Here is a 57671-nt window from a genome sequence, read left to right as displayed (position 1 = left end):
AAAATTCAAGTATCGCTACAGCGGTAAAAAGAAATTTTAAGTCTGTTAGTCTGTTCATAATAAAAGTTGTTGACATTTTAAATTAAATGACAAAGATATGTCCTATTTTTGCAACCAACAAGTATAGAGCATAGTCTATACTATGGAATTATTTTTCAACAACAAATTAAGTGTGATGCTAATAAACGAATTGTCAAAGAGAACAGGGCTGTCCATACACACCTTGAGGTATTATGAAAACTATGGTCTGTTTAGAGGAATGACAGATGAAAAGGTAAAGACAAACAATTACAAGCAGTATGATGACAGTCTCGTAGAGAAAATTGAACTTATCAAGGAGGCGAAAGAAATCGGGTTTACTTTGTCTGAAATTAAAGGGCTGCTGGATAGCTGGTTTAATAAAAAATTGTCTATAGACAAAAAAGTGGAAGTTCTGAATTCTAAAATCAATGAAATTGATACCAAAATACGTCAGCTAAAGCAAGTCAGAAAATTCCTTGTTGATGGGATTAAAGATGTCCAAAACGGCGATTGTTAGTCTTTGGCACGGTCTCTCGTAGCCTGACCGCAATGTCTTTCAGCTTGGTGAAGTGGTGGATTTTTAGCTCAAAAGTTCAATAGAATTACTGTCGTTAAACCTCGCATAAATTTTTCATAGAAGTACTTCAGCCGCTATAAAGCCAAACCGATGTTAGTGGCTTTATCAATTCACTCATTAATATTGTCAATTATTTGATTAAGTGCAATATTAGCTTCTTTCATAACTGGTAATAATGGCCAGATATGTGGCATTTCTTTTCCAATTTTTATTAAGCTATCAACTTTTTCTATGTTTAATTTTGATGAAAAAATGAGTTGGTCGGGAAATGTTATATCATTTTCAGCTATGTATAAATATGTTTTAGGAAATAGTTTAAATTCCCCATTTATTGGTGAAATTCTTGTGTCATTTAAATTGTCCGAACACATACTTTTAGCACTCAAAACTCCAATTTTAGATAACATTTTGTCTTTCTTATCTATCTCATTGATTTTTTCGTTTTTAAAAGTAGCATCTAAAACAGGAGAAATTAATATTAATTTAGAAGGAAGACTTATATTGTTTATAATTAGCCTTTGTGTTAGTGCAATAACAAGAGTTCCGCCTGCCGAATCTCCCATTAATATAATATTTTCGCTTTTATAATTGATTAATGCTTTTTGATAAATTTGATCAATGTTTATTGATATTTTTTCAATTTTGTTTTCAGGAGCTTTTGGATAAATACACATCCAAATATTAAAATTTGTCTTTTTTGATATGCGCTCTAAAAAATCCCAATGATGTTGCGCAGGACCTGATACAAAAGCACCCCCGTGTAAGTAAATTAAAAGTTTATCAGTTTTGTTACTGTTTTCGATTTGAGTAATTTTTGTCTCTAATATCGAAAAAGTTGAAATCTTATTAGTTTTATAAAATCTACTGGTAGGGGAATAAACGTCATTCCTTCTCAATTTTAAATAGTCAATTGGAGATTTAGAAAAGGTATTCTTAATCCCTTTTAGTTTAATTACAAGTAAAGTTAAGTAGTATGTAAAGCTTTTATTCATTGCGTTTTTCAAAAATTGCCATAAACGGCAGTCTGTAAAAAAAAACTGTCAACAAAGTTACTAAACTCATTTACACTATGAAAAAAAAATGCTTATTTTTTTGTTATCCCATACCTTCAAGGATCTTCCCACCAACAGATCCAAATAGTCTGTCTTGAAAGCAGCATCAGTACTGATATTCCGCTGTGCGGTTTATGGATGCTTTTTTTGAGCATCTAAATAGTCAAATTTGAATTTTAAGCTACAAGCTTTATAGAGTGCATAAAGCGAAATTGAATTTACCTTCTTAACTAAAGAATATCTTTTCACTATTCATACATTGTATGTGCCGGAAACTTCTATGTCTCCTGAGATAATAGCTCGTACTCTTGTAAACTTAACCGAGTTAATAGAGCAACTTTTGTTCATCACCTTTTATTATTTTTGCCTATATTTGCCCTTTATATGACAAGTCAATAAATGGTACATCAATGCTTTGAGAGAAACTCATAGAATTAAGGGAATCAATAGGACTTTTGCAAAGGCAGGTTGCTGTTGAATTAGACGTTGACACCGCCTACAACAGCAAAATGGAAAACAACGACAAGCCGGTGAGTAAAGCTTACTTATCTAAGTTGGCGAAGTTGAATGATTTGGATGAGCAAGAGCTTTTGACGCTATGGCTTGCCGATAAAATGTATGATGTGGTAAAAGACTAGGATGTAGCTTTAAAGGCGATGGAAGTTGCAGAAGAAGAAATTAAAAGTAAAAGAAAAGGGGGAAATTAATGCACATAAACTCGGACATAAATGTTTTAGGCAGTCTGCCTGATTGGAACTTGATAAAAGTTTTCCTCTCAGAAGATATGGTTTCCATCAAAGAAAAGGGTGGTATCCATACCTACACAGCCATAAAAACGGATAAGTCTGTGAAGCGATTTGAAAAAGCTATTAAAGCCACACTAATTCAAAATATAAAACCTGAGTTAGAATCAATAATCAGACAAGCAATAAAATCGAATACCACAAGTGCCGAAACGCTGTTGCTTTTATTTTGGAATGCTTCAGTGAATAATGAATTGTTATTTCACCTGAACGATAAAGTTTTTTTCCCTGCTTTTTATAGTGGCAGAGTTTCTATAAAAAATGATGAAGTAGTCGCCTGCATCAAAGATTTGAAACAATCAGAAGCTGATCTGAAAAAATGGTCTGAAATCACCATAACAACCACTGCATCTAAGTACCTCACCCTTTTGAAAAAGTTTGGCTTGATGGAAGGCTCGGTAAACAAGTCCATTGTTCATCCGTACTTGAATGATGCCATGTTTATTCTTTATGTCTATTGGATAGCTGCTATTTCAGACAAGCCCAACCTTGTAACCAGCAATTGGCTTTCATATTCGTTCAGCGAAAAGCAAGCTTTTCTCGATAGGCTCTTGCAAAAAAAGTTTTCAAAATATTTTAATGTGGTTTACACAGGCGACAAGCTCAGTATAGAACCATTAATCCCTTACGAATCAATCTATGAGTACATCAGTTAATCCTGAACATATCATTACACAGTTAAAGCGGATAGTGGAATCTGATAAGCGTTCAGAAATCCGCTTGAATGCCAATGGTGGCAACTCAATTCTATTAGTTTGCCCACCAATATTGGAGTTCCAATACATTGAAAAACTGGTGGAAATGATGCCCCTCGATACCTATCACATTATTGATATAAATGAAATGTTGATTTCGTTTGTTGAAGCACATCAAACTGACCTTGCTGAAATGTTTGATTTGTTAAGGGGTTCGGTTCACCAAATATTCAAAGCACCGGAAGGAGAAACAACACCCGACTTATTCAAACATCTGCTTATGGCAATTGAACAAACTTTTAATGCAAGTAAAATTCCTGTACTTATTCATAGCGGTGCTTTATACGGAAGTGGTATAGATAATATACACCTGATGGAAAATGAATTGGTTATGAAATCAAAGTTTCCCCTTATTATTTTATATCCAGCAACACAAGACGGTGAGCAATTGATGTTCCTCAATTCTCGTCCCGCTTCGAAGTACAGATGTATGATTGTTAACTAAAGAATAATACGAAAATGAAGATAAAAGAAATACTGACCATTGACTTAACCGAAGACATCAAGAATGTAATTGACTTAGAAGATGTTTCCGAAAAGGAAATTCAGGCAGAAATTGAAAGCTATATCGTTACAGATGGTTTGGCTCGTGAATATGCTGATTTTGTTGACACATTCACATCCAACATTCTTGAAACAGGAGTTTGGATTTCAGGTTTTTACGGTTCAGGTAAATCATACTTTGGAAAGCTATTGGGTTATATGCTCAGTAACAGAACCATTACAGGTACACCTGCAAGAGATAGAATCATTCAACGTTTTACAGGTGTCAACGATGAAGCGTTAGTAAAAAATGCTCTGTCAAGATTAAATTCCATTCAATCAAGGGTAGTGTTTTTAGATATTGCCAAGCAAGACACCTCCAAAGGTTTGGCTTTTACTTTATTTAGAAGTTTTCTAAGGTCGCTTAGTTTACCCGAAAATGAACACGGTATTTTCCTGTTCCAGTTAATGTTGAGTGAAGGAAAAACTGCCGTACAAGACTTTGTTTTTGATGCTACAGGTTCTGATTGGAACGACATCAGGACAAGTTCGATCAAATATGTAAAGGCCATCAAAGAACTTTATATCAAGAAAGGGAACACCGATGCTGATTATGATAACCTCATTACCACTATTCGCAGAGATATTGACCAATTCAGTGCCTCTCGATTAAAAGAAGAATTAAGCAATTACCTTTCAGTTGAGAAAAATGAAAAAGTTGTTTTCTTATTTGATGAAGCCAGTGAAGCTATCAATCAGAAGAAATTCAACCTATTGGACTTAGAAGGAGTAAGTGAATCACTTTCGTCATTAGGTGGGAAAGTTTGGACCATTGCCATTGCTCAGGAAAAGTTAGATGATGTGATCAATAACTCCAATGTAAGCAAAGCCCAATTAACCAAAGTAACAGACCGTTTCAAGACTAAAATTCACTTAGAAGCTACCGAAGTTGATGTCATAATCCGCAACCGTCTGTTAAGAAAATCCGAAACAGGTATTCTTAAATTGACCGAGCATTTCAAGAAAAATTCAGGTAAGATTTCAGACCACGCTGCCATACATGGTGCTGGCATCAGCAAAACAGACAGTGCAGAAAACTACACTACCTACTATCCTTTTTATAAGTATCAGTTCGACTTGTTGCAAAACTTTCTGTTTGGCACAAAAGGATATGCTTCCACTAAAGTGGCAGCAAGGGGTATGATTATTACCACTTATGATATTCTAAAACAAGAAGTTCAACATACAGACTTATTTCATACCGTTACGGGTTGGCATATTGCTAAAGAAGGGCAACCTCAACCGCCTGTAAGATTGGTAAGCCGGTACGACAATGCAGAAAGAATATTATTGGAAGCAGGTTCACCCATTTCAGGGAGAAGGTTATTAGAAACCATCAATTTCCTTACAGAAGCAGAAGTTACTCCTTCTTCTTTGCCCAATATCACCAAGTCATTCATCAGCGACCCTGATGAACAATTTAAGGTACAAGACGACATCATTAAGGCTTTGGATATACTAACCGAAGCAAAAGTGTTGTTAGATACTAACAAAACATATCGCATCACATCCGATATTGAACAACGCTTATTGGACGAAATGAACGGTTTCACCGTTCAAGGCTTCGTAAAGAAAAAGCAATTAGTTACAGCCTATAAGGGTGCAAACATCACCAGGTCTATTGCCAAATTAACTGATAATGGTTTGCCTTTTGATTTTTACATTACCACCGACAATGACGATGAACTCACATCGCCCAATCTAAAATACCTCAAGGTAAAGGTTAAAAGTGTTTACAATATTTCAGATGATAGGGCAACAGACATAGATGCTCTGAAAGTACAACACCAAAACGACAAAGATTTATTGTGGTTAGTGCCCGACAATAGTTATTTCAAAGAGTTGGATCGTTTAATTGACGAAGTAGAACGCATCACCTACTTAGAGCAGAAATACAACAATCCCAATTCCGATGAAGGCAAAATTTTGATTTCTTTCTCCACAGCTAAAGGCGAGAAACAAAATCGCATAAAAGACTTAGTTGATGAAAGTTTAATCAATGCCACAGCGGTTTATTTATACAACACGCTTCAACTCCATAAAGACAACTGGCAAACTACACTACAAACCCAGCAAAAAAACATCATTCAAAATGTGTACAGCAAGCGATTAGCTTCGCAATTAGGCGATAGTGTGGCAGCAGCAGTAATCAAAGAAGCCAACAATGGTCGTTTAAAGCAGTACTTTACAGGCAGCGACTTTGCTTTTTTTGATGCTCAGGGCAATTTTATTGGTGAAAACTTAAAGGTGGCAGAAGAAATATTGTACAAAATACGCAACACTTTTGTAGATGGTGCAACATTAGAAAAAGACCTCGAACAGCCTCCTGCCGGGTTTGCTTTTGGTACAGTCATTTCGTCGGTAGCGGCATTAATGAGAGCCGGAAAACTCATCGCCAAATACAACGGAGCTGAAAAGTTTTCGTGGCGTGATGAAGGTGTATCAACTATATTTAGTGCAGCTCGTGAATTTAGAAAAGCATCTTTCAAAGCAGTATCCAAATCGCTTTCTGCATTACAGAAACAAGAATTAGCACAATTTCTCTTAGATATTGATTATAATGAAAAATATAAAGACCGAAACGATGCTAAGATAGACTACAATACCAATGATTTTGAATTGGTGAATGCCACAAAAAATACTGCAAAATTTTTGGTTCAAATAGTTGATACTCTTAAAAGAAATGAGAAAGAATTTGACAAATTATTCCCACATGCAGACGGTAATGCCTCTTATTTAGGTGGTTTCACAGGTGCTGTAAGCGAAGCCAACTACATTGATAAAGCGATGGAGTTCTTATCTGATAAAGATAATTTTTTGAAAGCCCTGCAAGAAATTGAAAAGGTAGAAAAGTTTATCCGCAACAACTTGTCCAAAGTAAAAGAATGGAAAATGTTTGTTAATGCTGTGCAGGATGAATTAACCAAAGTTGCCACAGATAACACTGCCATTCAACAACTCAAAACTGACTTTGAAAGCCATCTGAATGGCGATGTTATCAAAAACTATACTGCACTTCAACAATCTGCTCAAAAAACCAAAGATGAGTACCACCAACTTTTTAGTGCGGCAATGAAAGATTGTGCTACTAAATACACCGAAATAGCAACTTTAGCAAGTAGTCTTATCAAGGAAATTGAAGCACTTCCTGCGGGCCTAAATGATACTACCTTACAAAAAGCATCAGCCCTTAGTCAATATGCCAAGCAAAGAACCCTTGTTGCCATTACAATAGATTTTGATGTAAAGGACAAGCAAAGCCGTTTCACGTATTCCGAAGTGCTCTCTTTCATTGAATTATATTCCAGTAAAAAAACAGAAATCGAAATCCTTCGTGCAGGTTTAATAAAAGAAAAAGCTCCCGAACCACAACCCGGCACACCTCCTACACCAAGTGTAAAAAAATATGCAGTCAAAATGCCAAATACGAAAATGAAAGTGGCAGAATATAAAACTTGGTTACTAGGCGAATTGCAAAAATTGGCAGGTGCTTCTGATGATGATGAAGTGTCAATTGAGAGTTAATAATTAGGAGTTAATAATTAGGAGTTAATAATTAGGAATTAGGAGTTAGGAATTAACAATTAACAATTAGGAGTTAGGAATTAACAATTAACAATTAGGAGTTAGGAGTTAATAATTAGGAATTAGGAGTTAATAATTAGGAGTTAGGAATTAACAATTAACAATTAACAATTAGGAATTAGGAATGAAGCAAGAGAATATTATACAAACCAAATCGTATGATTTTGCCATTAAAGTGGTGAATCTGTATCGCTTTCTTTCAGAAGAAAAGCGGGAATATGTTTTGTCCAAACAATTAGTCCGTTCCGGTACTTCAATTGGTGCAAATGTGGAAGAAGGCATAGGTGGTCAATCTACAAAAGACTTTTTTGCCAAGTTAAATATTGCATATAAAGAAGCACGAGAAAGTCATTATTGGCTCAGATTGTTAAAAGATACTGGATACTTAGATGCGGAAAGGGCAACTGAATATCTCAATGATTGTGAAGAATTACTCAGAATAATGGGATCAATCATCAAAACAATGAAAGTTAAATTGGGAATAGACATTCCTAATTCCTAATTAAAAATTCCTAATTGATAAAAATGAAATTAAGCGAACACGTAGAACATATCCGTCAACTCATTGACCAATCTTTCCGAAACAAGTTAGGAAGAATGGGTATTTCCGGTGCCCAATTACCAATCACTAATCACCAACAGCCAATCACCACCATATACAACGTATTCCACCAAGAAACCGGAACAGTAGCCCATGCTTATGAAAAATTGGTAGAAGAACTCACTTTTACTTTGTTCAATCGTTTGGCAGCTCTCAAAGTGATGGAAGCCCATACTTTGCACCCAGAAATTGTTACCCGCAGAGAAAGCCACGGTGGCCGTTCCTTTGCTCATTTGGCTTGGTTAGAGCAAAACACACAAGCACGCATTGAAGAAGCCGAAGGCTTACTGCCATTCTTGGAAGACCAACTGCAAAAATTAGCTTCCGATATTCCTTTGTTCAGCCCTCAGCATCCATATCACTTATTGCCAACAGCCATTGAATTACTGCAAATCATCAACGCTTTCAATGCCGTTGAAGATGATATTGATGTAAATAGGTCAATTAGGAATGATCAATTAGGAATTACGAATGGAGCAAACATTCCTAATTCTCAATTCCTAATTCCTAATTCAATATGGCAAAGCGATGATGTATTGGGTTGGCTCTACGAAAGCTACAACAACTATAAAAAAGCAGCTCATAAAGCCAGTGGCGACAAAACCGAATACAACAAGGTAAGCATACAAAGCCAGGTATATACCCCACGTTGGGTAGTGCAGTTTTTGGTAGATAATAGCTTAGGTAAACTCTATTTGGAAATGTACCCCGATAGTGAAATACGCCACAAGTATAAAATAGCACAAGCACCAATCACGCAGTTAAGAGATCGAAAGCCATTACACGAAATACGAATGATTGACCCTTCCACAGGATCGGGCAATTACCTACTGTATGGTTTTGATATGTACTACGATTTGTACATTGACCAAATAGAATATTATGGGGCTGATTACAATGAAGCTGACATTCCAAAACTAATTATAGAAAACAACCTGCACGGTGTGGACTTAGATGACCGTGCCATACAGTTGGCTCAGTTGGGTTTATACATCAAAGCAAAGAGAAAGAAACGTACCGTAAAAATTGAACATTTCAATATCGTGAGTTCTGACTTTTTCTTGCCGGCTTATGAAGAAGTAAAACACCTTTTCGAAAATGGTGCTCCTTTGGATGCACAGCTTGAAAAAATTGTGATGGACCTTTGGGAAGACTTACAGCAAGCCCACAAATTTGGGACACTCATTCGTTTAGAAGAAAAGTTTAGCATCAAGCTGCACGGCTTGGTAAAAGAAGAAGGCATTACCCTGTTTACCGAACAGAACTTGGTTAAGTACGATGAGTTCCGCACCAATTTCTTTACCAACCTGCAAAAAGCAGTAGCCCAAAATACGGCCAAACAAGGGCAAACATTCTTGAATACCAAAACCCAAGATGCCATTACGTTTTTGCAGCTATTGACCCAAAAATACGATGTAGCCGTAGCCAACCCACCCTATACCGATAGCGCAGATTTTGGACCCGAACTGAAAAAGTTTGTAGAAGCCAATTACAAACAGCCTTATAAATTCAATACCAATTTGTATGCTGTTTTCATTAAGCGTTGTTTTGAATTAACTACCGACAATGGGAAGATGGCATTAATTCATCCATTGACTTTTATGTACATCAAAACTTTTGAAGATGTGCGTAAATTCATTTTAGATAAGACACACATTAGTGTATTTGTAGATTATGGTCCTGATGCAACAAATGTATTTGATGGCTCATTTGCCTCTGCTCCTGCCATATATATACTCGAAAAAAAATCAAATAATGACAAGACTTTGTTTGTGTCGTTGATACAATATACTCGAACAATAAATGAAAAAAATAAGAAGGAATTTCTCCTCACCGCATTTGATGATTTTATAAACAATAAAACTAACAAGCACAATTATTTTATCTCTCAAAAAGAATTAAAATTAATTCCATCATACCCATTCATTTATTGGATCTCATCAGAGTTTAGGGAAAAATTCGGTATTCAAACCATAAAGGATGTATGTCCGCCTAAATCGGGGCTTGCAACATCGAATAATGATAGATTTTTAAGGTATTGGTGGGAACTACTTAAATCTTCTATTTCTACTGATATAAATGACGATAATGGCTGGAAATTATATGCAAAGGGTGGCGAGTTCAATAAATGGTTCGGTAATCTTTGGATATGCGTTAACTGGAAAAATAATGCTTTAGAAATGCGTAATTCGGGGCGTGCCGTTTTTAGAAATGAAGAGTATTATTTCAAAAAAGGTATTACCTATTCAGCATTAGGCAGTGGTTCATTTCGTTTGTTACCAATAAACTCTGTATATGATGTAGGTGGTGCAAGTTTATTTCCAAAGAAAAATACAAACTTGACTTATGTAATGGGTGTGCTCAATTCAAAACTTAGCGGATATATTATTTCGTGCTTAAATCCAACTGTAAATACACAGGTTGGGGATATTGAAAGAATACCCTATGTGTCACCCTCAAAAAAAAATGAAAATGTTATTTCTGATTTGGCGTTAAATAATATTGAAATCAAAAAACACATTTGTTCATACCGCATCATAGAAACCAACTATGAGCAGTCTCCACTTGTTGCATTTAAAGGAGCATCCTTAAAAGACCGAGTATTGGCTTACCTCAATTTTGAAAATGCCCAACTCACTCAGGTATTGATTAATGAAGCCATCATCAACGAGCTTATTTTTGAAGTATATGAACTTAGCGATGCAGACCGTGAGCAGGTAGAAGCCAAAATGGGCGTTTCTATAGGAGCATTACCTGTTTTACAAGAAGCAAAAGATGCCTTTTTAGCTCAATTACAAAATCCATTTGCAGACGTTACAGAGCATATCCAAAACTTACCAGTAACTACATTTGGCGAGCAACAAATCAGAGAAATCAAAGAAGGTTTAGCAACACTCTACCAAAGCAATAACGATTTAGAAGAGTTTTGCATCCGCCATCAGGTCAATCCCATCAATGTGTGGTATTTGTTCAAAGAAGCCAATATAGTGCCGGCTGCAAGAGCAGCAGAAATAGCCTTAGAGTTTCTGGCAGACAGCATCCGTACACTTTTACAGCAAGATGACGATGGCATTATTCCATTGGTAGGCTTACCAGGTGAAGAAGCCCTGAGCCAACGCTTAGAGCAGCATTGTTTACAAAATGGCTTCACAGCAGCTCAGTATATGCAATTGGATAGTTTGTTGGGGCGTTCTGTAAATGAATATTTGGAGCATCATTTCTTCAACCAATTGAGCAATCACCTCAACTTGTTTATGTACCTGCCCAAAACGCCATTTATTTGGCATTTAAGCAGTGGGCAACATCAAGGCTTTGAAGCATACATTCTCATCTACAAATGGAACAGAGACAGCTTGTTTAAGCTCAAATCGCAGTACATCAGCCAACGAGTACAAAACTTGGAGTACCGCCAAATACAGCTGCAGGATGTAAACACCGCACAAGCCCAATCAGAGAAAGAAAAAATCCGTTTGCAACTACGCGAGATTGAAACCTTCAAAACCAAAATAGACGAACTCATAGCCGAAGGCTACGACCCCAGATTAGATGATGGTGTCGGTAAAAACATTGCCCCCCTGCAAAAGAAAGGATTGCTGAGAGCTGAAGTGTTAAAATCTGCCGGCAAGAACTCACAATTAGAAAAATACTTAAATGCGGATTGGTAGAAACAATTACGAATTGTCAATTAGGAATTAGGAATTGGGAATTACGAATTGTCAATTAGGAATTAGGAATTGACAAATAGCACAAAAAGAATTAAATGGCGGACTTTAAAACATATTACAATTCAAAATTTCGAGACGACCTAAATCAGTTTTTCTCGTCAATTCCTGATGCTAGTAAGTTTCACGAAGACCCGGAAAACAAACAGATTTTTTCAATCCAATACGAAAGACTAACACCTGCATTTGACCATCTTAATTTTTTGGACAAAGACGGAAAGGAAAATTTTGCAATTGCTTTATTTCTTACTGTATTGACCGATATGGTTTGTTTCTCGCATTTTAAGCCACATTACAGCCAATTCAGAAATCTAACACGTTATCCAAAGTTTATTGGTAATTGTCCTGGTGGTTGTTGCTACCATTTCCATCCCAGAGATATATTTTTTGCAATGAACAAAGGACGTTCAAAAACTGAGCAACATTTGGTTTTTTACGATAAGTTTTTAGGAGCTACAGAAACAATGAAGGAAGAAGTAATTAATTTCTTTAATCAATATCTAACTGAAGTTAATGGAGAAACTTTCTGGGAAAAGTGCCAAAATGAATTTCCATATAGAAAACAAGAAGGAAGCAGGATCTGAATAAAAAATGGATAAGAATAGGGAGTTGCGAATTAAGAATTGGGGAGTTGGAGTTGTCACAAATTTCGACAAGATATGTGACAGATGCTTGTCGCAAATCTATCCCTTTTTTGCGACAAGGTTTCGTAACAGATGTTTACTTTTTTTGTTACAAGAATAATTCAACTGTAACAAATATTTACTAAATTTGTTACAAAATAAGAACGATGAGCATAGAAGATAAAATAGTAGCACAAATAGAAGCCTTGCCCAAAGGAGAGCTTTTGCTGCCTGTTGATTTCCATGAACTGGGATCATCAGAAGCGGTAAGGCTTGCACTGTTTCGATTAGAAAAGGAAGGTTTTATTGTACGTGTTGCTCAAGGAATCTATGCGCGTCCGAAAGAAAGCAGTCTTATTGGAAAATTGACTCCTTCGGCAGAAGAAGTAGCAGAAGCCATAGCCAAACGAGATCGAATACGCACCGTACCAACCGGCAGCTATGCCTTGAACGCATTGGGATTGAGTACGCAAGTGCCGATGAACATCGTATTGCTTACCGATGGCTCACCACGAGAAATCAAAGTAGGCAAACGTACCATCAAATTTAAGAAGACCACGCCTAAGAACCTGTTGGCAAAAGGCAAGATAAGTCGCTTGGTGATTCAGGCATTGAAGGAAATAGGTAATGGAAAAGTAACCGAAGAAGAAGAGCACAAAATCCTGGATTTGCTCCGAAAGGAAGATGTGAAGGATTTGAAGCACGACATTGCCTTAGCTCCGGTATGGATTCAAAAATTAATGAAGAAAGCGTTAACCGATGGCAAAGATTGATTTTTACCACATAGACCCTGCCGAAAAAGCAGCCATCTTTACAGAGATTGCTACGCAATTGGGTATGAAACCATTTGCCGTAGAGAAAGATTGGTGGGTAAGCCGCACCTTGGAAATCATCTTTCAGATGCCGATTGCAGAACATTTGGTATTCAAAGGCGGTACCTCACTCAGCAAAGCTTGGAAACTCATTAACCGCTTTTCGGAAGATATTGACTTGGCGATTGAGAGAGAGTTTTTTGGATTTGCCGGAGAGTTGGGAAAAAATCAAAGAGATAAACTCAGAAAAGTAGCCGGAGCCTATACTACCGGGACTTTCTTAGAAGAACTGAAACAGGCATTTGCAGCCAAAGGATTTTCAGGGTTGAATTTTGAAGTGGTTGAAGCCAAAGACAGCGACCAAGACCCAAGAGTATTGGAGATTTACTACCCCAATGTGATAGAACCAGATACCGAATATATCTTACCAAGGGTGCAGATAGAAGTAAGTTGTCGTTCATTGCGAGAGCCATTTACGGTACGGTCTTTTGGTGCTTTGGTAGATGAATTTTATGTAGGAAAAGATTTTGCCGAACCACTTTTTGAAGTGCCCACAGTCAATGCCGAACGTACATTTTTAGAGAAATTATTCCTGTTGCACGAAGAATTTCATCGTCCGGCAGACAAAATGCGGGTGGATAGGTTGAGTAGGCATTTGTATGATGTTTACCACCTTACCCAAGCCGGAGTAGCAGCAAGAGCCATATCTGATAAAGTGCTTTACGAAACCATTGTAGCACACCGCCACAAGTTTTCAAGAGTGGGGAAAGTAGATTACAATTTGCATCATCCACACACGCTGAATCCCATTCCACCCGAAGAAGTGATAGCCGATTGGGAAACCGATTACGCCAAAATGAAAGAAGATATGATCTACGAAGAAAAGAAGCCCAGTTTTGAAGACTTGATGCGTAATATACTAAATTTAAGAAACGAACTCCAAGCAGTTGAATGGAGATTTGAATTTGAATTTCCCTTTCCTAATTCCTAATTGAAAATTCCTAATTGAAAATTCCTAATTGAAAACTCCTAATTGAAAACTCCTAATTGAAAACTCCTAATTGAAAATTCCTAATTGAAATGACTGACAACTGGATCATACAAGATATAGAAAAACACATTGCACACCGCAATAGAGTGGTCATAATAGACCCATCAGGTGAGTATGCCTACTTATTGCCCTACATTGAAAAGCAGCACTACACTATACTCAAAACCGAATCTTCCAACAAAGAAGAATGGCAGCGTATCAAGGAAGAATTGATGCTACGCTATGAAGCAGAAAGTAAGCACAAAGTGGAAAAAGTAGTTTTCTATGTTAACCGCCCAATAACAGAATTGAGCTTTTTATTTGACTATTGCTTCACTCACGGTTGTGTAGATTTATCCAATCCTGTGGAGTGGTTGCGTAAGAAACTATTTACCAGTACAGGTCATCAAATCACACTGGAAAATCCAATGCTGTTAACGGCTGCCAAATTAGGCATAGGCAAAGACCTTGCTTGGTGGAAAAAGATATTGCAAAACTTAGAAGAATTGGTTTCCATCGAAGATGAGTTAATTCCTTTTCTAAGTAATCCTGAAGGTTTTTTCAAAGACAAAGAAGCAGATGTTAAACGGCTATTTGAAGAAAAATTATTTGAACTAATTGGTCAAACTTATCGCAAAGTACCAGCCAAAACATTAGCAACAGAAGTAGTCAATCATTTATTTTCAAGCTTGGTCAATAATGATGTTTCGCCTGAGCTACTTCGTATTTATCACAAATGGTTAGACAGCCACACGTATTCAAAAGCACTACAAGAATACATAAATACTTATAAAGTTGACCCATATCTGAATATTTGGAATGTTCATCCTGACCATTGCTTTGCGACAATTGATAAAAAACAGCTCCTGCAAATCACAGCTAATTTTAGAGATAAAGTTTTCGTCAAGGAAAAGCTTCAAAAGCTACATCACCGCATAAAAAGCCGTAAAGCAACCAACTTTGTTCCGAAATGGTGGGATGATGTGATTACACTTTTTGAATTTGACAATAAGCCTTTGGCTCATTGTAATTCATTAGAAAAGGTATCGTCATTTTATACAACGCAATTTCATAAAGCAGACAGAGCAATTCGTAATATCTATGCAGAATTTTTACAAGAAGAAAACATTGTTCGCCCCATTCAGGAGCATTACGAAAGCTTAAATCACGAACTTTTACAGCATTGGTTTGATTGCAGCAACCAATACCAATCCAACCAACAAGGCTATTTACCTAAATTGATTGCACAAGCAAAGCCGGGTACAGCCATCATTGTTGGGGATGGTGTTCGCTATGAAATAGCTGCCTTCATTGCTTCGCAATTACAGCAGAAGTGTAAGGTGTCATTAGATGTAATGTTGGCCGATATGCCCTCAGAAACAGAGCATAATATGAGTGCTTTGTACGTAGGTAATAACGAAGTAATTCCATTGCATAAAGACAGAGAAAAAAGGCTGTCAGAAAGCACCGGAAAGGAAATCATGTATATGAATTTAGAAGCCTTGCATTACGGTATCAAAGCAGATTATCTGGTGCTAACTTACAAAGACATTGATAGTGCCGGAGAAAAATTGCAAATGGGTGCTATCAAATTGTTCAGAGAGTTTGAAATTGTGCTGACCGAAAAAATACAATTGTTGCTCAATATGAGCTATCATCAGGTTCACTTAGTAACCGACCACGGTTTTGTGTTGACAGGCTTATTGGATGAAGCTGATAAAATAGACCCAATTGTTTCAGGTAAAAAAGAAGTACATGAACGATTCATTCGCACTACCGAGAATCAGTCTGGTACAGATTGGATTCCGTTCGAAAAAACCTACAGTGAGTTTAAATATGTATATGCAGCCAAAAGTCATAGACCATTTAAATCTAAAGGCGTTTACGGATTTTCTCACGGTGGTTTCACACCGCAAGAAATCATCATACCGAACTTTGTTTTCAGCAAAGACGCACCTCCTACCAAAGGGCTGGAAGTAAATATTGCCAACAAAAAGGAACTCATCGAAGTAACAGGAGAATTGTTTGGCTTGAAAATTCAAGCCACTGCTAAAGCAGACGACTTGTTTTCTGCAAGTAGGATAATACAAGTTCTGTTATATGCCAACAACATCACATACAGCAGCAGTAACATAATCACTATTGAACCCGGTGCAACACAGTCATTCGACTTTTCATTCGGTGGTCATAATGAAATAATTGCTGTAGTAGTTGATGCCAACAGTCAGGAACAAATGGATTCAGTCAAAATCAAAAAATCAAATGCCAGAGATTTAGGCGGCCTCTTTTAACCAATTACAAATGGACAATTAAGAATTAAAAATATAACAATGGTTTCAAGTGAATGGATAATAGATAATCTCAAAGAATACATTTCAGAAAATGATGTGAACCTCAGACACGGTTGGATTCAGATTAAGATGGATCGTATCATTTATGCCACTAATGAAGAATTTCGTGAAAAGGCAATGGATGAAATTGAATCAATCATCTCAAAGCCCTATTTCATCTCAGTTAGTACATTAGACGCTTTGGAAATAACTGAAGATGAATTTTGGAGCAGGGCAGTCCGATACACAGATGTACTTCAAATTTTGAGAAATATTCGTTCAGAATACAAATTGCCCAAATCATTCCCAATTCCTAATTCCCAATTCCTAATTCCTAATTCCTAATTCCCAATTCCTAATTCCTAATTCCTAATTCCCAATTCCTAATTCCCAATTCCTAATTCCCAATTCCTAATTCCCAATTCCTAATTCCTAATTCCCAATTCCCAATTCCTAATTCCCAATTCCTAATTCCTAATTCCTAATTCCTAATTCCTAATTGAATATGATAATATTAGACGACTTAGATAAAAAAGCATTAGACCACTTTAGGGGCTTTGTTGTAAAGAAAGACCTCGTGGGTATCATCAAAGGTGGTGCAAATGTTCCAGCCTTTGTGTTGGAGTATTTATTGGCCAATACGTGCAGCACCGAAGATGAAGAAAAGCTGAAAGAAGGAATGGAAAATGTAAAAACCATACTTCGCAACCACTACATCAACCCCGAAGAAAGCACTTTGATACAGTCAAAGCTCAGGGAGAAAGGTCGCTACAAAATCATTGATAAAATTTCAGTGGAATTAGACCCACAAAGAGACCGCTATTGGGCGAATATCAGCAACAGCAATATCAAGAAAGCCAACATCAGCGATGATTTGGTAAAAAGTCACGAGAAATTGCTTTTAGGTGGTATTTGGGCAATCATAGAGATGGAATACGATCCTATGATAACAGTTGGCAATACGGTTTATCCATTTTTGGTTAGAGATATCAAGCCCATACAGCTATCCACATTTGATAACACCAAAATATCAGAAAAGCGTAAAGAGTTTAGTAAGGATGAATGGAAAAAATTGTTGCTCAGAAGTGCAGGTTATGAGCCATACAGCGAAGGATTAGACGATAGAAAACTAACCCTGTTGATGTGCCGCTTAATTCCATTGGTAGAAGCCAATTTCAATATGGTAGAGTTGGGTCCTCGTTCATCAGGTAAATCTTATATCTACAAAGAAATAACCCCTTATGCTATACTTATATCAGGTGGTCAAGGTTCAGTAGCTCAATTATTTGTAAACAACACCACAGGCAGAGTAGGTGCAGTGGGCTTATGGGATGCCATTTGCTTTGATGAAAGTACCGATAAATTGTTCAAAGACCGTGATGCCATTCCATTGATGAAAGACTATATGGAATCAGGTTCATTCTCCAGAGCCAAAGGCGGTGAAATATCAGGTTCAGCGTCTGTAATCCTTAATGGCAACATCAATCAACCGGTTGAAACCGTTTTGCAGACATCACATTTGTTCAGTCCGCTATCAGATGAAGTTAATCACGACACCGCATTTTTAGACCGAATCAATTTGTTTTTACCGGGTTGGGAAATCACAAAATTCAGCCCATCAAACTTCACCAAGCATTTTGGTTTCAGTACCGATTTCTTTTCAGAAATCTTAAAGTCGCAAAGGAAAACAACTTTCTATGATGCTCTCGATAAGTATTTCTCCTTAGGTTCACATTTAAAGCAACGGGATTCTAAATCAGTAAGGCGAATTGTTTCGGGCTTCATTAAACTACTCCACCCAGATGGTGAGTACACCAAAGAAGATATTAGAGAATATTTGGTGATTGCAATGGAAATGCGAAGAAGGGTAAAAGAGCAGTTAAAACGAATTGGTGGTATGGAGTTTTGGGATACCAATTTTTCATACATTGATAAAGAAACACAGGAAGAAATCTTTGTTGGTCTGCAAGAAGAAAAAGGCTCATCATTAATTGAATCCAACCCTTTATCACCAGGAGTGTGTTACACAGCCACAAGCGATGGCGATAGAAATGCATTAGTTAAAATTGAAGTGGTAGCTTTGAAAGGTTCAGGAAAAATGAATGTAACGGGAACAAGCAGTCAGGAAGTTAAAGAAAACATCAAGAACACATACAACTACCTAAGAGCTAACGAAAGAAGCATTCTAAACGAGCAGCACTCCTTATCAGGTTACGACATAAATATCCAAATCAGCAATCTATTGGGAGCATATATAAGCGGTGGAATAGGAAGTGCAGTTTATATTGCTATCATTTCAGCTATCTACAAAAAGAACCTCAAACCCGGACTTGCAGTTTTGGGTAATCTCTCCATTGGCGGTGCAGTAGAAAGAGCATTGAATTTCGCAGATAAAGTAACCATGCTTTCAGAAAACGGAGCTAAAACAGTATTAGTACCAATGGAAAACCTATCCGAAATCAGCACCCTTCCAACATTAATACTTGGAAAAACAGATGTGCCTTTTTATGGCAATAGTCAAACGTTGTTACAGAAATCGGTATTAGGGGAGTAAAATTTGAAGCATGACAAAGAAAAAACATTTAAGATTACTAAGTGATAAGCAACTTGAAGAAGTTAGTCAAGTATTAGGCAAGGATTGCCGTTAAATGATATTTTGAAAAAGTAAAGTAGTTTGCTGTAAGTAGATATTCCAAGTCCTGCAACATTATTAAAAGTTAATGTCAGTTCGTTAAAGTCGTTGGTTGTCGGATTTGACTTTTCTCTTAATGTCTGCAAGGCGTTTTCAATTGTATCTATGTGTTTGAGAATATTTACAAAATGATTTCCACGCATTCCTGCTGTGTAGCTCCAATAAATTGTATTGATAATTGCTTCTCTTGGTTCGTTTCTTTCAAAGATGTCTTGACGGCTTATTGTTAAAGTTTTGTTGCCGCCAAACAATTTGTCATGAGATTTTTTAGCCCCTGAATTTCACTCTCAGCTTTTGTCCAATTCGTTCGTTTTGTTGTAAAACTTTGTTGTCTTACAGAAAGGCTTGAGATTAATATTTTGTAACTGTCAATATTCACTCGTTTCGCCTTTTAAGCTGACCGATAACAACCGCATAAGTACAACTCAACCTTTATCAATTCCATACTTGGGTTTATTTCCGCCTTATCCGCAAGTTGGTCAACTCCCGAAAACAATGAACTGCAATCTTTGCAGGAGCAAACTTTGGTTTAACCATTCTTATAAACAAGGCCAAGAATAAGACAGACAAAGTTAAATATTCGATATTAAATATCCAAACTATCTAATGGGTTTTTTGTTTAGTTTAGTCCTTTGACCGGCTCCTTATTGTCGCGGTCAATGAACAAGAGCAGTAAGGGCAAAGCCCCGTGCGGAAGGCGGTAGATGACTTCAAACAGCCACAGGTCTAAAGAATACAGCGGAATATTTGAATTGTAGTTGGCTACGATGCGCGCCAGTGCCGTGATAAAGCCCCATCCGGCTGCATAAACTAATAGAGGGGTTTTTATGTATGGCAAAAAAATTCCAACCGCTACGGCAATATCCAATACTCCGGCTACAAAAAGAAAGTGTTTTGTGGTGATCTCCGACCATCCAAAAGTATTGACCATCATTTGCTGAAAAAATCCGGGCACGGGGTAATAGCCAATCGCAAACAAACCATGTCCGAGAAAAGTCAGGGCAACCGCTATTTTTATTGCCGTTTTTATCTGAGCAAAGCCGACTTCCGAACGATAGACCGATGCATACAACAACCAGGGGCAGGCAACTTGTGCGGAATATTCTAAGAGTTCGCCCATTAAGAAACTTTTTTCTTTCCAATACATCAATGCCAAAACAAACAGCATGATACCGCCAACCGGTAAAACAATACGGGGCAGGCGGCGAAACGGGGCGGCAATTAAACTACAAACGGCTGCCAAAACAAAAAAAACACCGGCAACCTTTATGCCGGAAACAATGAAAGCATCTGAATTTGAAACGTAATATTGCCAGGATCGGCCAAATGTCTTAAACAAGGGCGACAACAAGGATTCGCTCCACAAAAAAGCTCTGTAAGGTGCATCCCAGCGAAGGTGTTGCCAGGCTCTGCCTGAAAAAACACAGAAGCAGAGAATTTTAAGCCATAAAATCCGGTTCTGCTTCATGCCGTCAGGAAGTTAAGTTTTTAGCTTAAAAGTCCAGTCCCATCGAAAAATACCACTGAGCCGGGGTTCTTGCACCACTGTCTAAACCCCATGCCACATCTAACCGCGTAAAATAGCCCAATAGTTTGGTTCGAACCCCCAAACCATAACCGGCAACAACGGGATTTCGGAAATATTTGACCACCGCCTCAACCGGAGGAGTTCCGATTGTAACCACACTGTACTGGTTGTCTTCGTCAAAAGGTGAAATTCCCTCCCAGGCAGTTCCGGCATCGGCAAAGGCAATGATTTGAAAATTTCGCAACAGTTCAGAACGTATAGGGGCAGGAGATAGGTAGGAAATTACCGGAATCCGCAATTCGCTGTTCAACACCAGATAGCTGGTTCCGTTTCTGATATTTTGTTTAAACCCCCGCATATTGGTCGCCAGCCCCTTAAAAGCATATCCCGCTTCGAGGTCAACGGGAGTATTGCTGTCAAACTGTTTTTCGGGATTAAAAATCATCCAGTTTTCAACGCCTCCCAGATAATAAACCATCTTTTTGGTGCCGAAAGACATGGCAGAAGCCACCCGGTTTGCCCAAACAATTTGTTTGTGAACCCGCGTATAATGCCTTGCATCAGCACCTACTATTCCCATCCATCCGGTATCCTTAAATTTGAACGACACATCGCGGTCGCTGATATTTCCCTCAAATGCTTTGTGAACTTCTGCATATACTTTATATCTGGTTCCGTTCAGGATATTCATCGCTACGTCGAGGGTGTTGTCAAACACATATTCGGTTTTGGCATACAGCCAGTTTTCATAAATATCGGGAAGCAACAAAGAGATTCGGTCTGAAGCGAGAAACACGATTCTGTCATGTCGCAAACCGATATGACCGCGCAAACTTGTGTTGATATCAAAAGGATAGCTCAGCGAATATTGCAGAATATTGGTGATGTTTTTGGCAGTAACGGTAAACTCCGGCGTATCGGGAATATTGTTGATGGTGTAGTTGTTTTTGATAGCCTTACGGTAGCCAAAAATCTTTTTATCTAACCTTTTGCGCAAAGCACGGTATTCTAAAAAATATTCTGAACCACCCAAACCGAGCGGAATACGAAAACCACCGATGATTTTATTGTCTTCCATCAGGTCGGTAATTCCGAGTTTGAACAAACCGCCAAGGTCGGGCATACTAAACGTAACCGGCGATAGGCTAAAGTTTTCGTAGGGTGTATAAATAATGGTATTGTCCAATTGGGTGGCAATCTGGTCAATATAAAACTGGGTGAAATACTGCCGGATTGCGGTACGTCTGAAAACAGGCTGAGGCTCGGTTTGCTCCGTTGTTTTACCCGTAATGGCAGGTACGGTTGCAGGCGCAGGTTTTAAAGTTTCTGCGGGTTTTTCAGAAACCGTTTCTTTGGTATTGTAATAGTCAAATTCGCTCTGAAAAAAGTAATTTTCGATATCTATGGTATCGGAAGGGATGGGTTTAACCACAGGCTCCTGCACCTCCATTTTTGTGGGTTGTTGTTGCTGACTATTGTCGGGAATCGCTTTTATTGCTTCCGTTACGCTGATAGGTGGAGTTTGTTTGACTAAGGCTTCTTTTTGCTCTTTATTTTTAATGCGTGCCTTTTCGCGGTTTTCGAGTTGCAGGCGGTAAGGGGTGTTCGAAAGCGGAACTTTTGCTTTTCCGGCCTCTGCGGACAATGGTTTTTTATAAAGCTGATATTGGCCCTGATCAAAAAACAACTGCACCTGCTCTCCGCTTTTTACGGCAACATCTGTTTCAAGATTGCTTTGGCTGAAATTGCTGACAGGAAACGACACCGAAATCGTTTTATATACTTCGGTTTTGATAATGGTATCAATCAGCCCTATGTTGAAGAGAGAATCCAAAGGATAGGAAGGGTTCAGAACGGTGGAGTCTTTAAAGAATACTTTGGAGTCTGTCCGAAGATAGATACTGTCGAAATAGGCAACATACTGGTTTTTAATGCCGTTCATGTCGCTAAGGAAGGTAAAATGGGTGCTGTCGTATTGAATGGGCAACCACTCGTTGTCGAAAGGGGTATCGGTAACCCGCACAAGGGTCTTTAGGGTATCGGTTTCGCGATCGGGGGTTTTCAGGTCGTAAAAATAGACATCAAAATTGCGCAGGGGCAAAATGGTGTCCATTTTTTCTGTTTTTAAAGTGTCGTTATTGCGGTTGGAAATAAACAAAAGCCCTTCTTTGTCCCGAAGCTTTATGTAGGAGGGCTGAAGGTCTGAGTAAAAATCGTCTGTAATTTTAGTAACCTTGGTATTGGGGATATAATACATAAATATATCCGGCTGGCCATTTTGAACGGCCGAAAACACCATTTTGTTGGGGTCGTTGGTAAAAGCAATACCGGTTACCTGCTGAAACTTGGTGATGTCGTTGGTAAACGTCTGTGTCTTTTCGGTTGGGTTGTAGAGCAAAAACTTGATTTGGTCGCGCCGTTCAAATACAACAGCAAGTTGCTCGCTTTTTTGGTCCCAGGCCAACAAGGGGTACCGGTCGTTAAAGGCGAGGCTATGCGATTTAAACCCGTTGCGGAGGATAACCTGTTTTTTGTTTTCCTGCGTATCGAACAGGTAAACGAGATGTTTTCCGATTTCACTCGTGGTATAGGCGATATACCTTCCGTTGGGGCTTACTTTAACCTCATCCAACATCACATTTCTGCGCTGCAGTTTTTTACTTGTTTTCAGAATAGCTTCATCGGGGTTTTGGGAGATGCGGCTGTTTTTTTCGGCTAAAAACTGGGTTCGGTAATAGTCATTAAATTCCTGAATAGTACCTTTGACCGTATTGCCCAATACAAATAAAAATCCGCTTTCCACGCTCCGGTTAATCCGTGTCAGATATAACAGGTTTGGAATTGCGGTGGGGCCATTCACCTGAGAGATATAATACCACAACGCATGACCGGCAAAAGTGGCATTTTCACCGGTCAACAAGTCGAACCGTTCAAACTCATTGTTTAACATGCCTCTTCGAAGGCGGTTGTCCAATTCTGTATCCCAATCCCGTCCTATATAAGCAACCAACCCGTTTACATACCAATCTGGCAGATTTAGCAGCACTGCATTTTGCAAAATCTCCTGAATCGTAGAGCCAAAAACCATCTTTTGTACCAATACCCTTGCTATCCCTTCCCGGATTTTTCGCTCGAGATTTTTAAAATTTCCGTCAAAATGGATAAATATCTTGTTCCCGATAATTTTGGTAACTCCCCCTGTGTTGTTTTGCTCAATTCCCAACCCGATATTGGACTGTTTCAGGTCCGACAGGTTGTGGTACAACATGATTTCTATTTTGGTATTGGCAGGATATTCTAACCGGCTTTCTATTTCACCAATGCTCTGTTCGGCATATTGCACGGTAAATTTGGCGATGTCGTGCCCCCCCTGATAAAAATAGGTCATAAAATTGGACGACTCGTAGTATGACCATATAAAGTCGTGATATTGCACGCGATTTTTACCAAAATCGGTGTAAAATCCCTGCGCCCGGCTTTCAGAAAAACGAAGTATGCCCGTCAGCATCAGAAAAAAAACTAAAATCAGGCGGTGGTACATGACAATTTGGTTAGGGTTATTCGACAGAATTGTTGTTGTCCAACGTAAATAACGATTTAAACGGCAAAATAGATGTGGAAGGTACTACAAATCCTTTTTTTCAACAAAATATTTTGACCTCAAACAGACACAATTAGCTGAAAAAAGGACTTTTAGAGGAAGCCGAACTTCGTATTTACTGTTTAAAGCTTTTGCCGGCAACTATTTTATACCCGAAAGCATAGAAAATACCGATTAACAAACCCCTCCTGAAAATCTGCTGTTATAAAAATTTTCACCCTACATTGTCCGCCTGTCTTTTTCACCTTCTTCTAAAAAAACTCAACCATCCCATCAAAAACAGGGGAGGTTGCATCAAAAATCGGGGACATCTCTCCCTGTTTTACTCAACCGCCCCTGAAATATCACAAAAAACCGGATAAAAAAGGTTTCAATTTTAAGCCTTTAAATTGAGATTTTAAGGAAGGAAATTATAATTTTAGAGAGGAAAATTGCAATTAAAATGTTGGAAATGTCAATTTTAAAGAGGGAAAAGTCAATTTAAAGGAAGGAAATTATAATTTTAAAGAGGAAAATTGCAATTTAAAACCTTCAGATTGCAATTTAAAACCTTAAAATTGCAATTGAAACGAGGAAAATTGACTTTTTAACGAAGAAAAAAGCAATTAAAATCCTTAAAATGTCAATTTTATCCTTTAGAATTGACATTTTTTCCGGTGGTCAGGTCGTTTTTTTGTTATAGATATGGTTTTGATTTCTGTCAAAACCTCGGTTGTTGTGTTTGAGAAATTTGAGATTGTTTGGATTTTCAAGATCAAAAGTCGGCAGCTAATTTGAACACATGGTTTTATTGGTAAGGGCTGCACTAAGTTTTATATGGCGGGGTGTAAATAAAAAAAGCGGCAACCCCGGTGATGACACAAGGTTGCCGCTTTTATTTTTACGGCAGTATGGTTTGTTTACCCGATGAGCGGGGTTAATCGTTGATGAGCCGGATAGTTGTTGATGCACCAATCCAGCATCCGATATTATAAGTTTCGCCGTTTTTATATCCTCTCATAAAACCTTCGCTGATTTTAGGAAAATATTGGCGGTATTTATTGATAGATTGATTGGCTTCGTTGGTAAAGTCGGGGTCTATGTCTTTGGCTCGTTCCCACATATCGGCAGCAGCCCAGGCAACCACCTGACTATCCCAACCGGTACCGGGTCCGCAGAGTTTTCCGCTCGAAGCGTACAAATCGCCGATAAACATGTAGGGTTTACCCCATCCGGGGCGGAGTTCGGCGGCTAATTTGGCATATTTTCGGGCTTGCGATGCGGTTGAACTGCTGAGGCTTCCTCCTTTTCTGCGCTCTAATTGGGCCATTAAAAGATACAAAGATGCCTTTTTCGACCCGTTGGGTTCGAGGTTAATGGCTTCCTGCACATATTTTTGAGCAGTACTGTTTTCGCTTTTGTCGGCATACATCTGGGCAATGATTTTAGCCCGTTGGGAGGTGGGTTCCAGTTTGTAGAGTTTTAACAGGACATCCTGATACAGGGCATCGCTTTTGCAGTTTGAGCGACTCAGCCTGCTGTAAAGGTTTTGCACCAAATTCAAATCATCGGGGTTGGCTTTGAACTGTGCTTCATAGGTATTTTTTATGTCTGCACAGGATGCCGGTGAAGTTGTCGTGGTGGTAGTGGTCGTTGTTTGAAGTTTGGTTGCAATGACATCAATCAGTTCCTGCACCTGTTTGTACAAATCTGCTTCGTTGGGGTTGTTGGCAACATTGTAATCAATGATGTCTGAAACTTTGTTGTACTGTTCCAGCATTTGTTCGCGGGTAATTTGCTTTTGGTTGTATTTGTTCAACCAGATATTGAAATAAGGAATGAGCACAAAATATCCGGTTTCCTCCTGCTGAATATTGACGGCCGTATTGATTAGGTCGGCATATTCCTGAGTTGCCCAGGGGCGAAGTTCTTTCAGTTTAACGGCTTTCCAGGAGGCGACATCCCCCTCTTCTCCAAAATACTGTATTCTTTTGTCATAGACCATCATCATGGTATCAATATAGGCCTGTTTAGTGAGGGAGTCTGTTGCCTGATTGGCGTAATATTCATACATCGTAACCCCGTTCAGATAGGTTGTTTTGCGGGCTGCCGGAGCATTTTCATAAATATAGCGCCAATAAAGGATGGCATCGTCATACATTTTGTGTTTAAAAAATTCGTAGTAAAGTGAAAAATTCTTTTTCGCTTCAATACTGTCAGTCCCCCATTTTCCGGCATCGGTATTCATTTGAGCGTCTTTGTTCAGTTCAACAACCGGGGTGTCTTGTTTGACAGGGGGATTTTGAACCGTTACTTCTACGGTGGTTTGCTGCACTTCTTTAGTGGCTTTGGTTCCGCAGGATGCGAGGTATATGGTGATACCAAGAATAATCGAAGTATAATACAAGGAATGTGAGCGCATAATTGTGTTTTTTGGGATATATGTTTAAAAATGTTTTTTGAGGTAAACAGCAGTAACGGATATATTTGTGATATATATCAGACGCAAAAATCTATCTCAGGTAAATCAACCGGTATAATGCACCTGCAAATCAATGCCGGTAAGGTTAAAAACAAAATAGCGAATGAAAGGGTCAGTTGTATTTAAAAAGGGTTGTGATTAATTGGCGGTTTTAGCCGGAGTTTTGGGTTTAAACACGGCATCATCGGTCAGTTTTACCGTTCCCGTGATTTTTAAAAGCCGGTACCGGCTGAAATCCTGTTCGGCTTCGAATCCGTTGGCAAAGATACTTTCTGTATCTGTGGTAACTTTGACAAATTTGTCGGAAGTAATTTTTTTTGTTTTTTCGTTCCAGACCAGTTCTTCGGTTTCCAGCCGTTCGTTTTTGGTGGCGTTGTTCCAAACCACGTTGGTTCTGAGCAAAGTTTCCTGTTTATGCTCGTATTTCACCCCATATTCGGCAGACAAAGTGCTGCTTACTTTGAGGCTGTCGTTAAAAAAAGTAACCGACAATCCGTCCGTAAATTCGATATAGGGTTCCGAAGTTTTATAGCGGTATAAAACGGGGGCGGTCAATTCAACTTTTACTTTTCCGGCATCGCTATACAGCAACCTGACATTTTTAATGGTTTCTGCGGCAGTTTCAAATTTATTGCTGAATTGATTGACTTCGTTCAACTGATTTTCGCAGGACGAAAACAGTAAACTTAAACCCAATAGAAAGCAAAAAACAAATCTGTTCGCCATATTCCGGTTCAGTAGATGTTGACAATAAAAAGAATAAAGGGAGTTAGTTGGCAGGAAAGGCAATTTGATTACAGATTTAAAAAATCTTAAAACAGGCAGGTTGGTTGATTTAGGGCAGAACAGGAGGGTTATTTGAGTAAAATTTCAACTTCGGTTTCCCAGTCTTCTTTGATGATGATATTGGCTTTGGTGGTAAAAATGGTTTCGGGCTGTATTTGTTGGGCATAGTTTCCGGTGTCCCATTTGCCGTTCAGGTTTTCGTCCCATACAACCACGATTTTGTATTCACCGGGTTTTAGCAAAGGAACAGACATCGTGTTTTCATTCACCGCGATTTCTCTTAACAGCTTATAGGATTTGTCAAACAGTTTTAATATATATCGAAGATTGGGGTCATATTCCTTGAAATTGAGGAGCAGTGTGCCGTAAGTATCCGGATTATACACTGCAAAGGAAATGGTGATTTCTTCGTTGGTTTCGTCAAAATAGTCGGTCAATGTGCTGTCGGGAATTACCAATTTGTACTTTTTTTCGGGCTTCCAGTCGTAGTCAATGCTCAACTTTCGATAGTTGGAAACCGAAATAAATTTAGAGACATTGATTTTTAAGCTGTCTTCAAACACTTCAATTTTAGAGGTATCTAATTGAACGATGGGGTGATTAAATTTCAACCATAGGTCAGATTGATAGTTGATTGAAGAAACTCCTCTGCCCCCCTTGGCATTGGATATATATCTGACCGGCTGAAGGGTCATTTCGCGAATGGTTCTTCGGAACAGCACCGTATCAATCAAGGTTGTATCATTAAAAAGCAGGAAGCTCACCGGAGAAAATTCAGGAATATCTTTGTACCAAACATGCACGGTGTCTTTAGTTTCGGCAAATTCAACGATGTATTTAGCGGAAGCGAGCAAAGTGTCGGAAGTTTCAAACCGTAGCGAATCGACCGGTTTTGAAAAATCCACTTCAATATGTCCGTATTCTTTGTTTTTGCGTTCCATGATTTTGACCTTATCTAACCCTTCGTTGAACAGGCGCAACACAGGGCTGACCAAAACGGAATCGTAAGGTTGGATGGCAACAGGGTGAAAAGCAATTGACTCATTTGGCAGGTCAAAAAAGTAGCTGGCGTTTTTATCGGTCAGCGCAAACAGGTAATAGGGTTGAGCAGCAAGATTGCTCAGTCTGAACAGTCCGTTTTCGTTGGTTCGGCTGATTTGTGCCGGTGGGGTTGTGGTAAACAAGCTGTCTTCGTCCTGATTATAAACCAAAACCAACGCATCTTTAACCGGTTCGCCATTGTCGGCATTCACCACAGTTCCACTGATATATAGGGAATCGATTTGGTTGCCGGTTGAAAAGGCGTATTCAAAATTAGACAAAACGTTTCCCTCCGAAAGGTCTTTGATGCTGCTTCCAAAGTTGATGGTATAAGTGGTACTGTCGTTCAACTCCTGTTTAAACTTAACAATCAATGTTTTACCCCGCAATTTTATATCGGGGCGGTTTTTCATATAGGGCGATATAAAAATCTCGGTTTGCGGATTGTTGAGCGTTACAAACTCGTTCAGTTTCAGTTCGATGGTTTTGCTGTTAAAATTAACACTCCGGTTTTCGGGGGTCAGTTTAAGCACAACAGGGGGCGATTCATCTTTTGGCCCACCGGAAGGAGAAACGCGGTTGGCACATCCCAAATCGAACAAACAGGCGGCAAGAAACAAATAAAAGATAACTGCCCTGAACGGAGTTGAAAAAAAATGATCCGGCTGTGCCTTAAATAATTGATGCCGGCAAAAAGCCGCAATAAGACCGCAGTTTCGGTAAAAACTTGATAGAAAGCGCATCAGACAGTTTCAGGAATGAAAGAGAACCTTCGTTTGGATTTCAACTTGCAAAAGTAAATACTTTAATGGTAATTGGCTAACGTGGCCGAAGGCGGAGATATTATTTATTTTCAGATTTAGCTTCGTTCCTGACGATCTGTTTTCCCGGCTGTTTATTGGGTAAGTTGTTAAAAAACTGAATTTTAGACAATATAGACTTCATCATTCGTCTGATCCGTCATTATCTCAAAAGATAGTGGTTTGAACAACCAATTTCGTTAGCATCAGACGATAAAAAAGGGATAAGTTCGGCACTTAACACTGTAAAAATTGCAGATAAAACTTCCTGTTTTAATTCTGAATTAAACAGTTTGGATTTTTCACCATCACTGTTTCCAATTTAATTAGCAAGCACAGATGATATAAATAAGGCATTCATCTTGCTGTTTTTACCCTTTTTTAGGTCTGATTTGACAGTTTTTAGGGCAAAAACCCTAATTTGCAAAATAATTTGGCTTTTTTGCAAAAAAAGTTTGCAAAAAGTTGCACAAATAAAAACAATGATTGTATCTTTGCTACCGTAGTTAGCATTGCAGTTCAGATAGTCAAATTGGAAAGCTAACGCATTGAAGTAGGAGTGCAGGGTAAGCGTGTTTTAAAAAGTACGCTTACCCTTTTTTGACCAACTTCTCAAAGCTAATAGTCAAAAATTTTTTCATCATAAACTTAACGATTGCCGAAACGAAAAACTAAAAAAATTATTAGTGAACTTTAACTCAAGATGAGCCATGACACAGTTACCCATCCAAATTTTGAAACCATTCAAACTCAGTAATCAATCCATTTATTGGTTAATTGGGATCATTTTGCTAACCAATATCATTACGTTTGTTTTGATTAAGTCAAGCAAAAATTTGTTTTCTGCTTCTTTATTTCAAACATCCTCAGAATCGGAATCCGAATTTTACCTCATCGAAGAAGCAAAACCATACATAGAAGATGTCAATAAATTTGAACGCTCGGTGAAGAAAATCGCTAAAAACCTGAACGTTCCGCCGGAGTGGTTAATGGCATTAATGTATTCAGAATCGAAATTTGATGCTGCTGCCATCAATAAAAAAAGTGGCGCTATCGGGTTAATTCAATGGAAACCTTCCGAAATCAATAGAATGGATATCACCGTTGAGCAATTGCTCAACCTGAGTCATGAAGACCAACTGAAGCTGATTGAAAAATACTATAAATGGGTGAAAAATCACAGCAAACCCATAGATAACCTGACAAGTTTTTATCTCGGTGCCTTTTATCCGGATGCCTTAGGAGAAGAATACTGTTATGCCATTTACCGGCAGGGTGAAACCGGGTATAAACATTATGCCCCGTTAGATGCCAATAAGGACGGTCAGATTACGGTAAAAGAAATTGATGAGCGATTAAAACGATTATTTCCGACTGCTTATATGATAGAGCAAACTGAGCCTGAAAGTGTTTGGGCAAGGTTAGGTTTTTGAACTTTGTAATTTAAACTGATTCATTTTAGACATTGCATTAGGTTTTTAGGGTTAAACAGAACCTACCCTCGCAATAACCTTGCGAGGGTTTTTTTATTCTAAAAATGCCTTCAGTTGATGTTGGATAAAGTGAATGCTGCGATGGATGTCCTGATGCAGCAATCTGTCGGAATCTATAAAAGGAACAAATTGCCGGTATTGGGTTAAAACCTGTTCAATGGTGATTGAACTCGTTAGTGTTGAGTTTGATTTTATTGTTTTTCGAAGGGTTAAAGCCTGAGTTGCAGTCAGTAATTCGATGGCAAGGATTTTGGTCAGGTTTTGTACAATCCGGTAACATTTGGTGGCAGCATTAGCACCCATACTGACATGATCTTCCTGTCCGTTGGAGGAGGTTATGGAGTCAATAGAGGCAGGGGTACATAATTGTTTGTTTTGACTGACTATGGAAGCTGCCGTATATTGGGGTATCATCAAACCGGAATGAAGACCGGAGTTTTGAATCAAAAAAGGAGGAAGATTTCTTTGTCCGTTCAACAGGGTGAAAGTGCGTCTTTCCGAAATGCTGCCTAATTCGGACAAGGCAATTGCAAGGTAGTCCAAGCCCAAAGCCATAGGCTGACCGTGAAAATTTCCACCCGACAAAATCAGGTCTTCTTGTTCAAACAACAAAGGATTGTCTGTAACGGCGTTGATTTCCCGGCTAACTAAGTCATTAACATGAGCAATGGCATCTAAAGAAGCCCCATGAACCTGAGGAACACACCGGAAAGAGTAGGGGTCTTGCACATGCTCTTTAGGTTGACTGCCTATTTGGCTGCCTTCCAAAAACGCTGAAATTCGCTGAGCAGAAGTCCTTTGTCCAACCTGTTGTCTGATTTCGTGGATTAAAGGATTCAAGGGGGAATAATGCGCATCATAAGCATCATAAGAAATAGCCGCTACCAAATCCGCACATTTTGCTAAATAGTTGGCCTGTTCGACACACCAGACTGCATAGGCTGACATGAATTGGGTGCCATTGATGAGCGCCAGTCCCTCTTTTGACTGAAGTATAAGCGGCTCCAGCCCGAATTTTTTCAAAACTTCTGCTGCGGGTTGTTTGATTCCTTCAAAATAAACTTCTCCCATCCCGATCAGCGGTAAAGAAAGGTGGGATAAGGGCGCTAAATCGCCGGAGGCCCCCAAAGAACCTTGTTCGTAAACAACAGGATGAATTTGAAGATTAAAAAAATCGGTCAGCCGCTGAACGGTTTCCAACCGCACACCTGAATGACCGTAAGACAAGGACTGAATTTTGAGCAAAAGCATCAGCCTGACAATCTCCGGAGGAGCCTCATGTCCTGCACCACAAGCATGGGACATGATCAGGTTTTTTTGTAGAGCAAGCAAATCTGCCGGTGAAATTTCTACATTATATAAGGCACCGAAACCGGTGTTGATGCCATAAAAGCGCTGTTGATTTCCGTTCAGTTTATGGTCTAAGTATTGCCTGCAAGAACGGATAGATTGCTCAACTTCACGGCTTAAGTTGATTTGAGAAGTTGGTGAAACAGCAAGAAGATAAGCGGTTTCTGTATCAAACCAACCTTTTGAAATAGTATGGTGCATTTGAATTTAAGTACTGATTTGCAGTTGTAAAATGGTCTGAATTTGCGTCGCAAAGGTACATCAGTTTTGATGGAACAGGTAAAATTTAGCAAGATTGAACCCTCACTTGTTCAAATGCCGCACCTTTACCTAACTTTGTACCTTTGAAAAGCGTTATGCTTTTATAAATTTCCATTTTTGGGTGATTGGGTTTCTTAATTTCTTTAGTACATGTTCCGAAAAAAAATAGCTTCATATTTAACTTTTAGTTTATTGTTATTGCTGTCTATGATGTTTTTTTTCAGTGCCTGCCTGAAAGATATTACCATTGACCTTCCTGAATATGAAAGCAAATTAGTTGTTGAAAGCTATTTAGACAGTAATGTTCCGTATTATATAGTATCGGTTACAGAGAGTGTTTCATTCTTTACGCCATCAACCTTTCCGGTTTCACAGGTTTTACCGGTGGTCGAACATGCCATCGTTACCATCACCAAGGGCAATCAAACAGATACGCTTCAGTATATTGATACCCTGAAAGTTTATGTGAAACCTTTGACCACTCCTATGTCAATCAATGATTATGAAGATTATCATCTCAGGGTGGAAGATACCATGACCAACAGGATTGCAACGGCATCCACGCGGTTTTTGCCGGTAATTCCCATAGATACAGTGATGTATTTGCTCAATGATTCTTTAAAAGCGGCTATGTTGATGTATTTTTATGACCCGAAACCGGACGAAAACTTTTACAAAGTCTGGTTTGCAAATGCCGCCAACCCTTTTGAAAGAGATTCGCTGCGCACCTGGGAATTTTCGGATAAGGCGTTAAGCGATGGAAGGGTTTCGGTGGGAATGGGCTATAATTTCAGGGTTACAGATACGGTCATTGTCCGGCTTTATCATATCAACGAAGAATATTATCGCTTTTTAGACACCGTTGACGATGCCGAAGATGCTTCAGACAGCCCCTTTAGCCGGCCGGCGCGGATTGTAAGCAATATTGAGGGAGGTACCGGAGTTTTTGTCGCCCTTTCTTATGATCAGCGCATTGTTCCGATTACACAATAAATTGAGGCAGAACAATAATCAGGCAGATAAAAAATGACTACTTTTACCGCTAATCCTCTGCACATGAAGGCGGAAGAGTCCTTGCTTTGTACAACCAATTTCAAACTGTTCTGATGAAACAATCCGGTCAAAGTAGAGTAGTCATCGAAAACATAGTTCCTCAGTTAGATGGAGGAAAGCATCTTGTTAAGCGAGTAGTCGGCCAACAGGTATATGTAGAAGCTGATATTTTGGCAGATGGACATGATACCGTTGCGGCCATTCTGAAATACCGTTTTCACAGCGCCAAAACCTGGCAAAATGTTCAAATGACCACCGAAACCAACGATCTTTGGGCTGCTGCGTTTACCGTACATCAACAGGGGATTTATGAATATGCCATCGAAGCATGGATAGATTATGCACTTACCTGGCAACATGGGGCAATCCGGAAAATTGATGACGGACAACATATCAATTCCGAACTGCTCGAAGGGGTGCAGTTTTTAGAAAAAATCATCCCCCATTGTACAGAAGAAGAAAGCGGTTCGTTGAATTATGCCATTCATTTATTTAAAGATGAAACCCGCTATCAGGAAGCCATTTTATATGTACAGTCTGAAAGCCTGCACGATTTGTTTTTGAAATACCCCACGAAAGACTATGCCGTAACCTCCCCCTTCCTGCAAGTTTACGTTGACCGGTACAAAGCCTTGTTCAGCACCTGGTACGAATTTTTCCCCCGTTCAGCATCACAGGAAGAAGGGAAACACGGAACGTTTAAAGACTGCCTCAAACTGTTGCCCCGTGTAGCCCAAATGGGGTTTGATGTGTTGTATTTTCCGCCCATCCATCCCATCGGAGAGGTGAACAGAAAAGGCAAGAACAATTCGACAAAAGCAGAACCCGAAGATGTGGGTTCGCCCTGGGGCATCGGTTCCCAACTCGGTGGACATAAAGCACTGCATCCGCAGTTGGGGTCAATGGAAGATTTTACTGCCCTGCTGACTGAAGCCAAACTTTTAGGAATAGAAATTGCCATGGATTTCGCATTGCAATGTGCGCCCGATCATCCGTATGTAAAAAAATATCCGCAATGGTTCAAATGGCGACCGGACGGAACCGTGCAATATGCCGAAAACCCGCCCAAAAAATATCAGGACATTTTACCCATCTTTTTTGAAACCTCCGACTGGCAAAACCTCTGGGATGAGTTGTTAAGCATAGCCTTATATTGGGCCGAACAGGGAATTACCATTTTTAGGGTGGACAATCCGCATACCAAACCATTCAGGTTTTGGGAATGGCTGATTTCGGAAGTAAAAAAGAAACATCCCGATGTGCTCTTCCTCTCCGAAGCCTTTACCGCCCCTAAAATCATGCACCAATTGGCCAAAATCGGATTCTCACAATCCTATACCTATTTTACCTGGCGAATCCATAAACACGAAATCGTCGAATATATGACCGAACTCACCCAAACGGATTCAAAAGAATATTTCAGACCCAATTTCTGGCCAAACACCCCCGATATTAACCCCTATATCATGCAAACCGGCAACGAGGCCGTGTTTATGACCCGTTTGTTTTTGGCGGCAACTTTAAGTTCGAGCTACGGAATATACGGACCTGTTTTTGAGTTTATGCAGTTTCAGGCAATTCCGGGTAAAGAAGAATACTTTAACTCGGAAAAATATGAGTTAAAACACTGGAATTGGGAACATGCCAACCGGCTCACCTATCTGATTACGCTGCTTAACAAAATAAGAAAGGAAAATCTCGCCCTGCAAAACTATAACAATATCTCGTTTTGCCCCATCGAAAACAATCACCTTTTGGCCTATTTCAAGACTACTCCCGACCATCACAATCAACTGTTGATGGTGGTGAGCCTTGACCCCTACCATCGTCAGAACGGAATGGTCAGTTTGCCCTATAAAGAAATGAAGACAAACCCGGGTGAAAAATTGGTGATGCAGGATTTAATCAGTGGCAACAGCTATATCTGGGAAAAGGAAATGAATTATGTGGAACTTGGCCCTGAATTGCCTTTCCACCTGTTTAAAATCAAAAAAATGATGTGGAGTTCTTAGCAGAATGACACCGGACGATAGGCGTTTTTCAGGAGATGATTATAGGAGAAGACGCTTGCAGTTGAAGGCTATCAGCCTGCAATGTGGAAGGAGTTGAAGATAAAGGGTTTTACTAAAGTTAAGACTCGATTTATACACTTACCCAAATCAGAACACAACAAATCTTTACATAAACGTCAACATAACGATAAACCCCAAAAGTCGCAAAAGTTTGAAAAGCAGTAACAAAACCGCCCGGTAATAAGTCTTAAATAAGTTGGGTGTATTCAGGAAATCAGGCCTGAATTTAAATTTACGACTATTTCAATTTGAATTAGAACAGCATTAACAACACGAATATTTAACATTATGAAACGACAAGTGCCGAACTTCATTACCTTGCTCAATCTCGCTTTAGGATGTACTGCAATTATTTTAGCCTTTCAGGGTCAAATGGTATGGGTGCCTCATTTGATTATTGCCGCCGCATTTGCCGATTTTATTGACGGATTATCTGCCCGGATGCTGAAAGTATCTTCACCACTTGGAATGCAATTGGATTCTTTGGCAGATATGGTAACATTCGGGGTATTGCCGGGGGTTGTCCTTTATCAGCTTATTTATGAAGCAATCGGTTATACCGTTTCGTGGTGGCAACCTTTGCCGGCCATGTTAATTACCATTTTTTCGGCCATCCGTTTAGCAAAGTTTAATATTGATACCCGGCAAACAGACGGATTTATAGGGGTGCCTACTCCAACTTGTACCATGTTTATGATAGCCTTGGTATTGATTGCTCAAAACGATACCTACGGACTTGCTGCGATTATTTATAAGCCGGTATTTTTATATGCCGTTACTCTTGTTTTTTCCTTGCTATTAGTTGCTGAGTTGCCAATGCCCCCTTTGAAATTTAAACATCTCGGCTGGAAAGGAAATGAAATAAAATATATCGCAGTTGCAATTGGGTTAGCCCTTATCGCTCTGCTTGGAGGGTTGGGCATCGCTGTCTCTATTTTGATTTATATAGGGGTAGCGCTTGTTCAAAAATTGTTGGGAATTGGGAAAAAAGCGCAGGTTGAGCAGCCGTCTGTTACGGAATAAAAAATCTTGCTCCGATTGCCAAAGTATGTAGGACAATCTCAAATCTTGTTGTTGAACTCAAAGGTTCAGGTTAAATTACCTCCCCCTGAATTATCACAGATTCTCTGATAGATTGCTCTTTCAGGTGAAGGAATTTTTTGCGCGCTTCGTCCTGTTTAAAGTTTTCGAAATCCTGTGCCGAATCGAAAACAACAAGGTGGATTTCATAAGGCGGGTCAATATTTTGTTCAATATAAGATTGCTTATCCGGTCTTACTCTGAACAATAGCTTTCCGTTGTATTTGGCTATTGCAGGGATAGCGATGTCCTCAAATTGGTCGAAAACATCCTCCTGCCCTTCGGCAATATAAATGAGTTGGGTGATATAGATCATGCCTGTTGCAAATTTTTTCAGGTAAGTTTCAAAAAATCACCATCTACAATCAGCAGTTTTGTGCCATTTTCTGAAAAAGAGCGATGGGAACTGAGCTGGTCTGAGACCACATAAGTATCGCCCTTCGAAAGTTTAATGCGCTGTCCGGAACTCAATTCGGTTATAAATTCGCCTTCAAGACAATAGATGAGATGCCCTAACTGACACCAGTGATCCGCCAGATAGTTGTTGCTGTATTCTACTAACCGGATTCTCAGCCCTTCAAATTGTATGGTTTGCCAAATAGCAGTTCCTGTTTCTCCGGAATGTTCCGTTTTTTCGACCGAATCCCAGTCAATCGTTTGGAAAGGTATATGGCTCATAATTTTCTGAAACAGGCTTAATCATAGAAAAATAACGGCAGCCGGATATGGAAGCAAATAGGGGGTTATTCGTTACTTACCCGTTAAAATAGTCGCGCATTTTTTCAAAAAACCCCTTTTCGCCTTTTTCAGGTTTAGGCTGAAAATTGGGCAGGTGGCGAAGTTGTTCGAGCAGTTCGGTTTCTTTAGGGGTCAGTTGTTGAGGGGTCCAGATATTTACTTCAATCACCTGATCTCCCCGGCCATAACCGTTCAGATTGGGCAGCCCTTTTCCGTTCAGCCTGAAAATTTTACCGGATTGCGTGCCGGCCGGGATTTTAATTTTAGCTTTTCCTTTCAGCGTAGGCACTTCTATATTGTTGTTGCCGATTGCGGCATCGGTAAAACTGATATAAAGCGAATAGATAACATCGGAGCCTTGCCGTTTGAGGTGTTCGTGTGGCAACTCTTCGATGGTGATGATCAGGTCGCCTGAAGGGCCGTTTCTTTCACCGACATTTCCTTTGTTGGTCATGGAAAGTTGAATGTTTTCATTCACTCCGGCAGGTATATCTATTGAGATGGTTTCTTCGCCATACTGTCGTCCTGTTCCGCTACATGTTGAACATTTGTTTGTAACCACCGTACCCAGTCCTTCGCAGTGGGGACAGGTAATCGTTGTTTGCATTTGCCCGAGAAAGGTATTGGTAACCTGCCGGACCCGCCCATGTCCCTGACAAGTGCTGCAGGTTTTAACGCCTTCTTTGCTTTTTGCGCCAATACCATTACAGGTATTGCAGGCAACATATTTTTTGATTTTGATGTTTTTTTGAACACCCTCTGAAATTTCTTCCAGGCTCAACTTGATTTTGGTTTTCAGGTTGCTGCCGCGTCTTTGTGTGCTCGCTCCTCTACCTCCGAAGTTATTGCCAAATAAATCGCCAAAAATATCGCCGAAATGAGAAAATATATCTTCCGGGTTCGTAAACCCACCCCCCATGTTACCGCGCATTCCGCTATGTCCGAAACGGTCATATTGGGCGCGTTTTTCGGAATTGCTCAATACTTCATAGGCTTCTGCTGCTTCCTTAAAAAGTTCCTCCGCTTCCTTATTTCCGGGATTTACGTCGGGGTGATACTTCATGGCTACTTTTCGGTAGGCCTTTTTAATTTCTTCGGAAGTTGCAGTTTTGGTTACTTCCAATACTTCGTAATAATCTCTCTTTTGCATGTTTTTGGCAGCTTTATAAGCTAATTTTGAAAAATAAAAGGGGGGTTAACTTTTTGATAAGTGCGGGGAATCTAACTGTATTCCAGAAAAACGGGGGGATTTTAACTTTTGAATATACTTAATTGCCCACAACGACTTTGGCGTAACGGATGATTTTGTCGTAAAGGAAATAACCTTTTTCCACTTCATCCAATACGGTTCCTTTTTGTTCTTCAGACGGAGCGGGTGCTTCTGCGATGGCTTCGTGGAGATCAGCATCAAAAGGCTGTCCGATTGCCTGCATCGGCTTGAGTCCTTTCAACCCTAACTGATGTATCAGTTGGTTTTGGATGAGTTCAAACCCTTTGGCCATTTCGGCATCTCCCTGAAACGATTTGAATGCCCGTTCGAAATTGTCCAATATGGGCAGAAGTTCGGTAATTACATCTTTGGATGCGGTCTTCACCAAATCGGCAAACTCTTTTCGGGTTCTTGTCCGGTAATTATCAAATTCTGCGTAGAGGCGAAGGTACTTATCCTGTACTTCTTTCAGCTCTTTGGATAGTTTTTGTACTTCTTCTTCCAAGGGTAAATTGGCAATGACTTCTTCGACCGGATGTATGGTTTCTTCGACCGGCTCAATAATATTTTGCTCGGGTTGATTTTCTAATTCTATCGGGAAATCTTTTTCGCTCATAGTTTATATAATAATTGGATGTTTGACATGGGTAGTCAGGATTAACAAATCATCAACGCAAACACCTTGCCATATTCAATTTGCTGACATTATGACAGCGATAAGTATAAATGCGTGAAATTTCAGCCCCCTGTTTTTGAACATGCTATACAAAATGACATATTAACTGCCTGTATTATCGTTTTCTTTTTTTCCTGCCTTCACCACCCGCCGACTCAGTTCATAATCCATCCATTTGATGGTTTGGTCCTTTCCAATAATTATCTCCCGCTCGCTGATGAGATAGGTAGTCGGTATTTTCTCAAACTGAAATACCACCGGAGCAGGAGAGGCAAACCCCTTAAAATCGCATACATGGTGCGGCCAAATCAAATTGTCTTGTTCGATGGCGTTTAACCATGCGGTTTTATCGGTATCGAGCGATACGCTGATGATGGTAAAACCCTGAGCTGTTCCAAAGTCGGCATCTTTATACTTTTCATATAGTTTTACCAACTCAGGATTTGTTTGCCGGCAGGGTTTGCACCACGATGCCCAAAAGTCTATCAGGATTATCTTTTTCTCTGCCAAAATCTCCTTCGAACTCAGAAGATTTCCGTGGACATCATACATTGCAAGTTCCGGAGCCACAGCACCATTTATTAACCTTCCGGAAGACAGGTCGCAAGCACTGAATATTGCCAGAAAAATGAACAAACCAATTCTTAAAAGATTAAAACCGGGACCGGTATGATGTTGGACTAACACGAGATTCAAACTTGGGGGTTAATAAAAATAAATGCAAAGATCAACAGCAACACAAGAGGTCTTGTGCTTTAGTTTGAAATTTGAAGAGCGGTTTTTGGCAAGATGCGAAGCAAGCGTCCAAACTGTTTGTAAGGAAATTTTTTGATGATATTATTATAGTCCAGAATGGCGTAATTGTAGGTTTCTTTTTCCGTGTCGAGAAGGTTGAGCGTGTTTTCCCAGGTTTGGTAAAGGTTGCCGAGTTGAGGAATATCCTTTAAATTGTTTTGCTGTTCCGGTTGCCGGCACATCCGTTCAAACTGCAAAATCAGTTCGTTCAATGCCTGTGCTTTATTTTCCACCGAAACCTTTCGGGAGGTAGTTTGCCATCGAAGTTGGTTAATGATGGTAAATTCGTTCAGGTCATTCCCTTTTGTTTCCCGCAGAGTTTCGACAAATTTGCCCGCTGTTTCCGAAGCTTGGCCAATTATTTCATCCAATTGCTTAAAGGCTGCCCGGATTAAAAATTGTCTGCGCTGCAAATTGCGATACAATCCGACCAACATAGCAACCAATGTGAGCAATACGATGAGTAATATCATTAGCCTGTGTTGTTGGGGTTCAGAGAATGGACATCATAATAAGACAATGAATGGAATACAAAAACAAAATATACAAGCAAGGCGAAACTTCTAAGACTTTTCAACCTGCAAAGGTAATTCGTTTTGTGGTGTTCGCTTCCTTCTTTAGAAAAGCAATCAGTTACCTTTTAAATTTTGCGACAAATTCTGCGGTATTGTATTTGGCATCCCTGACCACTAATTTAAATTCGTGAGTGCCGGGCGCTCCGGTAATTTCGTCAAAAGTATGCCAAATCCGTGCACTTTTCTGATCGTATTCCATCAGTACCCAACGGTTGTCAATATAACCGTTGAAGGAATCAATGCCCGAAAGATTGTCCGAAATTTTCAGTTGAATAGATTTGTTTTTGGTCATCAGCTTTCCGGGTACAATATTGACCGCAGTTATAGTCGGTTTTTTGATGTCTGTGGTAATATAAAACTGTCCGAACTCCCTTGTCTGACCGGTCAGAAAATTGCCTTCCCATCGGCTTTTTAAGGGGGTAACCTTTCCTGTATTGTTTTTAAATACGAGTAGTGCGTAATCATACAACTCGAAAGGAAGAGTGGTTGGTTTGATGGCTATATCGCAATAGCTGTGAATAGGGACCTCATTCAGGTGAATCTGATGCAGAGAAGAATAGATATCTGTTTGAGTTGCAGGTTTCATATCGTATTGAAAAAACAAATCATTGTACAGACAGCCGGAAGGCAGATGAAGTTTCAAAAAGTCATTTTGATAAGAATTGTCTGTAAAACAACTGAATTGAGCATTGTAAGGAGCCTCAGTAACCGGGGACAAAGGTTGCAAAGGGTCATATTGCAACATGATGCTTACGGTAGATATATTGTTGTTAAAATCGTTGACTTCAATTACAATTTTGTGCAAAAGACCGTCACTGAGGTTGATGATGCCGTTGTTGATTGCCTGTTGGTAAATTGATAATTTGTTGGCGGGTTCGACAAAACATTTTTGAACGAGTCCTTTTTCCTGTTTTTTTAGCATATAATCAATATGGGCATTGATATAACGGCTTTCGGAAAATCCGATTTGCTCCATTTCAAAAGCATACAACAGATTGCCGTTATCGTACATTTTAAGCCCATACACGTTGTTGATATTGTATAGTTCGTTTTTCTTATCTTGTGTTTTTATGCCAAGGCCCACCCGAGGGTGGTTAACTTTTAACAGGTTTTGTGCGGTAACATAATTGCCGTTCTGCAATTTGGTCGCATAAAGTTTTGGCGATTGATAGCCGGATGTTTCACCTTTAAAGCCATAGATGGCCAATTGCGTAATCGTAGGTTTGATATCATCCGGAACATGAAACCCAAACAGCAGCGGGTTGATGGCTATTTCCGTTTCTGTATCGCGCATTTCGAAATGCAGGTGCGGTCCGTTTGAAGAGCCTGTATTGCCCGATTTGGCGACTAACTGCCCTTTTGTAACCGGTAAGAGAGAAGGAGGGATTTTTTCGTCAATTTCAAATTTTTGCAGTTCGTACTGTTTCCGTTTCACATAGTCGCCGATTTCTCCGGAAAAACTGTTGATATGTGCATACACACTTGTAAAACCATTCGGATAATCTATATAAAGTGCATTTCCATAACCACGCGGTGAAACTGCAACCCTTGAAACAAACCCGTCAGCAAGTGCGTAAACATTTAAATTTTCCTGACCATTGGTTTTACAGTCAATGCCGGTGTGGAAATGGTTAGACCTCAATTCGCCAAAATTTCCGGTCAGCCGCATCGGAATATCCATCGGTTGGCTAAAATAATTTTGTGGATATTCGCGCTTCGCCAATTTAATTTCCCGTTCAGCATTTGCAGTTTTTATATAAGGAAGGGTGAGCAAGCCGACCCCTGCAACGATATTAAAAACGAGGAAAAATACTTTATTCATACCGTTAATCTATAGAAACTGCTCCATACAAACTACACACCTTGGGTTTGAGAAACCCTTTTATGCTCAATGCTAATCAAGATTTTTGACAAAGATAAGAAATATATCCTTGTTTTAGAGATAATACCTTTTTTAATCAACTCAAACACTGTTGGACAGTTGATTTTTTGAAAATAACAGGAATGTCCGCAGAATTAATTCTTCGATTTAATAATACCAAATCACGGACTATCTAACTTTGCCTGAAAAAGACACTGACCATGCTGCCCCGTATCCAAAACCTATTACCAGAAGCAGGTTGTGATGAGGCCGGAAGGGGTTGCCTTGCCGGTGCTGTATTTGCGGCTGCGGTCATTTTACCCCCCGGCTTTAAATATGATGAGGTAAATGATTCCAAACAACTCAGTCATCAGAAACGGGTAGCAGCAAGACATATCATAGAACAAGAAGCCATAGCCTGGGCTATTGGAATTGTTTTGCCGGACGAAATTGACCGTATCAACATCCTCAAAGCGTCTATTCTTGCCATGCACCGGGCGTTAGCGCAATTAAACCCATCACCCGGTTTTGCAGCAATTGACGGTAACCGGTTTACCCCATTCCCAAAAGTTGCGCATCAATGTGTGGTAAAAGGTGATGCGCTTTATACCCATATTGCTGCCGCTTCTATATTAGCCAAAACCGGCCGCGATGATTATATGATGCGCCTTCACGAGGAGTTTCCAATGTATGGATGGGATCATAACAAGGGTTATCCTACTGTTCAGCACCGCAAAGCTATACAGGTTCATGGACCCTCACCTTATCATCGCCTATCGTTTAAACTACTTCCCGAAAACCAACAGATGGGTTTGTTTTGAGGCATGAAAACGCATTCAAATTGGGCGATGCTGTAAATAGTTGTTGATAATTTTGGGAAATGCGTAGTTCCCGATATTTTCAGCCTCCACTTCTACAAAGCCCTGTCGAAGCCATATTTCCGGGTCTGAAATGGACGTTTCCAAAAAACGGGCAACAATGGTTTGATGGGTAAGTTGTTGTTTCCAAATTCTGGAGTTATACAGACTTTTTTCGGTGAGGTAAATACAGGAAATCTGATTTTCCCGAAAATGTGATTGTAAAATGCCTGCATCAGGTTCCAGATCAGTTTCAACCAACAAAAATTCGTACAGGTTTTCCCAAATATCTTTAGCGGTTCTTTTTCTCAATAACCGGCCTCCTTTTGGTGTTTGCAGCATGAAATAAGTAAAATATCGGGTTTTACGGGTGAGTTTTTTTTGTTTGACCGGCAACTGGGAAACGGTATTGTCGCGATAAGCCACACAAATCGTTTGCATCGGGCAAAAACCGCAATCGGGTTTAACCGGTTTGCATTGAACGGACCCAAAATCCATGATGGCCTGGTTAAAAGATGCAGGCTCAGTTTCGCTCATCAGTTGTTGCGCCAATGCCAAAAACTGTTTTTTGCCCTGCGTTGAATCTATGGGAGTAAAGATGCCGAAACAACGGGACAAAAGCCGGTAAACATTGCCGTCAACTACGGCATAGGGCAAGCCAAACGCAAAAGAAGCAATAGCGGCGGCGGTATAATCACCAATGCCTTTTAACTGCCTTATGTCCGAATAGGTATCGGGAAATTTTCCCTGCAATTCGTTTGCTATGTATTTGGCGGTTTGGTGCATGTTTCTCGCACGGGCATAATACCCCAATCCTTCCCAAAGGCGCATGACTTCATCCAAAGAGGAGTCTGCTAAATCTTTCACCGTAGGGTACATAGCTTTAAACTTCAGGTAATAAGGCAATCCCTGATCTATACGGGTTTGCTGTAAAATGATTTCAGAAAGCCAAATAGAATAGGCATCATCGGTTTGTTTCCAGGGCAGGGGGCGTTGGTGATGATGCCACCATTTCAGCAGTTTTTGGGTGAACAGATGCAAAACAAGCGTGTGGGTTTGTGCTGATTGAACAGACCTGTTGAAAATGGTAGCTAAAGTAGTCAATTATAAGAGAAAGAGATAACTATGGTTTGTTTTAGGAGGAATTAATCATGAGATCTGATGAGGTGAATTTAAGCGGTACAAGTATCGCTGCTGCAATGATGTTGCCCATCTAAAAAAAATAGCTAAAACTAAATATTTCGGCATTGATGCGAACAATTTAAACCACCCGATGGTTTTATACCGGCTATTTGATGGATGCGTCTGACAGATAATAAGATTTAAAATTAGATTATTGATGTTAAAGCAGTATCTTTACACCAAATAATGTTTCATACAAAGTTTAGTAAAACTCGCAAAACATACAGAATTTATGCAAAGCAATTATGGTGCCGATAGTATTCAGGTACTCGAAGGATTAGAGGCTGTCAGGAAACGACCGGCAATGTATATTGGCGATATCGGGTTCAAAGGTTTACACCATTTGGTGTATGAAGTTGTGGATAATTCCATTGATGAAGCACTTGCAGGTTATTGCAAAAATATAGATGTTGTTATCAACGAAGACAACTCAATCAGTGTGAAAGATGACGGGCGCGGAATTCCGGTAGCTATTCATACTGCAGAGGGGCGGTCGGCACTTGAAGTTGTAATGACGGTATTACATGCAGGAGGTAAATTTGACAAAAATACCTATAAAGTATCGGGCGGTTTGCACGGGGTAGGGGTTTCTTGTGTCAATGCGTTGTCCGAAAACCTGAAAGTAGAAGTAGAAAGGGACGGCGGGTTGTTTGTTCAGGAATATGTGCGTGGAGTTCCGGCATATCCTGTAAAGCAAATCGGTAAAAGCGAGAATACAGGTACAACAACCACGTTTAAACCCGATTTTCAGATATTTACCGTACTGACTTATAATTACGAAACCCTTGCTTCCCGTTTGCGCGAGCTTGCATTTCTGAACAGAGGCATTCGAATTACCTTGACCGACTTGCGTGAAAAAGACGAAAAAGGCAATTATCAGAAAGATGAATTTTTTTCTGAGGGAGGATTGTCTGAATTTGTAAAATATCTCGACGCTAACCGGACCTCTCTGATTGAAACGCCGATTTGTATGGAAGGAGAACGGGATATGGTTACCGTTGAAGTAGCACTTCAGTACAACTCCACTTACAACGAGAATGTCCATTCTTATGTTAACAATATCAATACCATAGAGGGAGGAACCCATGTATCGGGATTTCGCAGAGCGCTAACCCGCACATTTAAAACTTATGCCGAAAAAAACGGATTGTTCAGCAAGGTTAAAGTTGAAATTACCGGAGATGATTTTCGCGAAGGATTGACAGCGCTGATATCGCTGAAAGTACCTGAGCCGCAGTTTGAGGGGCAAACAAAAACCAAATTGGGCAACTCGGAAGTTGCAGGTATTGTAGAAGGGGTGGTTGGCGATAAACTTGTCGCTTTTTTGGAAGAAAACCCGCGTCAGGCCAAAACTATCATTGAAAAGGTAATTCTCGCCGCCACAGCGCGTAATGCTGCCCGAAAAGCCCGCGAATTGGTACAAAGAAAAACCGCTTTAACAGGCAGCGGCTTGCCCGGAAAACTGGCAGACTGCTCAAACAAAGACCCCGAAGCCTGTGAATTGTTCCTGGTTGAGGGAGATTCGGCAGGGGGTACCGCCAAACAAGGAAGGGATCGCAACTTTCAGGCCATCATGCCCCTAAGAGGTAAGATCCTCAACGTCGAGAAAGCCATGGAATATAAAATCTACGACAACGAAGAGATTAAAAATATCTATATGGCACTCGGAGTGTTTCAAAACGAAAACAAGGAACTCAATACCGATAAACTCCGCTATCACAAGGTGGTCATTATGTGTGATGCCGATGTGGACGGAAGTCATATCACCACCCTGATACTCACCTTCTTTTTCCGTCAAATGAAAGACCTGATTGAGCGAGGCTATATTTATATCGCCACTCCACCGCTTTATTTGGTCAAACGCGGAAAAGATTTTATCTATTGCTGGAACGACGATGACCGGGATGCAGCAGTTCAAAAACTTGCCGGAAACGATGATCCTAATCGGGTGGTCAATATTCAGCGATATAAAGGTTTGGGGGAAATGAACGCCGAACAGCTTTGGGAAACAACGATGGATCCAAACCGCCGGATTCTGAAACAAGTAACTATTGACAGTGCTGCAGAGGCAGACCGCATTTTTTCAATGCTGATGGGGGATGATGTCGAACCAAGAAGAGATTTTATTGAAAAACACGCTAAATACGCAAGAATAGATACCTGATAAAAAATGATCGGAGAATTTCTGAATTCTTTCAGGGTAATCAATTTAGTACCTTAAATCGCTGCTACCTGTTTATTCAACCTGATGTTATATAAATTTGATACAACGGTTAGCCGGCAATGACCGGCGAGTAATCTTTCAAACCCGATTTTTAAATATGGCCGGTATTAAGTCTTTACTCGCATTTGTTGCCCGCGCTTCATGGATTGCAGTCAGTCGTTTTTTATTTTTTTGCCTTGCAGGGCTACTGCTCAACGTTCTGTTATTTATCTATTTGCCCGATATATGTGCCAACGCAGGAGCAGAGGTTTGTTTTCCGCTCATAGCTTTTGGAATAGTTATGTTGATTATTTTTCCGATTATTTATTGCCTGATCGGCTATAAATTTGCCATCCAAAAAGTGATACAATATGCGTATGTCCAAAATAAAGATTATCTCTATAGATATACCGTTTATAAATTAACTGCCTTTTTGGATAAAAATAAAACGACCGGTGCTGCAATCAGTGGAGGATCGAAACTTATTGAGCGCTTTTTTGATAAATTAGATAATATGCCTTTTGCCGTCCGGGCAGTACTGAATTTTATCAAGTCAGTCGTGCCAATTTCTGAAATTGTTGAACGTGCCGCCAACGGCGAAGCCATCACCCCCGAAAACGAAGGTAAATTAGCCACACGGATAGCCGAAGAAACAGATAAATATATACACACCGATCTACTTCAACCCGGATTCGCCCTTCCTGCAATCGTTTTAACAGCTAATCTGGCTTTTTTCGGACTTTTGCACTGGCTATATTGAAAGTCTTTACATGCCTTATTTCCACAGATAACACAAAACATTAACCACTTTAAAAACACAAACTTATGGCAACCCCTTCAAACAGCGATAAAGATAAAGCACTTCAGATGACTGTCGCCAAATTAGATAAAATGTATGGCAAAGGAACAGTCATGAAGCTTGGCGACAAGCAAGCCGTTAAAGCAGATGTCATCCCTTCCGGTTCATTGGGTTTAGACATTGCTCTGGGTATTGGCGGATATCCTCGTGGCAGGGTAATCGAAATTTACGGACCTGAATCGTCAGGTAAAACCACCTTGGCCATTCATGCCATAGCCGAAGTACACAAACAGGGCGGAATAGCTGCCTTTATTGACGCAGAACACGCATTCGATAAAAACTATGCCGAAAAATTAGGTGTAGATGTTTCCAACCTGCTGATTTCTCAGCCCGACAATGGAGAACAGGCTCTCGAAATTGCCGATCATCTGATACGTTCCGGTGCTTTGGATATTGTTGTGATTGACTCGGTTGCGGCGTTAGTTCCCCGTAGTGAGTTGGAAGGAGATATGGGAGAATCTAAAATGGGTTTGCAGGCGCGTTTAATGTCTCAGGCCTTGAGAAAACTCACCGGCACCATCAGCAAAACAGGTTGCACTTGTATCTTCATCAATCAGCTTCGCGAGAAAATAGGTGTGATGTTTGGCAACCCCGAAACCACCACCGGAGGAAATGCGCTTAAATTTTATGCCTCTGTTCGTTTAGACATCCGCCGGACAGGACAAATCAAATCCGGCAACGACATCATTGGCAACCGCACTAAAGTAAAAGTTGTGAAAAACAAAATGGCACCTCCATTCCGCAGTACTGAATTCGATATTATGTATGGAGAAGGGGTTTCCAAAATTGGTGAAATCATTGACTACGCCTCTGAATTAGATATCATCCAAAAAAGTGGTTCATGGTATAGCTACGATGGCAACAAAATAGGACAAGGAAGGGATAACGTGAAAGTATTTTTGAAAGACAATCCCGAATTGGCAGAAATATTGGAACAAAAGATAAAAGAGGTCTTATTTGCTCAATCAGGCAATGCTCCTTTTGTTGAAGAAGGAGACGAGGATTATGATGTAAGCACTGATTAAACCCTGAGCCGACCTATCTCAAATTAACTGAAGCCGGAAAATCAGGATGCTGTTAATGGTCCTGAATTTCCGGTTTTTTTACGATATAAGGGGGCAATTCTTATAGTTTGAATTGTTTTTTTTAAAACAATGACCTGATAAGCACAAGTATTTCTATTTAATTCTACTTTAGAGGCTGCAACACACCAATAAAGAGAGCATTGATTGTTTGATGTTCAAAATTTATTATTAGTCTTTGTGATTTGAAAAAATGTTGTTCTTACCTTGTTTTCTGAAAGAATTGTAAAATTTAAAGGGATTTTTAAACCAACCGCTTAGGGTATGTGGCTGACTGCTGTTGTTAGCATTATAGCATTATATCTTGCTGCCTGCTTGATTACTTATCTTGTTCAGGAGTGGTTTATTTTTCATCCTGAGAAGTTGCCGGACGATTTTCAGTATCAATATGAATATCCATTTGAGGAGTTTTTTTTACACCCCGAACCGGGTGCAATCATCAACGGACTTCATTTTGCACTTCCCCGCGCAAAAGGAGTAGTTTTTTATTTTAAAGGAAACTCCCGAAGTGTAAAAGGATGGGGCAAATTTGCGCGCGATTTTTTGGGTAAAGATTACAACTTCTACATGATTGACTATCGGGGGTTTGGCAAAAGCAGAGGTCGCCGCAGCGAAAGCGCGATTTACAAAGATTGCCAAATGGCATACGACCATCTGAAAACCTTGTATCCCGAAGAAAAAATCATTATCTATGGTCGTTCAATGGGTTCGGGATTTGCTACCTATGTGGCTGCCCATAATAACCCGCAAAAACTAATTCTCGATTCCCCATACTTTAATTTTTTGGAAACCGTAAAGCGGTTTGTTCCATTCCTTCCGGTTTCTAAAATCATGAAATACCATATCCGCACCGACCTGTGGATGCCAAAAGTTAAATGCCCCATCTACATCCTTCATGGAACCAAAGACCGGCTTATTCCTTTCAGTTCCGGTAAAAAATTATCTGAACTCAATGCAAACGGCACAATCATTCCGATTGAGGAAGCAGGACACAATAATCTGCCCCGATTTGCAGCCTATCACGATCATCTTTATGCTATTTTGAACGATGTAGCAAGAAGATATGTCTATAACAGTGGTATGAAGTCTTCTTATGACTAAATATTTGGTACAACCGATAGCCGACATTCCTTTAACCCAAAACTATCTTTGCTGAGGCAAGCCCGATTTGTTATGTTTAACCTCAAAGTTATCCGCAATTTAATCATCGGAATAATTGTAGTAATGAGTCTTTTTTCATTTTCTGTCGTATTCCAGGAACGCTTATTGCTGTTTCCGCTTCCGCTAACCCAAGACCATAAATACCAATTTGACCATCAGGAGCCGTTTGAAGAGTTGTTTTTTCGACCCGATGACAACGTATTGGTAAATGCCTTGTATTTCACCACCCCGAATCCCAAAGGGTTGATTTTTTACCTGCATGGCAATGCAAGCAATCTGCAGCGATATGGTCAGTTTGCCATTGATTTTACTCAAAAAGGGTACAATATACTGATGTACGACTACCGACAGTTCGGGAAAAGCAAAGGTGAACTCAATGAAGAATCTTTTTACTCAGATGCCCAATGGTTGTACGATGAGGTGAAAAATTGCTACGGGTTCGAACAAGATCAAATCGTCATTTACGGACGGTCTTTGGGAAGTGGCATCGCGACTAAACTGGCTTCACAAAACCAACCACGGTCTCTGATGTTAGAAACCCCATACTACAATATTGCCGATGTTGCCCGCCGGTATGTTCCTTTTATTCCTTACGATAAATTGCTGCGATATAACTTTCGCTCCGATTTGTGGATTCAGGAGGTTAAATGTCCGGTTTATATTTTTCATGGAACGAAAGACCGGGTTGTTCCCTACGCATCAGGAAGTTTGCTCAAACCGTTTCTCGAAAACCCTGACCGGTTTATCACAATACCCGGAGCGGGGCATAACAACCTGAGAAAATATGAACAATATCATCAGTTCTTGCAGCAGTTTTTGGAGGAAGGTGAAATGAAAAATACAAACCCCACAAAAAGTAAAGAGGTTAAATGAGGGTTTAGGTTTTTTATGAGCTGAAAAGCAAGACAACCGATGCAAACCGAAGGGAAACCTGTTTTGTTTGTTAACTCGGCAGGCTTTGCGTACTTTTGCAACCGGTTAACCGAAATCAATGAATTTACATAATTTTACCTACGCTCAGATACTATATCGGGCAACAGAAGCACTCAGAATAGAAGCTGAGGCGATTGCTGCCCTGCCGGAATATCTGACAGATGATTTTGCACGATGTGTATTGGATATTTTGCAAAGTCCGGGACGGGTGGTTATGACTGGAATAGGTAAAAGCGCGCTAATAGCCCAAAAGATTGCTGCAACGCTAAATTCTACCGGCACTCCGGCAACCTTTTTACATGCTGCCGATGCTATTCATGGAGATTTGGGGATGGTTTCCCCTCATGATATCGTGATTTGTCTTTCCAAAAGTGGTGAAACTCCCGAAATAAAAGCTTTATCGCCCATGCTCAAGCAATTGGGCGGTAAACTTGGTGCCATCACAGGCAATGTAGATTCATATTTGGCTAAACAAGCGCATTATGTGCTAAATACCACAGTTTCAAAAGAAGCCTGCCCCAACAATCTGGCCCCAACTTCCAGTACCACTGCACAGTTGGCAATGGGCGACGCTTTGGCCGTATGCCTGCTTGAGTTGCGGGGATTTACCCCTGCCGACTTTGCGCGATTCCATCCGGGAGGGGCTTTAGGAAAACAATTATACCTCTCGGTCAATGATATTTATCCCAATAATTCAGCGCCGGCAGTACACAGCGATGCTTCGCTTTCTGAAATTATTGTTGCCATGACTTCGGGCAGACTGGGGGCTACTGCTGTTACTGATCATAATAACCAGCTTATTGGAATCATAACTGATGGCGACCTGCGCCGTTTCCTGCAAAGAAACGACAACAATATTCAACAAAATGCGGGAACCATTATGACCCAATCACCTAAGCATATTCAGGCCGGTTCTTTAGCAATAAATGCCCTCGAACTGATGCGTCAATATAAAATAACCCAACTTCCAATAACCCAAAACAACTGTTATATCGGGATGATTCATATTCACGATTTGCTCAGGGAAGGCTTGACTTAATAAGTTGCCGTTGTCAGGTTTATTGAAAATCTGATTGCGACTGAACTATCCTGATAATTTGTATCTTGCAGCTATCTAATTTTTTAAACAATCTCACCAACCCGCTACATTATAATAATAAGTAAAAAAGATAATCAATTTAAACATGGAACGTGCCTTTGAAAATTACTATGTTGCCATTATGGCCGGTGGCATAGGCAGTCGTTTTTGGCCGGGAAGCCGTGAAAAAAATCCAAAACAATTTTTAGATATTCTTCATACTGGCAAAAGTTTATTACAAAGTACTTATGATCGTTTTGCCAGGTTTATTGCAGAAGATCATATTTTCATCATCACCAGCAAACAATATATTCCACTCGTCAAAGAGCAGCTACCCGGAATTCAGCCCTTTCAGATTATCTCTGAGCCGGCGCGAAAAAATACAGCCCCTTGTATCTTGTTTACAGCCTATAAAATTGCGGCAATCAATCCGAATGCCACATTTATTGTAGCACCTTCAGACCATTACATTACGGAAACCGAACTGTTTAATAATGCTTTGCTCAGTTGTTTGGATTTTGCGTCTCAAACCAACACATTGGTTACCCTTGGCATAAAGCCTACCCGTCCGCATACCGGGTATGGTTATATTCAGTTTGATGAAAAAGTTGGCAAGAACGGAATTTGCAAAGTAAAGACTTTTGTTGAGAAACCTTCTTATGAAGTGGCCAAAGACTTTGTAGAATTTGGAGATTTTTTGTGGAACTCAGGCATTTTTATCTGGCATGTCAAGAGCATTCTTGAGTCATTTAAACTGATAAACCCCAATTTGTACGAGCTTTTTTCAGAAGGGGAAGGGCTTTACAATACAATTGAGGAAGAGGAATTTGTTGCCGGAGTTTACAAAGAATGTACGGCCACATCTATTGATTATGCCATCATGGAATATGCTGATAATGTTTACGTACTACCTGTAAATTTCGGATGGAGTGATTTGGGCAGTTGGTCTTCACTTTGGGAAAAGCACCAGAAAGACCAGCAAAACAATGCGCTTGGCGGTAAAAACATTCTGACTTATGTCTCAGACAATAACCTGATTCAGATCAATAGCGATAAACTCGTTATCGTTCAGGGGCTATCTGGTTTTTGTGTCATAGATTCCGGAGATGTGTTGCTGATTTGCCCTATTGAGGACGAACAAAACATTAAAAACATCTACGCTGATGTTGTTGAAAAACATGGCAATAGATTTGCCTGATGGAGGGCTGCAATAATAAAAAACAAGATTACAACAGGGTTAATAAGGTACTCTATAGTTTGTTTCGATTGTTTAATTTTGGCAATGATGACTGAAATTATTTTAAAACTTAACGAAAAAGCCGGACAGTTACAACACCGCAGTTTTTGGAATACAGGTGCATCCGTTTCCGAAATTTCTCAATTCGAAGCAATATTAAAGATTACCCTACCTCCAACCTTGAAATCTTTTTATACAAATTGTAACGGGGGTTGTTTTGCTGATGATAGCTGGAGCGATGAGGATCTCGAAAATGCCGAAATGAAGGCAGGCATAATCTGGAACAGCAATTATTTTTTGAGTTTACAGGAAATTATGGACGCATACCGGTTTGAGGGCGAATTCATAGCCTTTGATATTCAGGAAATGGAACAGAAAACAGGTAAACGATATATTCCAATCATCCACACGAAAGAACAGGAAATCCTGGTATGGGAAGCCTCCAACTTGAACGAATCGCCGATAATTTATGCCTGTCATGAATTGAATCCGGCCAAATGGAAGGTATTATTTCAGTCTTTTGATGAATTGCTGAATTCCTATATTGAACTTGAAGGTGAAATAGAAACTTACTAATCCCCCCGGATTAACCGCTTTTAATGAAAAGTATCGTGGGCAAGTGGACAGATTCCGCTAAAAAAAACAGACTTGTAATTCCAAAATCTGTCAGAACAACACTGTTTACTAATAAAAAATTGTTGAAACCTGATTGAAATGCATGGAGAACCCATACAAATTTGTAATTTGCGGTCGTATATTGCCGGACTTTTTTCAATTTCAGGACAGACAAGCGTTCAACGAACATTGAACTAATCAACTACTAAACCACCTCTTTTTCTATTATGAAAAAACTACTAACTCTTATTTTGCTTTCTATGATAGGCTGGATGCAATTGCCTGCCGTGTTAATAGCTTGTGAACCCGGCGACTTGCCGGATACCTACCTAAATTTTGTCGAAAACAAAGGACAATGGGACGACCAAATAAAATATCAGGTTGAGTTGAACGCTGCCCGTTTGTTTTTAGAATCTGACAGGTTGACTTATGTATTAGTAAGTCCTTCAGATTTGGACTATCTTCATGAAGCCCATCACAATCCCGAGATGGATTTGTCTGACTTTTCCATTCATTGCCATGCTTTTCAGATGTTGTTTGCCGGTGATGTAAACCTGCCCACAGAAGCTCAGGCTTCCTGTCAGCACGAGACCTACCGCAATTACTTTATTGATAATGACCCTTCCCGTTGGAAAGGGCATGTCGGTTTGTTTCATCAAATTGATTACTATAATCTTTACAATGGGATTGACCTGCGTTTTTATGGAGACGGAGGGCAGGTGAAATACGATTTTATAGTAGCACCCGGTGCTGATGCCAACCAAATTCAGTTGCAATACGAAGGTTTGGATAACCTTTTTGTCCAAAACGGAAACTTACACATGGCAACCTCTGTCAATACGGTGATTGAACAGCAACCCTATGCCTATCAGTATATTGACGGGCAACTGACTCAGGTTCCCTGCTTTTTCAGTGTTTCGGGCAATACTGTTACTTTTTCCATGCCGGAAGGTTATGACACTTCGCAGGAATTAATCATTGACCCCACTTTGATTTTTGCAAGTTATACCGGAGCAACCTCCGACAACTGGGGTTTTACCGCAACTTATGACAACTCCGGACATCTTTATGCCGGTGGCGCTTCTTTCGGAGTTGGCTATCCCACCACTACCGGTGCTTTTCAGGTCAATTTTGCAGGCGGAGACCCTTCCGGACCCTTTGTTGTTGATATTAGTATTTCCAAATTCTCTCCCGACGGGAGCAGCCTTATTTATTCTACCTATTTGGGAGGAAGCGCGAGTAGCGAAGTGCCTCATAGTATGATAGTTACTCCATCGGACGAACTGATTGTATATGGCACCACCGGCTCGGTAAACTTTCCAACAACAGCAGGTGCCTTTGACCAGTCATTCAATGGCGGATTTGCTGTTACCTTCAATTCTATTCCTTACCAAAGCGGCCCCGGCTCTGATATTATCGTTACCAAATTTACACCGGACGGAAGCGGACTAATAGGTTCAACTTTTATAGGTGGAGTAGGAAACGACGGATTAAACCTCTCAACAGCCTTAAAAAGAAATTATGCAGATGAAAGCCGGGGAGAGGTATTTATAGATGCAGGGGGAAATATCTATCTTGCTTCTTCAACAAACTCTCCGGATTTCCCTGCTACAGTTGGCGTTATCTCAGAATTTGCACAAGGAGGACAGGATGCCTGCCTTATAAAACTCAATCCCAATCTTACCAACATGATTTGGGGCACTTATTTGGGTGGGACTGCAGACGATGCGGCTTATTCTATTAAAATGGATACTGACGAAACTATTTACGTCTGTGGTGGCACAAACAGCAACAACTTTCCGACTACTCCGGGGGCTTATGATACCAGCTTTAACGGCGGGACATCGGATGCCTGGCTCGCAAAAATCAGTTCTGATGGCAGTACTTTAATCGGTTCTACTTATCTCGGCACTTCACTTTACGATCAGTCCTTTTTCGTTGATATAGACCAGGATCTCAATATTTATACAGTCGGCCAAACTGCGGGCGTTTATCCTGTTTCAGCGGGCGTTTATAACAACCCCAACAGCGGTCAGTATATTCACAAACTAAGCAATGACCTGACAACCTCTATATGGTCAACCACCTTTGGAAATGGCAACGGCTCACCCAATATCTCACCAACCGCATTTTTGATTGATAATTGCTATCAGATCTATGTTTCCGGATGGGGTGGTAACGTAAATAGTACTTTACCGGGTTCTACAACCAACGGACTGCCAATTACCCCCGATGCTTTCGATAATGCTACAGACGGCAGCGACTACTATTTCATAATTCTCGGCGAAAACGCCTCTACCTTGTTATATGCCACCTTTTTTGGTTCGCCAAGCGGAACGGGCGAACATGTTGATGGCGGTACGAGCCGATTCGACAAAGCCGGAGTTATTTACCAGGCAGTTTGTGCCGGTTGTGGTGGTTCAGATTTATTCCCAACTACTCCCGGGGCATGGTCAACCACCAATAACTCTACAAATTGCAACCTTGGCTGCATTAAGTTTTCATTCGATACAGCACCCACAGTTGCACAGTTTAACCTCCCTCCTCCGGGTTGTGTTCCTTATACCGTTGAGTTTACCAATACCAGTATCAATGCTACCGAATATCAATGGACTTTTCCGGATGCTACCACCTCAACTGAAACAAGCCCTTCCTATACTTTTACCGAAGCCGGCACTTATTCTATTACACTTTTAGCCATCAATCCCGGCACCTGCAACGGTGAAGACCAAATCACCCAGACTATTGTAGTACTCGGTGAACAGTCTGTGGAGGCTTTCCCTTTAAATTTCTGTCCGGGCGACTCTCCTGCCTTGCTTCAGGCCTCGCTTCCGGGAGGTACATGGTCAGGAACCGGAGTGGTCAATCCCGCTACCGGTTTGTTTAACCCCGCCGGTCTTACGCCGGGCGACTATGTTGTTACCTACACAGTGGGTACTATTCCTTCCTGTACAAGTACGACAACTACCACAGTTACAGTTAATGCTTTGCCTAATGCCAGTTATACAGACCAGAACGGAAACCCCATAAACGGAATCACTTATTGTATTACTGACGGACCGGTTACCCTTGTGCCGGTTACTGCCGGAGCAACAATTACAGGTACTGCCGTAGAAAGCAATGTGTTCAGCCCTTCGGATGTTCCTGTTGAATTGTTGAATACCCCAATCGCTATTTCTTTATTTGTTGAGGTTAACGGATGCCCAAACACTTCTACGCAAACCGTATTTGTTGTTGCACCTCCCAGTCCGGCTTTTGAGTCGTTTAACTTCTGTCAGGGAAGCGGTCCGGCGTTGTTTATACCCGAAACTCCGGGAGGAACCTGGAGCGGAACAGGAATTGACCCGGTGAGCGGTATTTTCTCGCCTATTGGGTTGAGTGCGGGAATTTATACCGTTTCCTATACTGTAGGGGATGAAGGATGTAATGCCACTGCTTCGGCTGCCATCGTGGTATCGGCAGGTGAGGCAGGAACTATGCCTTCAGACCTTGAAATTGCCTGCCACGACCAAACCCTGACGGTTACTAATCTTGGGGATGAGATTTTAGACGAAGGACAGGAACTTTATTACATCCTTCATACTTCACCAGATGAAACGGCAGGTACAATATTAGCTCAAAACACAACCGGCGCTTTCAGTTTCGCAGACATCAGCCCTGCCGGTCAGTACTATGTTACCTATTATGTTTCAGCAGTTGCCGCACTACCTGATGGCTCCGGCGGTCCCTTACTGTCTGACCCCTGTATTGATATTGCTGCAGGAACTCCAGTCTTGTTCCTTGCTCCAATTACAGTGTTGGTAAACGAGTTTTGCGATTGGCTCACCGGCGATTATCATGTTATTGCCTTCCCTCAGGGAGGTTATCCGCAGTATGACAACACCAGCCCGTATTTTTCAATAGGTGATTTGGGAGGAGAAATTGAATACGGATCTTC

The 57671-nt window shown here is 40.2% G+C and carries 44 protein-coding genes (2 of these 44 only partly in view); 27 read left to right on the top strand and 17 right to left on the bottom strand.

What is annotated here, in order from left to right; all coding sequences use genetic code 11:
- On the bottom strand, positions 1 to 58 hold the start of the coding sequence (locus tag IPM47_05445; GenBank protein QQS30394.1) for a hypothetical protein. Its footprint begins 350 nt before the window's first position; the window shows 58 of its 408 coding nt (coding positions 1-58); its start codon is at positions 56 to 58; its stop codon lies off the left edge, out of view.
- 117 nt (positions 59 to 175) lie between these two features.
- Between IPM47_05445 and IPM47_05440 the strand changes: the two genes are divergently transcribed.
- Complete coding sequence (locus IPM47_05440) at positions 176 to 538, top strand: MerR family transcriptional regulator (GenBank protein QQS31389.1); 363 nt, start codon at positions 176 to 178, stop codon at positions 536 to 538.
- A gap of 170 nt (positions 539 to 708) precedes the next feature.
- On the opposite strand, the gene IPM47_05435 is transcribed toward IPM47_05440, so the two are convergent.
- The gene (locus IPM47_05435; GenBank protein ID QQS30393.1) at positions 709 to 1590 is read right to left on the bottom strand and encodes an alpha/beta hydrolase fold domain-containing protein; all 882 of its coding nucleotides are present in this window, start codon (positions 1588 to 1590) and stop codon (positions 709 to 711) included.
- A gap of 515 nt (positions 1591 to 2105) precedes the next feature.
- On the opposite strand from IPM47_05435, the gene IPM47_05430 reads away from it, so the two are divergent.
- The 12 genes from IPM47_05430 to brxL all read left to right on the top strand — a co-directional run bounded on the left by IPM47_05430 (position 2106) and on the right by brxL (position 19008).
- Entirely contained in the window at positions 2106 to 2288 is a 183-nt protein-coding gene (locus IPM47_05430; GenBank protein ID QQS30392.1) for a helix-turn-helix transcriptional regulator, read from the top strand.
- Between the two features lie 68 nt (positions 2289 to 2356).
- Positions 2357 to 3109, top strand: a complete 753-nt coding sequence (locus tag IPM47_05425; GenBank protein ID QQS30391.1) for a DUF1819 family protein — start codon at positions 2357 to 2359, stop codon at positions 3107 to 3109.
- Positions 3093 to 3653 carry a hypothetical protein gene (locus IPM47_05420; GenBank protein ID QQS30390.1) on the top strand — a complete coding sequence of 187 codons (561 nt, stop codon included), beginning with the start codon at positions 3093 to 3095 and terminating at the stop codon, positions 3651 to 3653. The genes IPM47_05425 and IPM47_05420 overlap by 17 nt, the downstream gene beginning before the upstream one ends.
- A gap of 14 nt (positions 3654 to 3667) precedes the next feature.
- Complete coding sequence (gene brxC, locus IPM47_05415; GenBank protein ID QQS30389.1) at positions 3668 to 7276, top strand: BREX system P-loop protein BrxC; 3609 nt, start codon at positions 3668 to 3670, stop codon at positions 7274 to 7276.
- Positions 7277 to 7460: 184 nt separating this feature from the next.
- Entirely contained in the window at positions 7461 to 7838 is a 378-nt protein-coding gene (locus IPM47_05410; GenBank protein QQS30388.1) for a four helix bundle protein, read from the top strand.
- A 23-nt stretch (positions 7839 to 7861) separates the two neighbouring features.
- Positions 7862 to 11602, top strand: a complete 3741-nt coding sequence (gene pglX / locus IPM47_05405; GenBank protein ID QQS30387.1) for a BREX-1 system adenine-specific DNA-methyltransferase PglX — start codon at positions 7862 to 7864, stop codon at positions 11600 to 11602.
- A gap of 95 nt (positions 11603 to 11697) precedes the next feature.
- Positions 11698 to 12243: a hypothetical protein gene (locus IPM47_05400; protein QQS30386.1), complete on the top strand. Its 546-nt coding sequence runs from the start codon at positions 11698 to 11700 to the stop codon at positions 12241 to 12243.
- 206 nt (positions 12244 to 12449) lie between these two features.
- Positions 12450 to 13055: a hypothetical protein gene (locus IPM47_05395; protein ID QQS30385.1), complete on the top strand. Its 606-nt coding sequence runs from the start codon at positions 12450 to 12452 to the stop codon at positions 13053 to 13055.
- On the top strand, positions 13042 to 14085 hold the full coding sequence (locus tag IPM47_05390; protein QQS30384.1) for a nucleotidyl transferase AbiEii/AbiGii toxin family protein: 1044 nt from the start codon (positions 13042 to 13044) through the stop codon (positions 14083 to 14085). The genes IPM47_05395 and IPM47_05390 overlap by 14 nt, the downstream gene beginning before the upstream one ends.
- An 89-nt stretch (positions 14086 to 14174) precedes the next feature.
- On the top strand, positions 14175 to 16415 hold the full coding sequence (locus IPM47_05385; GenBank protein QQS30383.1) for a PglZ domain-containing protein: 2241 nt from the start codon (positions 14175 to 14177) through the stop codon (positions 16413 to 16415).
- 39 nt (positions 16416 to 16454) lie between these two features.
- Positions 16455 to 16799, top strand: a complete 345-nt coding sequence (locus IPM47_05380) for a hypothetical protein (protein QQS30382.1) — start codon at positions 16455 to 16457, stop codon at positions 16797 to 16799.
- Between the two features lie 160 nt (positions 16800 to 16959).
- Positions 16960 to 19008: a protease Lon-related BREX system protein BrxL gene (gene brxL / locus IPM47_05375; protein ID QQS30381.1), complete on the top strand. Its 2049-nt coding sequence runs from the start codon at positions 16960 to 16962 to the stop codon at positions 19006 to 19008.
- Between the two features lie 62 nt (positions 19009 to 19070).
- Here the strand turns inward: brxL and IPM47_05370 are convergent, their stop codons facing one another.
- The 6 genes from IPM47_05370 to IPM47_05345 form a co-directional block, all read right to left on the bottom strand.
- Positions 19071 to 19397, bottom strand: a complete 327-nt coding sequence (locus IPM47_05370; GenBank protein ID QQS30380.1) for a hypothetical protein — start codon at positions 19395 to 19397, stop codon at positions 19071 to 19073.
- Positions 19398 to 19765: 368 nt separating this feature from the next.
- Positions 19766 to 20614: a hypothetical protein gene (locus tag IPM47_05365; protein ID QQS30379.1), complete on the bottom strand. Its 849-nt coding sequence runs from the start codon at positions 20612 to 20614 to the stop codon at positions 19766 to 19768.
- A gap of 25 nt (positions 20615 to 20639) precedes the next feature.
- A complete protein-coding gene (locus IPM47_05360) occupies positions 20640 to 24215 on the bottom strand; it encodes a hypothetical protein (protein ID QQS30378.1) in 3576 nt (1191 codons plus the stop codon).
- Between the two features lie 976 nt (positions 24216 to 25191).
- The gene (locus IPM47_05355) at positions 25192 to 26676 is read right to left on the bottom strand and encodes a hypothetical protein (GenBank protein ID QQS30377.1); all 1485 of its coding nucleotides are present in this window, start codon (positions 26674 to 26676) and stop codon (positions 25192 to 25194) included.
- Between the two features lie 198 nt (positions 26677 to 26874).
- Entirely contained in the window at positions 26875 to 27462 is a 588-nt protein-coding gene (gene lptC, locus IPM47_05350; protein QQS30376.1) for an LPS export ABC transporter periplasmic protein LptC, read from the bottom strand.
- A gap of 128 nt (positions 27463 to 27590) precedes the next feature.
- Positions 27591 to 29306: an Ig-like domain-containing protein gene (locus tag IPM47_05345; GenBank protein ID QQS30375.1), complete on the bottom strand. Its 1716-nt coding sequence runs from the start codon at positions 29304 to 29306 to the stop codon at positions 27591 to 27593.
- A gap of 767 nt (positions 29307 to 30073) precedes the next feature.
- Here IPM47_05345 and IPM47_05340 point away from each other — a divergent pair.
- Positions 30074 to 30796, top strand: a complete 723-nt coding sequence (locus IPM47_05340) for a transglycosylase SLT domain-containing protein (GenBank protein QQS30374.1) — start codon at positions 30074 to 30076, stop codon at positions 30794 to 30796.
- Between the two features lie 93 nt (positions 30797 to 30889).
- Here IPM47_05340 and hutH read toward each other — a convergent pair whose 3' ends face one another.
- The gene (hutH, locus tag IPM47_05335) at positions 30890 to 32407 is read right to left on the bottom strand and encodes a histidine ammonia-lyase (GenBank protein ID QQS30373.1); all 1518 of its coding nucleotides are present in this window, start codon (positions 32405 to 32407) and stop codon (positions 30890 to 30892) included.
- Positions 32408 to 32617: 210 nt separating this feature from the next.
- Here hutH and IPM47_05330 point away from each other — a divergent pair, with 210 nt between their 5' ends.
- The 3 genes from IPM47_05330 (at position 32618) to pssA (ending at position 36615) form a co-directional block, all read left to right on the top strand.
- The gene (locus tag IPM47_05330; GenBank protein ID QQS30372.1) at positions 32618 to 33460 is read left to right on the top strand and encodes a DUF4249 domain-containing protein; all 843 of its coding nucleotides are present in this window, start codon (positions 32618 to 32620) and stop codon (positions 33458 to 33460) included.
- 113 nt (positions 33461 to 33573) lie between these two features.
- On the top strand, positions 33574 to 35532 hold the full coding sequence (locus IPM47_05325) for an alpha-1,4-glucan--maltose-1-phosphate maltosyltransferase (protein QQS30371.1): 1959 nt from the start codon (positions 33574 to 33576) through the stop codon (positions 35530 to 35532).
- A gap of 348 nt (positions 35533 to 35880) precedes the next feature.
- Complete coding sequence (gene pssA, locus IPM47_05320; GenBank protein ID QQS30370.1) at positions 35881 to 36615, top strand: CDP-diacylglycerol--serine O-phosphatidyltransferase; 735 nt, start codon at positions 35881 to 35883, stop codon at positions 36613 to 36615.
- Positions 36616 to 36685: 70 nt separating this feature from the next.
- On the opposite strand, the gene IPM47_05315 is transcribed toward pssA, so the two are convergent.
- The 7 genes from IPM47_05315 to IPM47_05285 form a co-directional block, all read right to left on the bottom strand.
- A complete protein-coding gene (locus IPM47_05315) occupies positions 36686 to 36988 on the bottom strand; it encodes a DUF1330 domain-containing protein (GenBank protein ID QQS30369.1) in 303 nt (100 codons plus the stop codon).
- A 17-nt stretch (positions 36989 to 37005) separates the two neighbouring features.
- The gene (locus IPM47_05310) at positions 37006 to 37350 is read right to left on the bottom strand and encodes a DHCW motif cupin fold protein (protein QQS30368.1); all 345 of its coding nucleotides are present in this window, start codon (positions 37348 to 37350) and stop codon (positions 37006 to 37008) included.
- Between the two features lie 76 nt (positions 37351 to 37426).
- Entirely contained in the window at positions 37427 to 38560 is a 1134-nt protein-coding gene (dnaJ, locus tag IPM47_05305; protein ID QQS30367.1) for a molecular chaperone DnaJ, read from the bottom strand.
- Positions 38561 to 38678: 118 nt separating this feature from the next.
- Complete coding sequence (locus IPM47_05300) at positions 38679 to 39236, bottom strand: nucleotide exchange factor GrpE (protein ID QQS30366.1); 558 nt, start codon at positions 39234 to 39236, stop codon at positions 38679 to 38681.
- A 162-nt stretch (positions 39237 to 39398) separates the two neighbouring features.
- A complete protein-coding gene (locus tag IPM47_05295) occupies positions 39399 to 39992 on the bottom strand; it encodes a TlpA family protein disulfide reductase (protein ID QQS30365.1) in 594 nt (197 codons plus the stop codon).
- A 59-nt stretch (positions 39993 to 40051) separates the two neighbouring features.
- Positions 40052 to 40564: a LemA family protein gene (locus tag IPM47_05290; protein ID QQS30364.1), complete on the bottom strand. Its 513-nt coding sequence runs from the start codon at positions 40562 to 40564 to the stop codon at positions 40052 to 40054.
- A 160-nt stretch (positions 40565 to 40724) separates the two neighbouring features.
- Positions 40725 to 42488, bottom strand: coding sequence for a M23 family metallopeptidase (locus tag IPM47_05285; protein QQS30363.1), 1764 nt, complete (start codon positions 42486 to 42488; stop codon positions 40725 to 40727).
- A 260-nt stretch (positions 42489 to 42748) separates the two neighbouring features.
- On the opposite strand from IPM47_05285, the gene IPM47_05280 reads away from it, so the two are divergent.
- Positions 42749 to 43348 (top strand): ribonuclease HII, encoded by a 600-nt coding sequence (locus tag IPM47_05280; GenBank protein ID QQS30362.1) that lies wholly within the window; start codon positions 42749 to 42751, stop codon positions 43346 to 43348.
- Positions 43349 to 43363: 15 nt separating this feature from the next.
- Here IPM47_05280 and mutY read toward each other — a convergent pair whose 3' ends face one another.
- Entirely contained in the window at positions 43364 to 44419 is a 1056-nt protein-coding gene (mutY, locus tag IPM47_05275; protein ID QQS31388.1) for an A/G-specific adenine glycosylase, read from the bottom strand.
- Between the two features lie 379 nt (positions 44420 to 44798).
- Between mutY and gyrB the strand changes: the two genes are divergently transcribed.
- From gyrB to IPM47_05230, 9 genes are all read left to right on the top strand, one after another.
- Positions 44799 to 46730, top strand: coding sequence for a DNA topoisomerase (ATP-hydrolyzing) subunit B (gyrB, locus tag IPM47_05270; protein QQS30361.1), 1932 nt, complete (start codon positions 44799 to 44801; stop codon positions 46728 to 46730).
- A gap of 157 nt (positions 46731 to 46887) precedes the next feature.
- On the top strand, positions 46888 to 47529 hold the full coding sequence (locus IPM47_05265) for a hypothetical protein (GenBank protein ID QQS30360.1): 642 nt from the start codon (positions 46888 to 46890) through the stop codon (positions 47527 to 47529).
- 65 nt (positions 47530 to 47594) lie between these two features.
- Positions 47595 to 48653, top strand: a complete 1059-nt coding sequence (recA, locus tag IPM47_05260; protein ID QQS30359.1) for a recombinase RecA — start codon at positions 47595 to 47597, stop codon at positions 48651 to 48653.
- Between the two features lie 321 nt (positions 48654 to 48974).
- On the top strand, positions 48975 to 49811 hold the full coding sequence (locus IPM47_05255) for an alpha/beta fold hydrolase (GenBank protein QQS30358.1): 837 nt from the start codon (positions 48975 to 48977) through the stop codon (positions 49809 to 49811).
- A 72-nt stretch (positions 49812 to 49883) separates the two neighbouring features.
- A complete protein-coding gene (locus tag IPM47_05250) occupies positions 49884 to 50744 on the top strand; it encodes an alpha/beta hydrolase (GenBank protein ID QQS30357.1) in 861 nt (286 codons plus the stop codon).
- A 118-nt stretch (positions 50745 to 50862) separates the two neighbouring features.
- A complete protein-coding gene (locus IPM47_05245; protein ID QQS30356.1) occupies positions 50863 to 51843 on the top strand; it encodes a KpsF/GutQ family sugar-phosphate isomerase in 981 nt (326 codons plus the stop codon).
- 145 nt (positions 51844 to 51988) lie between these two features.
- Entirely contained in the window at positions 51989 to 53080 is a 1092-nt protein-coding gene (locus IPM47_05240; GenBank protein QQS30355.1) for a mannose-1-phosphate guanylyltransferase, read from the top strand.
- Between the two features lie 87 nt (positions 53081 to 53167).
- Entirely contained in the window at positions 53168 to 53695 is a 528-nt protein-coding gene (locus tag IPM47_05235; GenBank protein QQS30354.1) for an SMI1/KNR4 family protein, read from the top strand.
- A 266-nt stretch (positions 53696 to 53961) separates the two neighbouring features.
- Positions 53962 to 57671, top strand: partial view of a T9SS type A sorting domain-containing protein gene (locus IPM47_05230; protein ID QQS30353.1) — the 5' portion only. Its footprint extends 670 nt past the window's final position; the window shows 3710 of its 4380 coding nt (coding positions 1-3710); the start codon lies at positions 53962 to 53964; the stop codon falls past the right edge of the window.

This window comes from Sphingobacteriales bacterium, from assembly GCA_016700115.1.
Lineage (GTDB): Bacteria > Bacteroidota > Bacteroidia > Chitinophagales > UBA2359 > UBA2359.
This window is presented reverse-complemented; position numbering and strand designations above follow the sequence as displayed.

Coding starts and splice junctions, on each gene's coding strand:
- IPM47_05440 (QQS31389.1), top strand. CDS start 176: ATGCTAATAAACGAATTGTCAAAGAGAACAGGGCTGTCCATACACACC.
- IPM47_05435 (QQS30393.1), bottom strand. CDS start 1,590: ATGAATAAAAGCTTTACATACTACTTAACTTTACTTGTAATTAAACTA.
- IPM47_05425 (QQS30391.1), top strand. CDS start 2,357: ATGCACATAAACTCGGACATAAATGTTTTAGGCAGTCTGCCTGATTGG.
- IPM47_05420 (QQS30390.1), top strand. CDS start 3,093: ATGAGTACATCAGTTAATCCTGAACATATCATTACACAGTTAAAGCGG.
- brxC (QQS30389.1), top strand. CDS start 3,668: ATGAAGATAAAAGAAATACTGACCATTGACTTAACCGAAGACATCAAG.
- IPM47_05410 (QQS30388.1), top strand. CDS start 7,461: ATGAAGCAAGAGAATATTATACAAACCAAATCGTATGATTTTGCCATT.
- pglX (QQS30387.1), top strand. CDS start 7,862: ATGAAATTAAGCGAACACGTAGAACATATCCGTCAACTCATTGACCAA.
- IPM47_05400 (QQS30386.1), top strand. CDS start 11,698: ATGGCGGACTTTAAAACATATTACAATTCAAAATTTCGAGACGACCTA.
- IPM47_05395 (QQS30385.1), top strand. CDS start 12,450: ATGAGCATAGAAGATAAAATAGTAGCACAAATAGAAGCCTTGCCCAAA.
- IPM47_05390 (QQS30384.1), top strand. CDS start 13,042: ATGGCAAAGATTGATTTTTACCACATAGACCCTGCCGAAAAAGCAGCC.
- IPM47_05385 (QQS30383.1), top strand. CDS start 14,175: ATGACTGACAACTGGATCATACAAGATATAGAAAAACACATTGCACAC.
- IPM47_05380 (QQS30382.1), top strand. CDS start 16,455: ATGGTTTCAAGTGAATGGATAATAGATAATCTCAAAGAATACATTTCA.
- brxL (QQS30381.1), top strand. CDS start 16,960: ATGATAATATTAGACGACTTAGATAAAAAAGCATTAGACCACTTTAGG.
- IPM47_05365 (QQS30379.1), bottom strand. CDS start 20,614: ATGAAGCAGAACCGGATTTTATGGCTTAAAATTCTCTGCTTCTGTGTT.
- IPM47_05360 (QQS30378.1), bottom strand. CDS start 24,215: ATGTACCACCGCCTGATTTTAGTTTTTTTTCTGATGCTGACGGGCATA.
- IPM47_05355 (QQS30377.1), bottom strand. CDS start 26,676: ATGCGCTCACATTCCTTGTATTATACTTCGATTATTCTTGGTATCACC.
- lptC (QQS30376.1), bottom strand. CDS start 27,462: ATGGCGAACAGATTTGTTTTTTGCTTTCTATTGGGTTTAAGTTTACTG.
- IPM47_05345 (QQS30375.1), bottom strand. CDS start 29,306: ATGCGCTTTCTATCAAGTTTTTACCGAAACTGCGGTCTTATTGCGGCT.
- IPM47_05340 (QQS30374.1), top strand. CDS start 30,074: ATGACACAGTTACCCATCCAAATTTTGAAACCATTCAAACTCAGTAAT.
- hutH (QQS30373.1), bottom strand. CDS start 32,407: ATGCACCATACTATTTCAAAAGGTTGGTTTGATACAGAAACCGCTTAT.
- IPM47_05330 (QQS30372.1), top strand. CDS start 32,618: ATGTTCCGAAAAAAAATAGCTTCATATTTAACTTTTAGTTTATTGTTA.
- IPM47_05325 (QQS30371.1), top strand. CDS start 33,574: ATGAAACAATCCGGTCAAAGTAGAGTAGTCATCGAAAACATAGTTCCT.
- pssA (QQS30370.1), top strand. CDS start 35,881: ATGAAACGACAAGTGCCGAACTTCATTACCTTGCTCAATCTCGCTTTA.
- IPM47_05315 (QQS30369.1), bottom strand. CDS start 36,988: ATGATCTATATCACCCAACTCATTTATATTGCCGAAGGGCAGGAGGAT.
- IPM47_05310 (QQS30368.1), bottom strand. CDS start 37,350: ATGAGCCATATACCTTTCCAAACGATTGACTGGGATTCGGTCGAAAAA.
- dnaJ (QQS30367.1), bottom strand. CDS start 38,560: ATGCAAAAGAGAGATTATTACGAAGTATTGGAAGTAACCAAAACTGCA.
- IPM47_05300 (QQS30366.1), bottom strand. CDS start 39,236: ATGAGCGAAAAAGATTTCCCGATAGAATTAGAAAATCAACCCGAGCAA.
- IPM47_05290 (QQS30364.1), bottom strand. CDS start 40,564: ATGATATTACTCATCGTATTGCTCACATTGGTTGCTATGTTGGTCGGA.
- IPM47_05285 (QQS30363.1), bottom strand. CDS start 42,488: ATGAATAAAGTATTTTTCCTCGTTTTTAATATCGTTGCAGGGGTCGGC.
- IPM47_05280 (QQS30362.1), top strand. CDS start 42,749: ATGCTGCCCCGTATCCAAAACCTATTACCAGAAGCAGGTTGTGATGAG.
- gyrB (QQS30361.1), top strand. CDS start 44,799: ATGCAAAGCAATTATGGTGCCGATAGTATTCAGGTACTCGAAGGATTA.
- IPM47_05265 (QQS30360.1), top strand. CDS start 46,888: ATGGCCGGTATTAAGTCTTTACTCGCATTTGTTGCCCGCGCTTCATGG.
- recA (QQS30359.1), top strand. CDS start 47,595: ATGGCAACCCCTTCAAACAGCGATAAAGATAAAGCACTTCAGATGACT.
- IPM47_05255 (QQS30358.1), top strand. CDS start 48,975: ATGTGGCTGACTGCTGTTGTTAGCATTATAGCATTATATCTTGCTGCC.
- IPM47_05250 (QQS30357.1), top strand. CDS start 49,884: ATGTTTAACCTCAAAGTTATCCGCAATTTAATCATCGGAATAATTGTA.
- IPM47_05245 (QQS30356.1), top strand. CDS start 50,863: ATGAATTTACATAATTTTACCTACGCTCAGATACTATATCGGGCAACA.
- IPM47_05240 (QQS30355.1), top strand. CDS start 51,989: ATGGAACGTGCCTTTGAAAATTACTATGTTGCCATTATGGCCGGTGGC.
- IPM47_05235 (QQS30354.1), top strand. CDS start 53,168: ATGACTGAAATTATTTTAAAACTTAACGAAAAAGCCGGACAGTTACAA.